Annotated in this window: 40 protein-coding genes and 2 pseudogenes; 29 read left to right on the top strand and 13 right to left on the bottom strand. The window is 64.8% G+C overall.

Annotated features, from left to right (window positions below; translation table 11 throughout):
• Window positions 1-423, top strand: a pseudogene (locus KUL93_RS08215) (DUF4351 domain-containing protein); the annotation flags it as partial.
• A 56-nt stretch (window positions 424-479) separates the two neighbouring features.
• On the opposite strand, the gene murB reads toward KUL93_RS08215, so the two are convergent.
• The 3 genes from murB to KUL93_RS08200 are packed head-to-tail and all read right to left on the bottom strand — an operon-like array spanning window position 480 to window position 2,489.
• Window positions 480-1,541, bottom strand: a complete 1,062-nt coding sequence (gene murB / locus KUL93_RS08210; RefSeq protein WP_217126582.1) for a UDP-N-acetylmuramate dehydrogenase — start codon at window positions 1,539-1,541, stop codon at window positions 480-482.
• 19 nt (window positions 1,542-1,560) lie between these two features.
• Window positions 1,561-2,064: a PACE efflux transporter gene (locus KUL93_RS08205; protein ID WP_217126581.1), complete on the bottom strand. Its 504-nt coding sequence runs from the start codon at window positions 2,062-2,064 to the stop codon at window positions 1,561-1,563.
• The gene (locus KUL93_RS08200) at window positions 2,061-2,489 is read right to left on the bottom strand and encodes a CZB domain-containing protein (protein WP_217126580.1); all 429 of its coding nucleotides are present in this window, start codon (window positions 2,487-2,489) and stop codon (window positions 2,061-2,063) included. The genes KUL93_RS08205 and KUL93_RS08200 overlap by 4 nt, the downstream gene beginning before the upstream one ends.
• 150 nt (window positions 2,490-2,639) lie before the next feature.
• Between KUL93_RS08200 and KUL93_RS08195 the strand changes: the two genes are divergently transcribed.
• From KUL93_RS08195 to KUL93_RS08175, 5 genes are all read left to right on the top strand, one after another.
• Window positions 2,640-3,461: an ATP-binding cassette domain-containing protein gene (locus KUL93_RS08195; protein WP_119336008.1), complete on the top strand. Its 822-nt coding sequence runs from the start codon at window positions 2,640-2,642 to the stop codon at window positions 3,459-3,461.
• Window positions 3,458-4,165, top strand: coding sequence for an ABC transporter ATP-binding protein (locus KUL93_RS08190; RefSeq protein WP_217126579.1), 708 nt, complete (start codon window positions 3,458-3,460; stop codon window positions 4,163-4,165). The genes KUL93_RS08195 and KUL93_RS08190 overlap by 4 nt, the downstream gene beginning before the upstream one ends.
• Before the next feature lie 18 nt (window positions 4,166-4,183).
• Complete coding sequence (locus tag KUL93_RS08185; protein ID WP_217126578.1) at window positions 4,184-5,056, top strand: branched-chain amino acid ABC transporter permease; 873 nt, start codon at window positions 4,184-4,186, stop codon at window positions 5,054-5,056.
• A gap of 1 nt (window position 5,057) precedes the next feature.
• Window positions 5,058-5,999, top strand: coding sequence for a branched-chain amino acid ABC transporter permease (locus KUL93_RS08180; RefSeq protein ID WP_217126577.1), 942 nt, complete (start codon window positions 5,058-5,060; stop codon window positions 5,997-5,999).
• Window positions 6,000-6,141: 142 nt separating this feature from the next.
• On the top strand, window positions 6,142-7,338 hold the full coding sequence (locus KUL93_RS08175; protein ID WP_217126576.1) for an ABC transporter substrate-binding protein: 1,197 nt from the start codon (window positions 6,142-6,144) through the stop codon (window positions 7,336-7,338).
• Between the two features lie 132 nt (window positions 7,339-7,470).
• Here KUL93_RS08175 and KUL93_RS08170 read toward each other — a convergent pair whose 3' ends face one another.
• Window positions 7,471-9,060 (bottom strand): peptide chain release factor 3, encoded by a 1,590-nt coding sequence (locus KUL93_RS08170; protein WP_119334269.1) that lies wholly within the window; start codon window positions 9,058-9,060, stop codon window positions 7,471-7,473.
• Window positions 9,061-9,286: 226 nt separating this feature from the next.
• On the opposite strand from KUL93_RS08170, the gene KUL93_RS08165 reads away from it, so the two are divergent.
• The 3 genes from KUL93_RS08165 to KUL93_RS11490 all read left to right on the top strand — a co-directional run bounded on the left by KUL93_RS08165 (window position 9,287) and on the right by KUL93_RS11490 (window position 14,148).
• A complete protein-coding gene (locus KUL93_RS08165) occupies window positions 9,287-10,543 on the top strand; it encodes an exo-beta-N-acetylmuramidase NamZ family protein (RefSeq protein ID WP_217126575.1) in 1,257 nt (418 codons plus the stop codon).
• Window positions 10,544-10,630: 87 nt separating this feature from the next.
• Window positions 10,631-11,590, top strand: coding sequence for an ABC transporter substrate-binding protein (locus KUL93_RS08160; protein ID WP_217126574.1), 960 nt, complete (start codon window positions 10,631-10,633; stop codon window positions 11,588-11,590).
• Window positions 11,587-14,148: a putative bifunctional diguanylate cyclase/phosphodiesterase gene (locus KUL93_RS11490; protein WP_249419373.1), complete on the top strand. Its 2,562-nt coding sequence runs from the start codon at window positions 11,587-11,589 to the stop codon at window positions 14,146-14,148. Before KUL93_RS08160 ends, KUL93_RS11490 begins: the two co-directional genes overlap by 4 nt.
• Here the strand turns inward: KUL93_RS11490 and KUL93_RS08145 are convergent.
• The gene (locus tag KUL93_RS08145) at window positions 14,076-17,189 is read right to left on the bottom strand and encodes a multidrug efflux RND transporter permease subunit (RefSeq protein WP_249419372.1); all 3,114 of its coding nucleotides are present in this window, start codon (window positions 17,187-17,189) and stop codon (window positions 14,076-14,078) included. The genes KUL93_RS11490 and KUL93_RS08145 overlap by 73 nt on opposite strands.
• Window positions 17,190-17,193: 4 nt before the next feature.
• Complete coding sequence (locus tag KUL93_RS08140; protein ID WP_217126573.1) at window positions 17,194-18,339, bottom strand: efflux RND transporter periplasmic adaptor subunit; 1,146 nt, start codon at window positions 18,337-18,339, stop codon at window positions 17,194-17,196.
• Window positions 18,340-18,476: 137 nt separating this feature from the next.
• Here KUL93_RS08140 and recA point away from each other — a divergent pair, with 137 nt between their 5' ends.
• From recA to KUL93_RS08095, 9 genes are read left to right on the top strand one after another with little or no spacing between them, the layout of a single operon-like run.
• Entirely contained in the window at window positions 18,477-19,556 is a 1,080-nt protein-coding gene (gene recA, locus KUL93_RS08135; protein WP_249419371.1) for a recombinase RecA, read from the top strand.
• A gap of 39 nt (window positions 19,557-19,595) precedes the next feature.
• Window positions 19,596-20,096, top strand: coding sequence for a regulatory protein RecX (locus KUL93_RS08130; protein ID WP_217126571.1), 501 nt, complete (start codon window positions 19,596-19,598; stop codon window positions 20,094-20,096).
• Window positions 20,097-20,100: 4 nt separating this feature from the next.
• On the top strand, window positions 20,101-20,823 hold the full coding sequence (lptB, locus tag KUL93_RS08125) for an LPS export ABC transporter ATP-binding protein (protein ID WP_283249601.1): 723 nt from the start codon (window positions 20,101-20,103) through the stop codon (window positions 20,821-20,823).
• Window positions 20,820-22,307: an RNA polymerase factor sigma-54 gene (rpoN, locus tag KUL93_RS08120; protein ID WP_217126569.1), complete on the top strand. Its 1,488-nt coding sequence runs from the start codon at window positions 20,820-20,822 to the stop codon at window positions 22,305-22,307. The genes lptB and rpoN overlap by 4 nt, the downstream gene beginning before the upstream one ends.
• A 23-nt stretch (window positions 22,308-22,330) precedes the next feature.
• Window positions 22,331-22,648 (top strand): ribosome hibernation-promoting factor, HPF/YfiA family, encoded by a 318-nt coding sequence (gene hpf, locus KUL93_RS08115; protein ID WP_119334260.1) that lies wholly within the window; start codon window positions 22,331-22,333, stop codon window positions 22,646-22,648.
• The gene (locus tag KUL93_RS08110; RefSeq protein WP_217126568.1) at window positions 22,645-23,100 is read left to right on the top strand and encodes a PTS sugar transporter subunit IIA; all 456 of its coding nucleotides are present in this window, start codon (window positions 22,645-22,647) and stop codon (window positions 23,098-23,100) included. Before hpf ends, KUL93_RS08110 begins: the two co-directional genes overlap by 4 nt.
• 17 nt (window positions 23,101-23,117) lie before the next feature.
• Window positions 23,118-24,077, top strand: a complete 960-nt coding sequence (gene hprK / locus KUL93_RS08105; RefSeq protein ID WP_346731675.1) for an HPr(Ser) kinase/phosphatase — start codon at window positions 23,118-23,120, stop codon at window positions 24,075-24,077.
• Entirely contained in the window at window positions 24,053-25,594 is a 1,542-nt protein-coding gene (ilvA, locus tag KUL93_RS08100; protein ID WP_217126566.1) for a threonine ammonia-lyase, biosynthetic, read from the top strand. The genes hprK and ilvA overlap by 25 nt, the downstream gene beginning before the upstream one ends.
• Before the next feature lie 8 nt (window positions 25,595-25,602).
• A complete protein-coding gene (locus KUL93_RS08095; RefSeq protein WP_217126565.1) occupies window positions 25,603-26,262 on the top strand; it encodes an acyltransferase in 660 nt (219 codons plus the stop codon).
• Here KUL93_RS08095 and KUL93_RS08090 read toward each other — a convergent pair.
• Window positions 26,251-26,841, bottom strand: a complete 591-nt coding sequence (locus KUL93_RS08090; protein WP_217126564.1) for a 5-formyltetrahydrofolate cyclo-ligase — start codon at window positions 26,839-26,841, stop codon at window positions 26,251-26,253. The genes KUL93_RS08095 and KUL93_RS08090 overlap by 12 nt on opposite strands.
• Before the next feature lie 3 nt (window positions 26,842-26,844).
• Here KUL93_RS08090 and KUL93_RS08085 point away from each other — a divergent pair, with 3 nt between their 5' ends.
• Genes KUL93_RS08085 through KUL93_RS08070 form a run of 4 tightly spaced genes read left to right on the top strand, consistent with a single transcriptional unit; the run spans window position 26,845 to window position 32,089 of the window.
• Complete coding sequence (locus tag KUL93_RS08085) at window positions 26,845-28,881, top strand: lytic transglycosylase domain-containing protein (protein ID WP_217126563.1); 2,037 nt, start codon at window positions 26,845-26,847, stop codon at window positions 28,879-28,881.
• Window positions 28,878-29,855, top strand: a complete 978-nt coding sequence (locus KUL93_RS08080; protein ID WP_217126562.1) for a complex I NDUFA9 subunit family protein — start codon at window positions 28,878-28,880, stop codon at window positions 29,853-29,855. Before KUL93_RS08085 ends, KUL93_RS08080 begins: the two co-directional genes overlap by 4 nt.
• Entirely contained in the window at window positions 29,856-31,286 is a 1,431-nt protein-coding gene (locus KUL93_RS08075; RefSeq protein ID WP_217126561.1) for a multifunctional CCA addition/repair protein, read from the top strand. It begins immediately after the preceding gene.
• A gap of 14 nt (window positions 31,287-31,300) precedes the next feature.
• Window positions 31,301-32,089, top strand: coding sequence for an alpha/beta hydrolase (locus tag KUL93_RS08070; protein WP_217126560.1), 789 nt, complete (start codon window positions 31,301-31,303; stop codon window positions 32,087-32,089).
• Between the two features lie 24 nt (window positions 32,090-32,113).
• On the opposite strand, the gene KUL93_RS11485 is transcribed toward KUL93_RS08070, so the two are convergent.
• The 5 genes from KUL93_RS11485 to KUL93_RS08045 all read right to left on the bottom strand — a co-directional run bounded on the left by KUL93_RS11485 (window position 32,114) and on the right by KUL93_RS08045 (window position 38,424).
• Entirely contained in the window at window positions 32,114-33,877 is a 1,764-nt protein-coding gene (locus tag KUL93_RS11485; RefSeq protein ID WP_217126559.1) for an HAD-IIIC family phosphatase, read from the bottom strand.
• A 140-nt stretch (window positions 33,878-34,017) separates the two neighbouring features.
• Window positions 34,018-34,551: an acyltransferase gene (locus KUL93_RS11605; protein ID WP_217126558.1), complete on the bottom strand. Its 534-nt coding sequence runs from the start codon at window positions 34,549-34,551 to the stop codon at window positions 34,018-34,020.
• Entirely contained in the window at window positions 34,551-35,411 is an 861-nt protein-coding gene (locus KUL93_RS08055) for a family 16 glycosylhydrolase (protein ID WP_217126557.1), read from the bottom strand. Before KUL93_RS08055 ends, KUL93_RS11605 begins: the two co-directional genes overlap by 1 nt.
• Window positions 35,408-37,225 (bottom strand): asparagine synthase-related protein, encoded by a 1,818-nt coding sequence (locus KUL93_RS08050; RefSeq protein WP_217126556.1) that lies wholly within the window; start codon window positions 37,223-37,225, stop codon window positions 35,408-35,410. The genes KUL93_RS08055 and KUL93_RS08050 overlap by 4 nt, the downstream gene beginning before the upstream one ends.
• A 38-nt stretch (window positions 37,226-37,263) precedes the next feature.
• Complete coding sequence (locus tag KUL93_RS08045; protein WP_217126555.1) at window positions 37,264-38,424, bottom strand: class I SAM-dependent methyltransferase; 1,161 nt, start codon at window positions 38,422-38,424, stop codon at window positions 37,264-37,266.
• 67 nt (window positions 38,425-38,491) lie between these two features.
• Here KUL93_RS08045 and KUL93_RS08040 point away from each other — a divergent pair, with 67 nt between their 5' ends.
• The 7 genes from KUL93_RS08040 (at window position 38,492) to KUL93_RS11600 (ending at window position 50,267) form a co-directional block, all read left to right on the top strand.
• Entirely contained in the window at window positions 38,492-43,216 is a 4,725-nt protein-coding gene (locus KUL93_RS08040) for an EAL domain-containing protein (RefSeq protein WP_217126554.1), read from the top strand.
• Complete coding sequence (gene gloA, locus KUL93_RS08035) at window positions 43,216-43,623, top strand: lactoylglutathione lyase (protein WP_217126553.1); 408 nt, start codon at window positions 43,216-43,218, stop codon at window positions 43,621-43,623. Before KUL93_RS08040 ends, gloA begins: the two co-directional genes overlap by 1 nt.
• A 51-nt stretch (window positions 43,624-43,674) precedes the next feature.
• Window positions 43,675-43,998: a (2Fe-2S) ferredoxin domain-containing protein gene (locus KUL93_RS08030; protein ID WP_217126552.1), complete on the top strand. Its 324-nt coding sequence runs from the start codon at window positions 43,675-43,677 to the stop codon at window positions 43,996-43,998.
• 7 nt (window positions 43,999-44,005) lie between these two features.
• Complete coding sequence (locus tag KUL93_RS08025; protein WP_217126551.1) at window positions 44,006-44,737, top strand: alpha/beta hydrolase; 732 nt, start codon at window positions 44,006-44,008, stop codon at window positions 44,735-44,737.
• A gap of 18 nt (window positions 44,738-44,755) precedes the next feature.
• Window positions 44,756-45,823, top strand: coding sequence for an ATP-binding cassette domain-containing protein (locus KUL93_RS08020; RefSeq protein WP_217126550.1), 1,068 nt, complete (start codon window positions 44,756-44,758; stop codon window positions 45,821-45,823).
• A complete protein-coding gene (locus KUL93_RS08015) occupies window positions 45,816-46,607 on the top strand; it encodes an ABC transporter permease (RefSeq protein WP_217126549.1) in 792 nt (263 codons plus the stop codon). The genes KUL93_RS08020 and KUL93_RS08015 overlap by 8 nt, the downstream gene beginning before the upstream one ends.
• 105 nt (window positions 46,608-46,712) lie before the next feature.
• Window positions 46,713-50,267 (top strand): EAL domain-containing protein, encoded by a 3,555-nt coding sequence (locus KUL93_RS11600; RefSeq protein ID WP_217126548.1) that lies wholly within the window; start codon window positions 46,713-46,715, stop codon window positions 50,265-50,267.
• Between the two features lie 173 nt (window positions 50,268-50,440).
• On the opposite strand, the pseudogene KUL93_RS11725 reads toward KUL93_RS11600, so the two are convergent.
• Window positions 50,441-50,540 (bottom strand): annotated as a pseudogene (locus tag KUL93_RS11725) (AAA family ATPase); the annotation flags it as partial.

The following is a 50,540-nucleotide window of genomic DNA, read 5'->3' as shown; positions in this document are numbered from 1 at the left end:
GAGTGGCTCGCCGAACCGGAACAGAAGCCGCTGCGCTTCAGTCTCACCCGGTGGTTACTGCGGCTGTTGCGGCGTAAAATGGAGAAAGGCACGGTCGAGATTCCTGACGTCTCGGACTTACTGGAGGTCGATACGATGTTGGCCGAACGCATCGAGAGTTGGACCAGGGAGTGGTGGGAACAGGGGTTGCAGCAGGGATTGCAGCAGGGATTGCAGCAGGGATTGCAGCAGGGATTGCAACAAGGCGAGGAGAAGGGTTTCTACCTCGGCGAGCTGCAAACTTTGCAGAGACTGCTCACCAAACGCTTCGGGCCGCTGCCGGAAGCGATGCAGGTGCGCCTGAGCACCGCGAGCCGGGAAGAGATCGAGCGGTGGCTCGATCGGGTGCTCGACGCGCAAACACTTGATGAGGTGTTCGGTTAGGAATCATTACGCACAGAGAAAGCTGCCGGATCCGGTGCGCGCGACGGTCGATTCGCTCAGGACGCTGCTCTGGTGCCATCCCAACCGATGAGCGTCGGCTCGGGTTGTAGCATGACGCCAAACCGCGCCGCCACCGCCTCCTGAATCCGGCGCATCAGCCGCAGCAGGTCGGTACCGGTGCCGTCCCCCAAATTGACCAAGACAAGCGCGTGCCGCGTATCGACCGCAACGCCCCCCATTTGCGCCCCCTTCAAACCGGCTTGTTCGATCAACCAGGCGGCAGGCACTTTCCACCGCCCGTCGGCAAGGGGGAACCCGGGCACTTCGGGCGCGCATTCGCGCAACCGCTGCCATTCGTCCGCGGTGAGGATGGGGTTGAGGAAGAAGCTCCCAGCATTGCCGCTCACTTTGGGGTCTGGCAGTTTCGCGGCCCGTACCGCCACCACCGCATCATGCACCGCACGCACCGCAGCATCCGGCGGTAAGTCCGCGAGCTCGATGCCCTGCGCGGTGAGCCAGCGTTGCAAATCGGGATAGTGGGGCCGCAACGCCGCACGCTTGGGAAGCGCAAAGCGCACCGACCGGATCACCCAGTCACGCGCCGCGCCGGTTTTGAACCAACTGCTGCGATAGCCAAACGCCAACTCGGAGGCGGCCACAGTCCGCGTCTCACCGCTCACACGGTGCCAGATCGTCACCGCGGCGATTCGCTCTCCTACCTCCAAGCCATAGGCACCGATATTCTGCACCGGCGCAGCGCCCACGGTCCCCGGAATCGCGGCAAGGTTCTCGAGTCCCCCCCAGCCGCGCGCCAGGAGCGCCGCAACGAACGGCGCCCACGGTTCCCCTGCCTTAGCCTCAATCACCCGCTCATGAGCCGTTTCCGCAACCACTTGCCAGCCGCGCGTTGCGATCCGCACCACGCGTCCCGGGAAATCGGCGACGAAGAGCACGTTACTGCCCTGCCCCACGATCACTTCGGGCATCGGTACGGCTTGGCGATGCGCCCGCCACGCCGCCCAATCGGCGTCGCGTTCGATCACTACCAATTCCGTTGCGCGCGCGGGAAGGCGAAAGGTGTGCCACTTGCGCAGATCGACGTCGCGTTCGATCCTCATCGCAGAGCGTTTCCAGCCATCATTTACAGCTAGGGGACTTTCGCACCGGAAGGGTTGGCACGACCGGTTGTGCGCCCCTCTGTACGGTAACCGGCCGCCAGCGGTCGAAGCACCAGTGGTAGAACGCCGCATACCCAGCGTACGCAAGGGCAAGGCCCAGGTCCGCGACCGCCGCTTCCCACCATCCCCACCCGGTCCAGAGCACGATCACTGGCCAGGTAATGAGAAAAAGCGTCACCTCGAAACCGAGCGCGTGCGCAACGCGCCACCGCCACGGGCGCAGATGGGCCGGGCGGTTTGCCCAACGCGCTTCGCAGCGGTCAAAGAGCGTGTTATAGCCCGCTTGCCACGCGGTTGCGATCAGGGAAAGCAGCACGAGCAGTCCAACCGATTCGCCCCACCCTTCGCCCGTTGCCCAGCGGTAAATGGGTGTGACGAGCAGCAACCCACCCAACTCGAAGAGACCGACTTGAAGGCTGCGTTCGCGCCACGAGCGGAGCGGAACGGATCGCGGTTTCGTCATTTTCCCAAGACGACCCGTTCCAGTTCGGTAAGACCGCTGATTACGCGCATCGAATGCAGTTCATATTCGCCGTGGAGCAGGCGACGCGCCGCACGCATATCGCCTGCTTGCCAGTAGCGAACCACTTGCGCCGCAGTCCGGTGAAACGCGGCGTGTTCGGCAAGAAGCTCCTGAAACAGCGGCAAATCTCCGTAGTAGCGCTTGCCATGGTTGTGCAGCCACTGCCCCAGATCGCACACATTGTCCACTTCGATCCGCTCGACCGGGGGAGGAACCTCTTCTCCACGCAGCACGCGGTTGATTCGCTCGCGCCAGGCGCGGTGCGCCGCACGCCACTTTTCGAAATCGAGATCCTCTTCGCGCAGCCCTGAGATGTCGCGACCGCGAAAAAAAGCCAAATTGCGCAACCAATCAAAAAGCCCCATCTGCCACCTCCATCGGCGCTCACCACCACCCGCACCAACGGTATTGTACCGAAAGGATCGATGCCGATGTCGGGTAAACCCCACTCGCATCGTTGCTGCGCGCGCGATAACATTGCACCGGTAGTGGCGAAGCGAGAACGAACCATGGCGCTGCTGGAATTGGAAAACCTCGTGATGGCGTTTGGCGGCTTTCGTGCCGTCGACGGCGTCTCGCTCAAGGTCGAACCGGGCACGATCACCGGCCTCATCGGCCCCAACGGGGCAGGCAAAACGACCCTCTTCAACGTGATCGCCGGTGCCTATCAGCCCACCGCGGGCCGCATCCGCTTCGACGGTGAAGAGATCACCCGGCTGCGGACCGACGAACGCTTTCACCGCGGGTTGGTGCGCACGTTCCAAATCCCGCACGAATTCCCCCGCCTCACCGTGCTGGAGAACCTCATGGTCGTCCCGCCGAAGCAACCGGGCGAACAACTGTGGGCGAACTGGTTCACCCCAGGGGAAGTGGCGCGTACCGAAGCCGAAGTGCGGCAAAAAGCGATCGACGTGCTGGCGTTCTTGGAACTCACCCACGTGATGAACGAACGCGCAGGCAACCTCTCCGGTGGGCAGAAGAAATTGCTGGAGCTGGGGCGGACGATGATGACCAACGCCAAGCTCGTGCTCCTCGACGAACCCGCGGCCGGAGTGAACCGCACGCTCCTGCGTAAGCTGGAAGAGAAGATCCAGATCCTCAACCGCGAATGGAACTACACCTTCATCCTGATCGAACACGACATGGAGATGATCGAAAAACTGTGCGATCCGGTCATCTGTATGGCCGAAGGCAAGGTGTTGATCGAAGGGGATTTCGCAACAGTGCGCAACGACCCGCGGGTGCTCGAAGCCTATCTGGGTGAAACCGTTCATCCCGAAGTCGAAGCGGCGATCGCCGAGATTGAAGAACTCGAGATCGAGGAGGGGAACGCATGAACCCGGTCCTCGTGATGCATCAGGTGCGTGGTGGCTATGGTGACGCCGACATTCTCCACGGCGTCTCTCTTACCGTAAACCCGAAAGAGATCGTGGTGATCGTCGGGCCGAACGGCGCCGGGAAATCCACCGCTATGAAAGCGGTTTTCGGTCTGGTGAAGATCCGCGACGGCGCGATCCTCTTCGAAGGGGAAGAGATCACCGGTTGGAAACCGGACGCGATCGTGCGCCGCGGTATCTCCTACGTTCCGCAGGTCAAGAACGTCTTTGCCGAAATGACCGTACACGAAAACCTGGAGATGGGGGCGTTCCTTGCGAAATCGGTCAAAGCAGAGGCGTTCGAGCGCATCTACACGCTCTTCCCCGACCTCAAAGCGAAACGCAACGCGCTCGCTGGAAGCCTCTCTGGCGGGCAGCGCCAGATGGTGGCGATGGGGCGCGCGTTGATGCTCAACCCGCGGCTGCTGCTGCTTGACGAACCCACCGCGGGGCTTTCGCCGAAATACATGGAACAGATCTTTCAGATCTGCCGCGACGTGCGCGACACCGGCGTGGCGATCCTACTGGTCGAACAGCACGCGAAACAAGCGTTGGCGTTTTGCGATCGCGGCTACGTGCTCGCCACTGGGAGCAACCGCCACGAAGGGGCCGGTCAAGAACTCCTCAACGACCCGGAGATCGCCCAGATGTTCTTGGGCGGATAAAACAAAGGGATTACGCGCATGAGTGGATTGGAACTGATCAATTTCTACGTGATCCCCGGGTTGATCTCGGGGAGCATCTACGCGTTGGGTGCGATCGGGATCACCCTGATCTTCGGTATCTTGCGCTACGCCCACTTCGCCCACGGCGACATGGCCACGTTGGGCGCTTACGTCGCGTTGGGGCTGGTGGGGTCGCTCGCGCTCTCGCCGTGGGTGGCGTTGCCGATCGCGATGGCGATCACCGCGCTCGTCGCGGTGGTACTCGACCGCGTTTTCTATCGTCACCTCGAAACCCGGCCCAAGATCCTCACGGTGATGGCCTCGCTGGGGGTCGCGCTGATGCTGCGCTCCGTCGTCCAAGTGGTCTGGGGCGTCGATCCACAGGTCTATTCGACGGGGATCGTGCGCGCCGAATCGTACGGCGGATTGATGCTACGCTCCCGCGAACTGATCACCTTTGCCACCGCGACCGGGCTCGTGCTCTTCCTGATGGCGTTCCTGCGTTATACCCGTTGGGGGAAAGCGATGCGCGCGATGTCGGACAACCCGGAACTGGCGCGCCTCTGTGGCGTGAACAACGAAGCGGTGACCCGCCTCACCTGGGTGATCGCGGGGGCGCTTGCCGCCGCAGCCGGGTTTTTCCTGGGGATCAACACCGAACTCAACACGATGATGGGTTGGTCGGCACTTTTGGCGATGTTCGCCGCCGCGATCCTGGGGGGCGTCGGGCGCGTCGAAGGTGCCGTGGTAGGTGGCCTCGTGATCGGGTTGGTCGAAGAACTTTCGGTACTGGTGCTCCCCAGCCAATACAAAATGGCCACCGCGTTCGTGATCCTCATCCTGATCCTCTTGGTTCGTCCGCAAGGGATCTTCAAAGGGAAGGTGCTCTGAGATGGATACACTGGGACTGCTCAATTACGCGATCTTCATGGGGGTGCTGATCGGCATCTACGCGCTCCTTTCGCTCGGCCTCAACGTCCAGTGGGGGTACGCCGGGCTCTTCAACGCCGGGGTGGCGGGCTTTTTCGCGGTGGGCGCCTATCTCTCGGCGCTCTTTACCGCGCCGCCGGTGCCCGACCGCATCATGGGCTGGGAGCTCCCCACGGGGGTCGGCTGGTTTGCTGCGATGGCCGCCGCTGCGCTCATCGCGTGGCCAATCGGCAAAGTGACTTTGCGTTTTCGCTCGGACTACCTAGCGATTGCCACCATCGGGGTTGCGGAGATCATCCGCCTGGTGTTGCGTACCGAAGATCTGCTATCGGGCGGCGTCCGCGGCATCACCGGCATTCCTCGCCCCTTCGGCGACCTTCCCTACGAATGGTCGCAACTGGCTTATCTGGGGCTCACCTGGGGAATGGTAGTGGTGATCTACTGGGCGTTGGAACGGCAACTTGCCGCGCCGTGGGGCCGGATGATGCGCGCGATCCGCGAAAACGAACTCGCAGCCGCTGCGATGGGGAAAAACGTCGAAGCGCGGCGGCTCGAAGCCTTCATCCTGGGTGCTGCGATCATGGGACTGGCAGGTGCCGTCTATGTCCATTTCATGCGCGCGATCACGCCCGAGGCGATCGACCCGATGATGGTGACCTTTCTGGTCTGGATCATGCTGATCCTGGGCGGGTCGGGCAACAACCGTGGCGCGATCCTGGGCGCGGTGATCATCTGGGTGATCTGGTCGAGCTCCGAACTCCTCACCGACCGCCTGCCTGCGGAGATCGCTACCCAGGCGAAATATATCCGTGTCTTCGTGATCGGCTTGATGCTGCAACTGGTGTTGCGCTGGCGCCCCGAAGGGCTCTTGCCGGAGGGCACCCACGTGCGGCGTTCGAGTTGAGAGCGACGCGTAGGGAGCGCCTGCGAACGGCGATGGCGCGTTGGGGGCGACCACGCCAAGGCAGCGAAGATGCAGCACCCGCGATCGCTGTTACAATCATACGGCTGTTTGCGTTTTTCCACGTCACAAGGAGGACCACACCATGACATACCGTTCCCAACTCGTTGCTTCACTCGCTGCCGCGGGGCTCATCGCAACTTCGAGCGCCGCGTTTGCCGAAGCCAAGGTCGCGCTCATGGGCGGGATCACCGGCCCGATCGCCGGGATGGCGCCGGCGATGATCGCGTCGATGAAATTGGCCCTCGATCAGGCCAACGCCGCGGGGCTTGCGATCGGCAAGATCACCTACCAGGAGTTCGACTGCGGTTGCAACCCGCAAGTGGCCACCGACGCCGCGACCAAAGCGGTGAACGTCTTCGGCGCCGACGCCGCAGTTGGCCCCGCCTGCTCCGGCGCGCTCCTTGCCGCGGTGAACTCGGTCACCATCCCCGCGGGCGTACTGGTCGTTTCGCCCTCTGCCACCTCGCCCAAGATCACCGACCTCGACGACAAAGACCTGGTCTTCCGCACGGTGCCATCGGACGACTTCCAAGGGCGGGCGCTTGCGCGTACGCTCCTCGAGCGCGGGGTGAAGAAGGTAGCGGTCGCCTACATCAACAACGACTACGGCAAGGGTCTGGCCGAAGCGTTCAAAGCCGAATTCGAAGCCAAAGGGGGCACCATCACCCAATTCCGCGGCCACGAAGACAAGAAAGCGTCGTACCGTTCCGACCTCGCCGAACTCGCCAAAGGGGGCGCCGATACCTTGGTGCTCTTCGACTATGGCAACGCGTCGGGGATGACGATCCTGCGGCAAGCGATCGAAAACGGCTTCTTCAAGCAGTTCGTCGGTGCCGACGGGATGCGCGACGAAAACCTCATCAAGACGCTCGGCGAAGCCAACCTGAAGCACTTCTTCGTCTCCGCACCGGTGGGCGAAGCGGGCGCGGCGTTCGAAAAATTCGCCGAAGCGGCGCGCAAAGCGGGTCTCGATCCGAACGCCACCTTTGCCGCCACGAGCTACGACGCCGCGGCGCTCGTTGCGCTGGCGCTCGAAGCGGCAAAAGGGGACAAAGCGAAACTGCCGCAAGCGCTGCGTGCGGTCGCCACCGCTCCGGGTGAGCGAATCTATCCGGGCGAATGGGAAAAAGCGAAGCAGCTCCTTGCCGAAGGCAAAGAGATCGACTACAAAGGGGCTTCGGGCGACCACGAATTCGACGCCAAAGGGGATGTTCCGGGCAGCTACGCCTTCTTCAAGGTCGAAGGGGGTACCTACAAAGAAGTGCAGAAGATGAAATAAGCGCGTGTTGGTCGTCGCCACGGCAACGCGTGCCGTGTGCGACCCTCCCAACCGTGCTGCGCGACCGCCCCTCGGGGCGGTTTTTTTACGGCGATTTTTAACGGCCGCTTTGGTGGCCGATTTGCTGCAGCGTTACGCGAACACCTGCCGATGCTCGCGCGTCGCGCGGAATTCCACCTCAGGATATTTTTCCTGAGTCAGCTCCAGGTTGTAGCGACTCGGCGCCAGATAGACCAGGTTGCCATCGACGTCGCGCCCCAAGCGCAGCGCCTGTTCGCGCACGAACCGGTTTTTCGTTGCGTCGTCGGGAAAAAGGAGCCAACGGACGGTGTAAATCTCCACCGGCTCGAAGAGCGCTTCCACCTGATATTCGGTCTTGAGCCGCTCGGCAACGATCTCGAACTGCAACGCACCCACCGCGCCCAGGATCAACTGCCCCCCTTCGCGTTCGAAGACCTGGATCGCCCCCTCTTCGCCCAACTCTTTGAGCCCTTTGTGGAGCTGCTTCGCGCGCAGCGGGTCTTTGAGCCGCGCGGCGCGGAAGAGCTCGGGCGCAAAGTAGGGGATCCCGGTGAATTGCAGCAGCTCTCCTTCGGTGAGCGTGTCGCCGATCTGCAACTGCCCATGGTTGGGAATACCGATGATGTCCCCCGGGTAGGCCTCCTCTTCTACGTTGCGGCGATTCGCCAGGAACGTCACCGCGTTCGCCAGCCGCATCTCCCGTCCCAACCGAGTATGGAACGCCTTCATGCCGTTGGTGTAGCGCCCCGAACAGACGCGCAAGAACGCCATGCGGTCGCGGTGTTTCGGGTCGAGGTTCGCTTGGATCTTGAAGACGAAACCGGTGAATTTGGGCTCGTTCGGGTGAACGGTGCGCGCACCGGCGTCGCGCGGCTGCGGCGGCGGCGCCCACGCCGCCAACGCGTCGAGCACGTCCTGCACGCCGAAATTATTGACCGCGGAGCCGAAAAAGACTGGGGTTTGACGCCCCGTGAGGAACTCCCCGAGCGCAAACGGCGGCAACGCCTCGCGCGCCAACGCCACGTCTTCGCGCAATTTCGTCACTTCGTCCGGGAAACGTTCATCCAGGAGCGGATTGTGTAAGCCAACGATCGTCTCCAATTCGACCCGCCGTTCCGTTCCCGGCGCAAAACAGAACATACGGTCTTCCAAAAGATGAAAGACACCGCGGAAATGCTTGCCCATCCCCATCGGCCAGGTGACCGGCGCACAGGAGATCTGCAAAATGTCTTCGATTTCAGCGATCAAATCGAAGCCGTCGCGCACCTCGCGGTCGAGCTTGTTGATGAAGGTGATGATCGGGGTATTGCGCAACCGGCACACTTCAAGCAGTTTGATCGTCTGCGCCTCGACCCCCTTGGCGGCGTCGATCACCATCACCGCAGCATCCACCGCGGTGAGCACACGGTAGGTATCTTCGGAAAAGTCCTGGTGCCCCGGGGTGTCCAACAGGTTGAAGACGCAGTCTTCGTATTCGAACTGCATTACCGACGTGGTCACCGAAATCCCGCGCTGCTGCTCGACCGCCATCCAGTCCGACGTCGCGTGCCGGGCTGCTTTTCGCGCCTTGATCGCACCGGCGATCTGGATCGCGCCACCGAAGAGCAGCAGCTTTTCGGTGAGCGTCGTCTTCCCGGCGTCCGGGTGGGCGATGATCGCAAAGGTACGACGGCGGGCGATTTCGCGCGCAAACGGTTCCATCGTGCGTTCCCACGGTAAAAGCGCGATTCTACCTGCTTGCCCCGGCGTGCGTTGCCAAAGCATGGGCGATTTGCTACGATGCAGCGCCACACCCGTTGGTAACAAATTCTCGCTGGAACCCCTATGTTCTTTGCCGCCGAAAACCGCCTTAACCCCACCACACGCAGCATCACGCAGCGCTCTGAAGCGCACGGTGCATTGGCGCTCTGGCTGGTGCGTTGACCCGATGGTGCGCACCGGCCTCGACCGTCTCGTCACCGAACCCGAATGGGCGCAGCGCCTTTCGGGGCGGCGGGTGATGCTGCTGACCCACCCCGCCGCGGTGACGGGACCGGCTGCACCGTTTCCGCCGCTCACCCATGCCGCGACCGCGCTCGCCCAATGGCTCCCCACGGTCGGGGCGCGCCTGACTGCCCTCTTCGGCCCGCAGCACGGGGTGCGCGGCGACAAGCAAGACAACATGGTCTTCTCCGCCGACGAAATCGACCCGCACCTGGGCATCCCCGCGTTCAGCCTCTACGGCGAACGGCTCAAACCCACCCCGGAGCAGCTTGCGCACGGCGACCTCTTGCTCGTCGACCTGCAAGACGTCGGCTGTCGCGTCTATACCTACCTCACTACGCTACGCTACGTGCTCGAAGCCGCCGCGGCGGTTGAGCTGGAAGTGTGGGTGCTCGACCGCCCCAACCCCATCGGCCGCTGGGTCGAAGGCCTCTGCACCGAACCGGGGTGGGAGAGCTTCGTCGCAGCAGGCAGTTGCCCGATGCGCCACGGCCTCACGTTGGGCGAAGCGGCGCATTGGTTCGTCGCCACCCGGGCGCTCGACCTGCCACTCACGGTCGTCGCGCTGGCGGGGTGGGACCCGGACGCCGCGCCCGGCTACGGCTGGCCGCTTGTGACCCACGTCTGGATCCCACCCAGCCCCAACGCCCCCACGCCGTGGATGGCGCGCTGCTACCCGGGCACGGTGATGGTCGAAGGCACCACCCTCTCGGAAGGACGGGGCACGACGCGACCGCTCGAATGTTTTGGCGCGCCGTGGCTCGATCCGGAGCGGCTGCTTGCCGAAATGGCGCGGCTCGCGCCCGAATGGCTCGCTGGCTGCGTCCTGCGCCCGATCTGGTTCGAGCCCACCTTTCACAAACACGCTGGCGAGCGATGCGGCGGCGTGATGATCCACACCGAACCGCCCGTTTTCGACCCAGCGCGCTTCCGTCCGTGGCGGCTCATCGCGCTCGCGTTCAAAGCAATCCACCACCTCTGGCCCGACGCGCCGCTATGGCGCGCCTTTGCGTACGAATTCGAAACCGAACGGTTGGCGATCGACCTCATCAACGGCGGACCGCGGCTGCGCGAATGGGTCGAGGACCCAAGCGCCACCCCTGCCGACCTCGACGCGCTTGCCGCCGAAGAGGAAGCACGCTGGCGTGCGGAAAGGGGGGCGTGGCAAACTCCAAACCGACAATTCCCCTGTTCAGCCTGAGGTCGATGGCTGCACAGGCAACCGATGCATGGCTAAACCGATGCATGGCTATAATGGGAGCTGTTTCGTAACCCTGGGCCTCTCTCGGTGATTTGTGAAGCGCGTCGCGCGTTCCTCTGCCGCTCTGCCGCGTGGGCGGTCATGCCGCTCGTCGCCGGTTGTTCGTCCGCACCACCGCTGAAAGTGGCGGCATGGACCTTTCCGGCCTACGACCTGTTGCGCTGGCGCGTCGCAGACAATGCTGCGATCCGCTGGATCCCGACCGCAGGCGACTCGGAAACCACGTTCCTCCTCCGCTTTCACCGCGCTGATGTGGCGCTACTTACGCTCGACCTGGCGCTGCGCGAAGCGGCACTCGGCACCCCGCTCACGGTGATCGGGTTGCTCGACGTCTCCCACGGCGTCGACATGGTGCTCGTCCGGGAAGGATTCACCACGCCGGAGCGCTTCGCCTCGGCACGCATTGCGGTGGCGCACACCGGTGTCGGCGCCGTCACCTACGCGTTGGCGCGCCAGGCGCTGGGCCTACCGCTCTCCTGGGAAAACACAGTCGCGATTCCGGTTGCCGAGCAAATTGCCGCGTGGCAAGCAGGGCAGATCGACGCCGCGGTCACCTTCGAACCGTTCGCCAACCGACTCCGCGCGTTGGGCGCCGTCCCGCTCATCGATTCGAGCCGCCTACCGCCGCTGATTCTCGACGTGATCGTGGCGCGCAGTGACGTGCTCGATGCCTTGGCATCGTCACTCAAAACATTGACCACTGCGTGGTTTTCGGCGCTGGATGCCTGGCGCCACCATCCCGACGAAACCGCACACGCGCTCGCCCCCTACCTTGGCGTTGAACCCGGTGCCGTTCCCGCTCTCTTTTCCGGGGTGCACCTGCTCGATTGCGCCGCGAACCAAGAAAAGCTCCGCACCGGATTACACGCCGAGCAAACTGCGATATGGTCGATCTTGACCGCGGCCGGGTTCCCACTCCCGCCGGAACAACCACCACTGCCCACCTCTGTTGCGGTGCTTCCCCCGTGTTCCGAAAGTCCCAGATGATGCTTGAGCAACCCCCTACTTCCACCGCGGTACCGCGGCAACGCTTGAGCGCCCAATTGGAAGCAGCGCTCGTGCAGTTCGTGGTGTGGGTAGTCAGCGTCGCCCTCTGGGTGGGCTGGGTATTCTGGTTTGCTGCTGCAAAGGCTCGAGAAGAAGGCGAAGCGTACCTGCTCGACGAGTTGGCACAAATCGTTCGTTTGGCGGAAACCCTCTGGCCCGCACGACGCGATCTGCTCCGCCAGGAGCTGCAACGGCACTTGGCGCACGACGGTGACCGAGCGGCGGCGATTCTCGATGGCGCAGGAACGATTCTCGTTGCCCATGATCCCCGCTGGGCGGGCCACCCCCTCACCCAAGCGCACCCCCCGCTCGCTCCGCTCTGGGAACGGTTTCGTACGCAAAGATCGCCCTATTGGATCACCCGCTCTGGCGCGGACAACTTGATTGCGTTCGCCCGTTGGGCGCAACCGCCTACTACCGAGCAAGCAGCGGGAGAGGGTACGGTCGTGCTCATCTACGACCTCACGCCCCGCATGGTTGCCGCGCGCAACACCGCCCTAGCGGAAGGGATGCCGCTCCTGTTCGCGTTCTTACTCCTTTTCGCCGCCACCGGCGTTTGGGCGCAGCGCCACATTCTCCACCCACTCAAGCAGCTCACGCACGCGCTTGCCGAAACCGACCCTTCAGCGCCCCAAGCGCACGAACGGTTCGCTCAGATCGCCGCGCTACCCCAACCCCGCGAATATAGCGAACTGGCAGTGCATATCGCGCGTGCCTATGCCCAAATTGCCGCACAGCACAGCGAGCTTCGCTTGCTTGCCCGTGCCCTCGAAGCCAGTCCAGCGGCCATCATAATCACCGACACCCAGGCCAACCTGATTTGGTGTAACCCAGCGTTCACCCAGATCACCGGATACGCGTTCGACGAAGTCCGCGGCAAGCATGTGCGTTTTCAACAATCGGGACAAACCGCTGATGCGGTCTACCGCTCTTTATGGGATACGCTCGCGCGTGGCGAAACCTGGCAAGGTGAATTGATCAACCGCCGCAAGAACGGCGAAACCTACATCGCAGCGGCGGTGATCACACCGGTGCGCGACGACACCGGCACAACCACCCACTATATCGGGATCGAATTCGATGCCACGCGCGAAAAGGCCCTGGCCGAACGGATCGCTTTCGCCGAATCGCACGATCTGCTGACCGAACTGCTGAACCGCAGCGCGTTTACCGAATCGGTCGCGCACCAACTCAAACGGTGCCACCAATCGCCCGAAAGGGAGGCGGGTTTGTTGGTCGCGATCGACCTCAAAGGGTTTCGCCGCTTCAACGACCGCTACGGCAGCGCGGCGGGCGATGCGCTGCTCAAAGCGGCGGCACGCGCCCTCACTCGATGCACCCCCCAACTTTTCGACCAGGAATCTGTGGTCGCGCGGTTGGGCGCAGACGAGTTCGCACTCCTCGTTCCGCTCATGCGACCGCGTGCGACCGCGCCCACCTCCGATTGGGCCGAAACCGCCGCGACCGCACGGTTGGCGCAACTGCGGGCGTGCCTTCCCAACGAACTGGTGCTGCCCGAGCCGCGCGCGCCCAACTGGCCCAACCAAACCCCGGTGGTGTGGCGTTTAGGTGCCGTGTGTCTCACTGCAGCATTCACCAGCGCGAGCGACACGATCGCCGCGGCGTCGTTGGCGCTCGCGCGCGCAAAGCGCGACGATCTGCCCTTTGCCTGGTACGACGCCCAAGACGCGCAACAGTTCATGCGCCAGATGGCGATCCTGGAGGCGCTGCAACGTGCGCTCACCACCCCCGACGCGCCCGGTCTCGCGCTGGTCTGGCAACCGCAACTCAAAAACGGCGTCACGCTGGCAGGGGCAGAAGCGCTCGTCCGTTTCCACCATCCTGAACTGGGGCCGATTTCGCCCGCCGAGTTCATTCCGCTTGCCGAGCAGAGTGAGCTCATCGTCACTTTGGGCAACTGGGTGCTGCGGGAAGCCACGCGGCAAGCCGCGGCGTGGCAACGCGAGCGCGGTTTTACCGGAACGATCTCGGTCAATCTCTCGCCACGTCAGCTCGTCTCAGGCGATTTCCCGCCGCAGTTGGCTGCGGCGCTTGCCGAAAGCGGATGGCCGGGCAGCCGCTTGACGCTCGAAATCACCGAAAACATCTTGATCAGCGCGCCGGAACAGGCCATCGCGCAGATGCGCACCCTCACCCGCGAATACGCGGTGCAATGGGCGATCGACGACTTCGGTACCGGCTATTCGTCGCTTGCCTACCTCAACGATCTGCCGGTGCATGAACTCAAGATCGACCAGCGCTTCATCCGCCGCTTGGGCGAACACCCCGAAGGACTCCGGCTCGTGCGCGCGATCGTCTCGATTGCCGAAACCTTTGAGCTGCGCGTCGTCGCCGAAGGGGTCGAGGACGACGCCTGTGCCGCGGCGCTCGCCCCGTTCCCCTCGCTTCTGCATCAAGGGTGGCGTTACGGCCGCCCTGCTCCGGCTGCCGAATTCGCCACAACCTGGCTTGCCGGGCGCGACGCGACCAAGCGGTAAAAGAGCGGCGCCCAGAAGATCGCCAAAAAGGTTGCGGCAACCATCCCCCCAACCACACCGGTGCCGACCGCGTGGCGGCTCGCAGCCCCCGCACCGCTGGAGAGCGCAAGTGGCACCGCCGCAAGGATGAAGGTAAGCGACGTCATCAGAATCGGCCGCAGCCGCAACCGCGCCGCCTCGACCACCGCAGCAAGCCGCGACTGCCCTTGCGCTTCGCGCTGGCGCGCGAATTCGGCGATCAGGATCGCGTTCTTCGCCGATAGACCGATCATCACGATCAAGCCCACCTTGAAAAAGACGTCGTTAGGAAGCCCCCGCCACAACGCCGCGCTGGCGGCGCCCAACACGCCAAACGGCACCACGAGAAGGATCGCCGCAGGCGTGCGCCAACTCTCATAAAGCGCCGCAAGCGCCAGATAGACCACCACCACCGCAACGACGAAAAGGAGCGGCGCTTGCGCACCGGCTAACTGCTCTTCGTATGAGGTGGTCGCCCAGGCAAAGTCGTAGCCAGCGGGCAACACCGCGCGCGCCAATGCAGCGATCGCCGCCATCGCCTCGCCCGAAGAGACGCCGGGGGCTGCCTGCCCGCCGATCTTCACCGACGGCACTCCGTTGAACCGATCGAGCCGCGGCGGAGCGGTTTCCCACTGCGCCGAGGCGATCGCCGCCAGCGTCGTCACCTGCCCTTGCTGCCCCATGATCGGGAGCTGCAACACCGTTTCGGGCGCTGCGGGCCACGATGGCGCGGCGCTCATCTGCACCCGCCGCACACGCCCGTCCATGAGAAAGTCCCCCAGGTACGCGGTGCCGAGCGTCATCGCCAACGTCTCGTTGAGCGTCTGTTGGTCGATCCCGTAGACCGCCGCCCGCTCGCGATCGATCGCCAAACGCACCGCAGGCGCCGGTTCCTGCCCTTCCGGGCGCACGCCGAAGAGCCGCGGGTCTTGCGCTGCCGCGGCAAGCAGCCGGTTGCGCACGTCCAACAGACCGGCGCGCTCCGTGCCGGTGCGGTCCAACAACCGGAAATCGAAACCGCCCACCGCACCGAGTTCGGGAATGGGTGGCGGGTTGACGGCAACAATGAGCGCGTCGGGTAGCCGCGGCGCCAGTTCGCGGTAGGTACGGGCAACGAGCGCCTGCGCGCTCTGGCTCGCCTCGGGCCGTTCGTCCCAATGTTTGAGCGGCACGAACGCAATCGCGGTATTTTGCCCGCGCCCGAAGAAAGAGAAGCCGAGCACCCCGACCACCCGCGCCACCTCGGGCTGCGCCAGGTAAAAGCGTTCGACTTCGCTCAACACCGCTTCGGTGCGTTCGCGCGTGGCGCCAGCGGGCAATTGGACCACCGCGATGATATACCCTTGGTCTTCGTCGGGCAGAAACGCTGTCGGCAACTTCACGAAGAGCCACCCCGCCGCAGCGACGATCGCGCCATAAAGAAGGAGCCAGCGCACCGGCCGCACCACGATCGCCGCGGTGGCAACGCCAAAGCGGTCGCGCAACCAGAAGAAGAAGCGGTCGAAGGCGCGCGGCTGGTGGCGCTTCGGCGCGCGCAGGAACGTTGCGGCAAGCGCCGGGGCGAGCGACAACGCCAGAAACGCCGAAAAGACCATCGTCGCGATCAGAGTGACCGCGAACTGGCGGTAGATCACCCCCACCGACCCCCCGAAAAAGAGGAGCGGCGCGAACACCGCAACGAGCGCTGCGGAAACGCCGATCACCGCACCGGAGATCTCACGCATCGCCACCACCGTCGCTTCGCGCGGCGACAACCCCTCTTCGACCAGATGGCGTTCGACGTTTTCCACCACGATGATCGCATCGTCGACCAAGATCCCGATCGCGAGCACCATCGCAAAGAGCGTGAGCACGTTGATCGAATAGCCAAGCAGCCAGAGCACCGCCGCGGCGCCGGCAAGCGCCACCGGCACCGTCACCATCGGGATCAACGTCGCCCGCAGGTTGCCCAAAAAGAGCCACATCACCAGGAACACCAGCACCACCGCCTCGACGAGCGTCTTCACCACCTCACGGATCGAGATCTCGACGAAGCGGCTGGTGTCGTACGGCACCTCCCACTGGACGCCCGGCGGCAGGAAGGGCTCGAGTTCGCGCATCCGCGCTTTCACCGCGTTCGCCACCTCCAGCGCATTGGCACCCGGCGCGGTGCGGATCCCGATCGCGGCGTTCGGCGCCTGATTGAGCCGCGCCACCACGTCGTAACTGTCGGCGCCGAGCTCGACCTGTGCGACATCACCCAACCGCACCTGCGCGCCGTTCGGTTCGGCGCGGACGATGATCTGGCGAAACGCCTCCGGCGTGGTCAGTTTCCCCTGTGCGGTGAGGATCGCGTTGATCTGCTGCCCCGGCACCGCAGGCAGTTGGCCGATTTCGCCCAACGCCAGATCGACGTTCTGCGCGCGGATCGCGTTCGCCACCGCTGAGGGCGTCAACCCGAACGAACGGAGCCGGTCGGGGTCGAGCCAGATCCGCATCGCGTATTCGGTCCCGAAGAGCACCGCTTCTCCAACGCCTGGGACACGCCGGATCGGATCGAGGATCTGCGCCGCGACAATCGAACCGAGGTCGACGGCCGAAAAGCCGCCTTGCGGCGCATTCACCGCGACGATCATCAACCAGTTGCGCTGCGGTTTGGTCACGGTCACCCCCCGCGCCTTCACCTCGTCGGGCAAGCGCGCTTCGACCCGACGGTAGCGGTTCTGCGCTTCGACACTCGCCAATTCCGGATCGGTGCCGGTTTCGAAGGTGAGGGTGAGCGTCCCCCGCCCCAGTTCGGCGCTCGACTCCATGTAAAGGAGCCCTTCGATCCCGTTCATCTCCTGTTCGAGCACCTTGAGGACGTTGTCTTCCACGGCCTTGGCGGACGCCCCCGGGTAGGTCACGGTAAACGCCACCTGCGGCGGCGCCACCGCCGGGTATTGCGCCACCGGCAAATTGACGAGCGCCAACGCCCCGGCAAGCGTGATCAAGAGCGCGATAACCGCGGCGAAGACGGGACGGTCGACGAAATAGCGCGCCATCGTTTCACTCCTGCACCGTCACCGGCCCACCCGGCGGCCGCAGCCGCGCCTGGCCGGAAACCACCACCGCTTCGCCCCCGTTCAGGCCCGAAGCAACGACGACGTTCTCCCCCGAAAATCCACCCAGCGTTACCGGTTGCAGCCGCGCTTGCCCGTCGGCAACTACCCAGACGAAGAGCCCGGCGCTATTGGAAACCAGCGCGCGTTGCGGTACCACCACCGCTTCGCGCTCCGCAACCGGCACCCGGACCTTCACGAACATCCCAGGCAACCACCGTCGATCGGGATTGGGAAACGCCACTTTCGACGTCACCGTCCCGGTTGCCGGGTCGACCGCAGCATCCGAAACGATCCATTCGCCCATCGCGACCACCGCATCGTCGATCACCAAGCGGGGGGGCGGCAGATGCGCGAGCGTGCGCCGCGCCAACCACTGCGCCTGCGGTTCGGTAATCAACGCATGGATCGGGTCGAGCACCTCGATCGTCGTGAGCAGCGTCGCCTCCCCGTGGCCGACGAGCGCCCCCTCGGTCACCAGTGCGCGTCCCGCCCGTCCGGCGATCGGCGCGGGCACTTTGGCGTATTCGAGATTGAGCGCCGCTTGGGTCTTTTGCGCCTCGGCGGCCGCCAGATTGGCGCGCGCCACGTCGAGCGTCTGGGGCGAAGCAAACCCTTGGCGCACCAGCGTCTCTTGCCGCTTCAGCTCGGCTTGTCGCTGCGCAACGAGCGCTTCGGCTGCCTGGAGCGCAGCACGGTAGGGGCGATCGTCGAGCGCAAAGAGGGTCTCTCCGGCCCGCACCTCGCTCCCTTCGCGGTAGCGTTGCGCTTCGACGATCCCTTCCACCCGCGCGCGCACTTCGGCTTTGCGGCTCGCGGCAAGCCGCCCCGGAACGTCGCTTTCGACCACGACCGTTTCGCGAACCGCGCGCGCCACGACCACCCTAGGTAGCGGTTGCCCCCCTTGACTTGCCGGCGCCGACGACGTTGCCGGCGCTTGCTGCGCCTTCGCCGCTCCCCACCCCAACGCCAGCGCGGCGGCAAACCCCACCACCACCCACCCGGGTACGAACGATCGGTTGCGCGATTGCACACGCTGCGCATCGGCTACCCCGTTTGGCCGAACCACGCTGCTCTTCCTCTCTTCGCTCATCGGCTGCACGCTCCCAGGTTGGCTTTGCGGTGAGAGTATCAGAAAAAATGACCGGAAAGTCAATTGATCGGCGCTTGCGCTCACCCGCCCCTCGCGCTACCATTGCTGCGATCCCAAAGTTGCGACAGGAACCCGCGATGAACGAAGAAAAACGCAAAGCGCTACAGGCGGCGCTCGCTCAGATCGAACGGCAGTACGGCAAAGGGGCGGTGATGAGCCTGGGGCAAGACCGCGTCGAACGCAACATCGAAGCGATCTCCACCGGCTCGTTGGGGCTCGACATTGCGCTCGGAATCGGCGGTTTGCCGCGCGGCCGCGTGATCGAGATCTACGGCCCCGAGTCTTCGGGCAAGACCACCTTGACGTTGCACGTGATCGCCGAAGCCCAAAAGCTGGGCGGTGTGGCGGCGTTCATCGACGCCGAGCACGCGCTCGATGTGCAGTACGCGAAGAAACTGGGTGTGCAGATCGACGAACTCTTGGTGTCGCAGCCCGACACCGGTGAGCAGGCGCTCGAGATCGCCGACATGCTGGTCCGCTCCGGCGGCGTCGATGTGATCGTGATCGACTCGGTTGCCGCGCTCACCCCGAAAGCGGAGATCGAAGGCGAGATGGGCGACGCCCTTCCTGGGCTACAGGCGCGCCTCATGAGCCAGGCGCTGCGCAAACTCACCGCAAGCATCGCCCGCACCAATACGATGGTGATCTTCATCAACCAGATCCGGATGAAGATCGGTGTGATGTTTGGCAACCCCGAAACCACCACCGGAGGCAACGCGCTCAAATTCTACGCAAGCGTGCGCCTGGACATCCGCAAAACCGGCACGATCAAAAAGGGCGACGAAGCGCTGGGATCGGAGACCCGCGTCAAAGTGGTGAAAAACAAAGTGGCCCCGCCCTTCAAAGAGGCGAGCTTCGACATCCTCTACGGCGAGGGGATTTCGCGCGAAGGGGAGATCATCGACCTCGGCGTGCAATACAAAATCGTCGACAAAACCGGCGCGTGGTATGCATACGAAGGACAGCGGCTAGGGCAAGGCAAAGACAACGTCCGCGAATTCCTGAAACAAAACCCGGCGCTGGCGCGGGAGATCGAAAACCGCATCCGCGCCGCGGTCGGGCTGCCCCCGTTGCCTGCGCCAGACGCTCTGCCACAAGGGAGCACGGCTCCCCAGGATGGTGCAGCAGCCGAACCCAGTGATGCGACGGCGACCTGAACGGATGCCGCCCGCTTTCGCCACTCGTGACCCAGCGGCATGAGCCCCGTTCGTTCCGCCTCCGCACACACGAGCGCGTCACCGTGGTCGATCGCGCTACGCCTTCTTGCCCGCCGCGAATACACGCGTGCCGAACTCGCGGCGGCGCTCGCGCGGCGCGGGATAGCGGAGAAGACCGTAGCGGAACTGCTGGAACGCGCCGAACGGCACGGTTTTTTGAGCGACCGGCGCGCCGCGTCGCTCCATGCCCGACGGCTTGCCGAACGGCAAGGCAACCGCGCGATTGCCTACCGGCTCCACGCCCGTGGGGTGAGCGACGCGGACGTCGCGCAGGCGCTCGCTGAAACCGAAGCCGAACTGGGTGACGAGCGCGAACGCGCCGCTGCGGTCTGGCGCAAGAAATTCGGATCCCCGCCCACGACCCCGCAGGCGTGGCAGAAGCAAGCCCGCTTTCTGGCAGCGCGCGGCTTTTCGTGGGAGACGATTCGCGCGCTCCTCTCCGACCCGCCCGAAGAGGTGGCGCTGCCACCGGATGTCTGAAACCATGTCGCTCTTGATCGTCGAAAACCTGCGCAAGCGTTTCGGCGCACGCGCCGTCGTCGATGGGGTCTCTTTGACCGTCGCGCCCGGCGAGATCGTCGGCTTGCTGGGACCGAACGGCGCGGGCAAAACCACCTGCTTCTACCTCATCGTCGGGCTCATTCGCGCTGACGAAGGGCGCATCCAGCTCTCGGAGCACGACATCACCCACCTGCCCATCCACCGCCGCGCCCGCTACGGGCTCGCTTACCTACCACAAGAGGCGAGCATCTTCCGTCAACTCTCCGTTCGGGAGAACATCCGTGCGGTACTGGAATTGCACGGCGTTCCCGCGCCGCAGCGCGCCCAGCGGGAAATGGCGCTCCTCGAAGAGCTGGGGATCGCCCACCTGGCCGATCAACCCAGTGTGGCCCTCTCCGGTGGCGAACGGCGACGGCTCGAAATCGCGCGCGCGCTCGCCACCGACCCGCGGCTCATCCTCCTCGACGAACCTTTCGCCGGAGTCGACCCGATCGCGGTCCTCGAAATCCAACGGATCATCCGCTTCCTGCAAAGCCGAGGTGTGGCGGTGCTCATCACCGACCACAACGTGCGCGAAACGCTCGGGATCTGTGACCGCGCGTCGATCCTCGCCGACGGCCAAGTGATCGCCTCCGGAACCCCGCACGAGATCGTTGCCCACAGCGAAGTCCGCCGCGTCTATCTCGGCGAACAGTTCCGCCTATGAAAACGCTAGGCACGGGGCTTGCCCTCAAACCACAAACGTCGCTCACCCTCTCGCCGCAACTGCAGCAGTCGCTGCACCTCCTCACCCTACCTGCTGCGGAACTCCGCCAGGCGATCGAAGAAGCGCTCGAGCAGAATCCGTTCCTGATCCGCGCCGACGAGTGGGACGAACTCGCCGCAACCGGCAGCGCCGCAACCGGCAGCGCCGCAACCGGCAGCGCCGCAACCGGCAGCGCCGAACCCCCCCCAGCCGGTGCCGCAGAGGCGCCAGATGCCGACCACGTCGAAGCCACCACCCCAGGCGCCGAAGCGAACGAATCCGTACCCGATCACACCCCATACGACGCCTACTGGGAAGGGGTCACCCCGGGAATCGCCCCGGAAGACGAGCCGTTCGACCCTTACCGAACCGCCGTCGCGCCCGAGGGGCTCACCGAACACCTCACCGCCCAAGCCGAACTCACGCTTCTTCCCGAAACGGTACGGCAACACGTCCTGCTGTTGATCGAGGCGCTCGACGACAACGGCTACCTCTGCGCGCCGCTGGCGGAAATCGCCCAATGGGTCGATCCCCCCGCCGATACCGAAACCCTGGAAGTCGCGCTCAAAGTATTGCAGCGCTTCGACCCCACAGGGGTCGGTGCGCGCTCACTCAGCGAATGTCTCTTACTGCAACTGGCAGAACGCCCGGCGTCACCCGAACGCACCCTCGCCGAGCGCCTCGTGCGCGACGCACTTGAACTCTTGGCCAAACGCGACTACGCCGGGTTACGCAAAACCCTGGGCTGCAGCGAAGCGGAACTCAAAGCGGCGATCGCGCTCGTCGAATCGCTCGACCCCAAACCGGGGCGCCGATTCAGCACCGAAACGGCGCCAACCGTCATACCCGACCTGATCGTCACCCCAGAGGGAGATCGTTTTCGCGTCGACCTCAACCCGGCGGCGTATCCGCGCGTGGTCGTCTCGCCGCTCTATCAAGCGTCGATCGGGCGCAAGAGCCCGGAAGCGTGGCGGGCGCGACTCATCGAAGCGAAGCAGTTCGTCAAACAGCTCCACCAGCGCGCTTTCACTTTGCTGCGCGTCGGGCAGACGATCGTCGACCACCAGGCCGATTTCTTCCGCTACGGCGAACGCGCCTTGCAGCCGCTCACCCTCAAAACCGTGGCTGAGGCGCTCACGCTGCACGAATCGACCATTTCCCGTGTCGTCGCCGGCAAATACCTGCTCGCTCCGAACGGCCTCTTCGAACTCAAAACCTTTTTCAGCGCAGCGCTCGCCACCGACGACGGCGACGCCACCTCGGCCGCCGCGATCAAAAGCCGGATTCGCGCACTGATTGCCGCCGAAGACCCCCATCGCCCCCTTTCCGATACCGCGATCGCCGATCGACTCGCTGCCGAAGGCATTGTGATTGCCCGCCGAACCGTGGCAAAATACCGCGATTCACTTTCGATTCCGCCAGCGAAATTGCGAAAAAGGCTCTAATACCACTTCAGGAGAACCGTTCCATGAACCTCAACATCACGGGTCGTCACGTCGAAGTCACCGAAGCGCTCGAACAATACGCCCGCGAAAAGCTCGAGCATGTCATCCGCCACTTCGACCACGTCACCAGCTGCCATGTCATCTTGTCGGTTGAAAAGAACGAACAAAAAGCGGAGTGCACGCTACACGTCAAAGGCAAGGACATCCACGCGCACGCGGTCGGCGCCGACCTCTACGCCGCGATCGATGCGATGATCGACAAACTCGACCGGCAAGTACGCAAGCACAAAGAGATCGTTACCAACCACCACAACGGCCCGGCGGCGCCCGATGCCGAATGACGACGACAATGGATCTGCTTGCATCGCTCATCGCTACCGCACAGGTACGGCTCGATGTCGACGCATCGAGCAAAAAGCGGGTGTTGGAAAAGGTTGCCGAAGCGTTCGCGGAACAAGGGTGTGACGCAGGTAAGCTCTTTTCCGCGCTGATCGAACGCGAACGGCTCGGCTCGACGGGGCTCGGAGAAGGCATCGCGATCCCTCATGCCCGGGTTCCGGGGCTAACCGAACCGCGCATCGCGATCCTGCGTTTGGCGCAACCGGTAGACTTCGACGCGGTCGACAACCAGCCGGTCACGATCGTCGTCGCGCTCCTCGTGCCGGAACAAGCCACCGAAACGCACCTGGAAATCCTCTCGGAGCTCGCCGAGCGGCTCAGTCGTCCAGAGGTGCGCGAAGCGATCCTTTCGGCCGAAACCCCAGAAGCGTTGCGCGCCGCGTTTCGCGCGTAAGGAGCGCCGCGATGGCCGTGCGCGAAACCACCGTCGCGGCGCTCGTTGCGGCGTTAGCAGAGCCGCTTGCGCTCGTGCACCGCTGTGGGGACCTCACGCGCACGGTGCGTGTCACCGACACCCACATCTGGCCGGCCGACCTCGTCGGCCACCTGAACCTGATCCACCCCGAACGCCTGCAAGTGGTCGGCTCGGCCGAACTCGCGTGGTCCGCGAAGCAACCCAACGAAAAAATCCGCTACGTCCTCTCCGAAATCACCGCGGCGCGCCCGCCCGCGATCATCGTCGCCGACGGCTGCACCGTCCCCGGCGTACTCGAAGAGCTCTGCCGCGACCACGCGATCGCGCTCTTGACCTCGCCGCGTCCTGCCGCCGAAGTGATCGACCGCTTCCGCTTGAAGATCGCGCGCATGCTGGCGGAGCGGACGATTTTGCACGGCGTGCTGATGGACGTGCTCGGCGTCGGGGTATTGATCACCGGTGAAGCGGGCACGGGCAAATCGGAACTGGCACTGGAACTGGTCACGCGCGGCCACGGGCTGGTTGCCGACGACGCGGTGGAAGTGGCCCGCATCTCCCCCTACGAACTCGAAGGGCGCTGCCCGGAACTGCTGCAAAACTACCTCGAAGTCCGGGGACTGGGACTCCTTGACATCCGCACCATCTTCGGCGAAACCGCGGTACGGCGCAAGATGCGCCTGCGCCTCATCACCCACCTCAAGCGCCTCAGCCCGGAAACCACCCCGTTGCCACGGCTGCAAATGGAAGAAGAGCGACAAGAGATCCTTGGCGTTGCGATCCCCCGCGTCACCCTGCCCGTTGCGCCGGGACGCAACATGGCTGTGCTCCTGGAAGCTGCGGTACGCAATTTTGTCCTCAAACTGCGCGGAATCGATTCCACCCAAGAATTCCTCGACCGCCACGAAAAACTGCTCGAACAAGAGGCACAACGATGTCTGACGCCACCCACTACCTGAAACGGATCCTCACCGCGCGTGTCTACGAAGTCGCCCGCGAAACCCCGCTGCAGTTCGCACCGACCTTGAGCCGCCGCACCGGCAATCAGGTGTGGATCAAACGCGAAGACCTGCAACCGGTCTTCAGCTTCAAACTGCGCGGTGCCTACAACAAGATCGTCCATCTCTCCGAAGAACAACTCGACCGTGGCGTGATCTGCGCCAGCGCCGGCAACCATGCGCAAGGCGTGGCATTGTCGGCCAAAACCATCGGTGAGCGGCGCGGCAAACCGGTGCGCGCGGTGATCGTAATGCCCACCACCACCCCGCTCATCAAAGTCGAAGCGGTCCGCGCGCGGGGTGGAGAAGCGGTGCTCGCAGGCGAATCGTACTCCGACGCCTACGCCTACGCGCTGCGGCTTGCCGAAGAAGAACAACTCACGTTCGTGCATCCGTTCGACGACCCTGACGTCATCGCTGGCCAAGGGACCATCGGCATGGAGCTCTTGCGGCAGCACCCGGAGCCGTTACACGCCGTCTTCTGTGGCGTGGGCGGCGGCGGCCTGATCGCTGGCGTTGCCGCCTACCTCAAAGCGCTGCGCCCCGACATTCGCGTGATCGGCGTCGAAGCGGAAGACGCCGACGCGATGACCCGCTCCCTTGCCGCGGGCGAACGGATCGCGATGGAGCAGGTCGGCCTCTTCGCTGACGGCGCTGCGGTCAAGCAGGTGGGTGAAGAGACCTTCCGCCTCTGCCGCCAATATGTCGATGAGATGGTGGTCGTCTCCAACGACGAAATCTGCGCCGCGATCAAAGACGTGTTCGAAGAGACGCGCGCGATCCTCGAACCGGCTGGCGCACTCGCGGTCGCCGGGCTCAAAGCGTGGGCACGCACCCACCAGGTCACCGGCCAAACCCTCATTGCGGTCGCCTCTGGCGCGAACATGAACTTCGACCGCCTGCGCTTCGTCGCCGAACGGGCCGAACTGGGTGAACAGCGCGAAGCGGTGTTGGCGGTGACCATTCCGGAGCGGCCGGGCTCGTTCAAAGCCTTCATCCAGCTCCTTGGGCACCGCAACATCACCGAATTCAACTACCGCTTCGCCGACCCGAACGAAGCACACATCTTCGTCGGCGTCACCATCCACAACCGCGACGAAGTGGCAACCCTGATCCAACAACTCGAAGCCGCAGGGCTACGCGCGCTCGACCTCACCGACAACGAACTGGCGAAGACCCACGTCCGCTATATGGTGGGTGGCCGCGCCCCCCACATCCGCAACGAGCGCCTCTATCGTTTCGTCTTCCCCGAGCGTCCCGGCGCGCTGATGAAATTCCTCTCCGAATTGCGCGCCGACTGGAACATCAGCCTGTTCCACTACCGCAACCACGGCTCCGATTACGGCCGGGTGCTGGCGGGAATGCAGGTCCCACCTGAAGAAGAGGCCGAATTCCGCGCGTTCCTCGACCGCCTAGGCTACGAATGGGAAGAAGAGACCCACAACCCGGCGTACGCGCTCTTTTTGGCGGCGGGGTGAAGCCAATCATGCGGTTCTCCCATCCTCGCATCCGCACGGCCGTTGCCAAACTCATCGCCCATCTACCTTTCAACAGCCTGCGCTGCTGGGGCTATCGCCTTTGCTTGGGATACACGATCGAACAGGCGACCATTGGCTGGGGAACCGTCATTGCCGTCGACCAAGCTAAGCTCATCAGATGTGCCATCGGATCGAGAAACCGCTTCATCGGTCCGATGCACATCGAAATAGGCGAGCACGCATCGATTGGCCCCAACAATACGTTTGAATGCGGTTGGTGGACAGCGGCGAGGGAAACCACATACGAACGCCGACTGCGCATCGAACCCCATACCTTGATCACCAGCCACCATTTCTTCGATATCGCCGGCGTTTTCCGCTTGGGGGCCCATTCTTGGATCGCGGGAAGAGGCTCGCAATTCTGGGCGCACGGTTTGGGGGTGCGTGACCGGAATATCACCATCGGTCGCCACTGTTATATCGGTTCGGCTGTCCGCTTTGCCCCAGGAAGCGCCGTTGGTGACTTTACTATCGTCGGCTTGGGCAGCATCGTCACACGAAAATTCACCGAAACCCATGTACTCATCGCGGGCAACCCCGCAACAGTCCTCAAATCGCTGAGCGAAACGCACTTCAGTCATCCAGCCTTGCAACCGTCAAATACCTGAATACACCACCCCGGCGTCGCTCACCACCACATCCATCGCCACATCGTGCGCCTCTGGGGCGAGCGACGCCACCTCTGCCGCCGCAAACCCCACCCCCACCGCGATCCCCTGCCACCCCTCGGCACGCCACGCCGCGAGCGTCCGATCATAAAACCCGCCGCCGTACCCCAACCGGTAGCCTTGGCGATCAAACGCCACAAGCGGCGCAAACACCACCTCGGGCCGTACCGTTTCGGCGGAAGCGGGGGTCGGAATCCCGTAGCAATCGTCGATCATCGGCACCCCCTCGTGCCACGGTCGAAAAAGAAGCGGCGAATGGGGCGCAACGGCCGCGGGGAGCGCCCGCCATGGCCAGTCAGCAAAGAGCGAACGCAGATCGGGCTCCCCTTTCATCGGCCAATAGAGTCCCACCCAAACGGGCGACTCCGCTAGCCTGGCACGGAAGTCATGCCACCAGCGGCCAAGATGCGCGAGTAGCCTCCCGTTCAACGCCGCCCACTCGTGGGGCGCAAGCCCTCGCCGCCAGGCCAACATGCGCCGCCGCAACGCCTGCCGAACGCTTGGATCAGGTACAATCAAAAGATGACTCCTCGTTTCCTTTTTCCCCCGATGAATCGCTGCGCCCTGTCGCTTCGCCCGGTTCGTTGGCGGCAGCTTACGCTGCTTCTTTTTGCTGGCGCAAGCCTCCTGGTCTTGCCGCTTGCGGCTGCTTCGCCGCATACCGCTACCAAAGCGCTGGCAACCAAACCGCCTGCGGCCAAACCGGTTGAAGACGCGGTGGCGCGCGCCCGCACCGCGTTTGCCCGCGGTGACCTGGAAACCCTTCTTGCGCTCGAACCACAGACCCGCGCCGACCCCCTGGGCCCCACCGTTACCGCGTGGCGCATGAGCCTGCAGATTTTACGCGATGACCCCACCCTCAGCCGCGAAACCGTTACTCGCTTTCTCGAAAACCACGCTGGGAGCGGCGCCGCCGACCGGGTTCGGCGGGCGCTCATCCAAAAAGCGGTCGAGCGCGAAGCGTGGCCCGAAGCGCGCCGTCACCTCGAAGCGCTGCTGCGACACGATCCCACCAGCCGCTGCTGGCTGGCGCAGACGCGCCTTGCCACCGCTGCTACCTCTTCGCCCCTTGAACGGGAAACGGCGCGGTCGCTCTTAGCCGAGCTCACCACCCCCAATGAGGCGTGCGCCGCCTATTTCCGCGCTGCCCTTGCGCAGCGCCTCATCCCCGAAGCGTGGCTCATTGAGCGAGCGCTTGCCACCGCTTTCGAAAAAGGGGAAAAAGCGGCTGCCCCGTGGCGCGAACTCCTCCCCGAAAAGAGTGCTGTGCTGCCCTTTGACGCGGCGCAGCGCCTCCTGGCGCTCGCTCGCGAACACCCACAACGCGCCTGGGCCGAGCGCAGCACGCTCCCCCCACTGCTTGCCGAAACGGTAGCCCGCGCCGCGTTTCTCACCGCCGCCAAACGGGGCGAGCCCGAAGCACCTGGGTGGAGCAAAGAACTCACCCCCAGCGCCGTTTGGCGCGAACCGCTCGCCTGGCAGATCCGTATGGCGATCGCCGAAGAGCAGTGGCTCACCGCCTGGCGGCTCCTGGAGCAGTTGACGGTTGCCGAACGCGAAGCGCCAGCTTGGCGTTTCTGGCGCGCCTGGACCCTCAAGGCGCTTGGTAAGAGTGACAGCGCCCGAGCGCTTTTTGCCGAACTCGCCCAAGCCGACCACTTCTTTGGCCTACTTGCCGCGGAACTGCTGCAACAGCCGCGCACCATCCCCTCGGAACCCCCAATTCCCACCACCGCGCGGCAAAGGGTTGCCGCCGATCCGCAGGTGGCCGCCATCCGCGCCTTTTTGCGCCGCGGATGGGAGACCGAAGCCTTCCGCGAGCTCGAACTCCTTGCCGAACGGTGGAAAGGGGCTGACGCCGCCGCAGCGCGCCACGCCGCTGCCGCCCTTTTTGCCGAGGACGGCCGCTTTGACGCCGCGATTCGGCTCCTCGAGCGCAGCGACGACCGCACCGCGTGGTCACTGCGCTACCCCACCCCATGGCGCGCAAGCGTCCTAGCCACCGCGCAGGCCGAAGGGGTCGACCCCGCCTGGGTCTATGGCGTGATGCGCCAAGAGAGCCGCTTCCGCGCCGATGCCCGCTCCACCAGCGGCGCGCTGGGGCTGATGCAGGTGATGCCCGCAACGGGCAAATGGCTCGCCCAAAAGCGCAACGAACGGCGCTTTCACCCCAACCAACTCCTCGAGCCGGAAACCAACCTGCGCTTTGGCATTACCTACCTGCGCCTCATGACCGAACAGCTCGACGGTCACCCGGTACTCGCCACGGGCGCCTACAACGCCGGTCCCGGCCGGATCGGCCGTCTGCGCTACCGGCTCGATCTTGCCGGGGACGGGGCGCTTCTTGATGCGCTGCGCTACATCGAGCTCCTTCCGCTCGACGAAACCCGCGAATACGTCCGCAAGGTGCTCGCCAACACCGTGATCTACAGCCATCTCCTCGGCAGCCCCAAACCGCTCTCGGCGCTACTTCTGCCAACCGGCAATGCCCAACCGCAACTTTCGGCTCTGAACGAACGGCTTCGCTCAGCCCACTTCACCGACAAGGAGACGCCATGACCCACAAACCCACTGCAGTCCTCTTTGGCGGCACCGGCTTCATCGGCCGCCACCTGGCAAACCGCCTTACTGCCCGCGGCTGGCGGCTCATCATCCCCACCCGGCGCTGGCAAAACGCCCGCGAACTCCTTCTACTGCCCACCGCCGAAGTGGTCGAACTCAAAGAGCGCACCGTGCCGGCACTCACTGCGTTGGTGCGTGGTGCCGATCTTGTCGTCAACCTCGTCGGCATCCTCCACTCCCGCGCTGGCGCCCCGTTTGGCCCCGATTTTGCGCAGGCACACGTCGAATGGCCCAAACGGCTCGCCACCGCGTGCCGCGACACCGGCGTTTCCCGCTTCATCCACATCAGCGCCAATGGTGCGTCGCCCACTGCGCCATCCGAATATCTGCGCAGCAAAGCCGCAGGTGAAGCTGCGATCCGCACCGTGCTCGACGCCGCAGGCAGCGAGAACCCCACCCAATGGACGATCCTGCGCCCGAGCGTCGTCTTCGGCCCCGGCGACTCCTTCCTCAACCTCTTTGCCCGTCTGGCTCGCTGGGCACCGGTACTGCCCATCGGAAAAGCCGACGCGAAACTCCAACCCGTCTATGTCGGCGACGTCGCCTCGGTAATCTTGACCGCGCTGGAAACGCCGGAAAGCATCGGACAGAGCTACCCGTTGGGTGGCCCGCGCGTCTATACCCTCAAAGCGCTCGTCGACTATGCCGCGCGCCTCTCCGGCCATCCGCGTCCCGTGATCGCGTTGCCGGATCGCCTCGCCTTCCTGCAAGCGCGCCTCATGGCCCTTCTTCCCAATCCACCGCTCACCCCGGACAACCTGCGGTCACTCGAAGTGCCCAACGTCGTCGACGGCTCGCCGCTTCCCTTTGGGCTCACCCCGACGGCACTCGAAGCCATTGCGCCCGAATACCTCGCGCACGACACCTATCGCGCGCATTACGCCGAGTGGCGGCGTCGCCATACAGGCTAAATGGTGCCACCGCTTCCCGAACCGTCCGGCAGCGTGCGCAACGACGCGGAAGCAAATGCTGCTCCGGCCGCGCTACCGCCCCCTTCCCCTTCGCGTGAAACGCTGCGCGCCCGCTTGCAGCTCGCACCCCCCGACCCCTTGGTCGCGGGGCTCGATGTCTATCTCGTCGGTGGCGCGGTGCGCGACGCACTCCTCGGGCTGCCTGTCCATGACCGCGACTGGGTGGTGGTCGGCGCCACCCCGGAAGCCCTCACTGCCCGCGGTTTCCGACCGGTGGGCAAAGACTTTCCCGTCTTTCTTCACCCGAAAACGGGCGAAGAGTATGCCCTGGCGCGCACCGAGCGCAAAAGTAGCCGTGGCTACAAAGGGTTTACCTGCTACGCCGCGCCCGACGTCACGCTCGAAGCCGACCTGGCACGCCGCGACCTCACGATCAACGCGATCGCGGTAGCGCCCGATGGCACGCTCATCGACCCCTACGGGGGTGTAGCGGACCTAAAACGCCAGATCCTGCGTCACGTGAGCCCCGCGTTCGTTGAAGACCCGCTGCGGGTGCTGCGCGTCGCCCGGTTCGCGGCCCGCTTCACCACGTTCACCGTCGCACCGGAAACCCGGGAACTGATCGCGGCGATCGCCCAAAGCGGCGAGCTTGCCGCGCTCACCCCCGAACGGGTCTGGCAGGAGTTCGCGCGCGGCCTCATGGAAGCCGCGCCGCAACGCATGATCGCACTCTTGCAAGAGACCGGCGCCCTTAAGGCGCTCATCCCCGAACTCGCCGCGCTTTTTGGTGTGCCGCAGCCCGAACGCTACCACCCGGAAGGGGATGTCGGCACCCACACGCTGCTCGCGCTTGGCAACAGCGCCCGCCAAGGTTTGCCTCTTGCGGTGCGTTGGGCGGTGCTGCTGCACGATCTGGGCAAAGGCGCAACACCCGCCGAAATCCTACCCCACCACTACGGACACGAAGCCCGCGGTGCCTGTTTGGCCGAAACGGTGAGCCGACGCCTGAAAGCCCCCAACGACTGTCGCGCGCTCGCGGTGCTGGTAGCGCGCGAACACGGTCTCATCCACCAAGGAAGGCGTCTGCGGCCGGCAACGCGCCTCAAAGTTTTGGAACGGTGCGACGCATTGCGCCGCCCGGCGCGGTTTGCGCAGCTCCTTGCCGCGTGCGAATGCGACGCCACAGCGCGCCCCCCCTTGGTCGTCGATTACGCGCCCGTTCGCACCCTTTGGGAACAGGCGCTTACTGCGGCGCGCGCCATTCCCACCGCGAAGATCGCCCAAAGCGCGGCCGGTGACCCCCGCCGCATTGCGGAGCGCATTCGTGCCGCACGGATCGCAGCAATCGCCGCGAGCGCCAAAACCCTTTTGCCCCCAGACGACGCCCCGAACGCAAACCGCCCGCCCGTCCCCCAGTCCCACCCCCAATAAATACGAGTCTGCCGATGTCCCGAACTCTGGAACTGCGCCACGAACCCCCACACGGCCGTCCCCGGAGCCACCCGCCCCTGCTTTTCGTCCATGGCGCCTATGCGGGCGCGTGGTGTTGGGAACATTTCCTGCCCTGGTTCGCCGCGAAAGGGTTCGACGCTTGGGCGCTCTCCCTCTCAGGCCACGGGAAATCGGGCAGCGACAAACCCTTCGACCTCCTGAGCATCCGCGACTATGTCCATGATCTTCTGGAAGCCGCGGAACGGCTCCCCGCGCCACCGGTCGTGCTCGGCCACTCGATGGGCGGGTTCGTCGCGCAAAAAGCGTTGGAAAAGCGCGCATTCCCAGCGGTCGTGCTCCTGGCAAGCGTCCCCCCCTCTGGCCTTGCTGCGTCGTTCTGGCATCTGCTCACCCATACCCCGCAAACGCTCATGGAGATGAACCGCTTTCTCGCCCAAAAGCAGGGCCACTACCGGGCGCTTGCGCAAGCGCTCTTTCACCACCTGCCGGAAGAGCAGGCGCTACGCCGCTATCTCGCGCTGTCACAACCCGAATCGCTGCGCGCGCTCTGGGACATGACCGCGTTCGCGCTCCCCCGCCACCACCGTCAGCATCCGACCACCTGGGCTGTGTTCGGCGCCGAGCACGACCAGATCATCCCGCTGCCGCTTGTCGAAGCCACGGCGCGCCACTACCGCGTACCACTTCATACGCTCCCCGACGCCGGGCATGCATTCATGCTCGAACCCCACTGGGAGGAAGCGGCAGAGCAAATCGCGCATGCGCTGGAGGCGCTCACCTGAATAGAAAAATCGGAAACGCGAACGCTACGCCTCGTCGTCTGCTGCGGTTTCGACCACCCGCAGCCACGCCGCCACCCCCTGCGGCGCAACGCCGCGCGGCAACCGCCACCACGCCGGCTCTGACTCGACAAAACCACAGCGGGCAAAGAACGACGCTACGGGGGCGTTGCGTTCGGTCGGCACGAAACGCCCGACCAGTTCCGGCTGCCCCAGCAGCCGCCACAGCGTAGCCAAAAAGGTGGTTTCTGCGCCATACCCCATCGCGCGGCAGCTCATCACGAAATCCTCGATCTCGATCACTCCATCTGCCCGCGAACGCAGCACCGCAACCAGCACCAACCCATAGTCCCCGAACCGGTCTTGCAGATACCCCACCCACACCTGACGCCCCGGGTCGGTCAATTCTTCGGACCGGTAGCGAATCGTCGTCGTGTTGAACTGATTGGCCCGGTTCGTAAGCTCATGAACGCGCACCAGATCCTTCTCCTGCATACGATGCACCTGCATCACCAATTGTAACGCTGCCAACACGGCCGTGTCGCTCCCCTGGTCACCGTAGGCGCGCACCGCCTGTTGCCGCAGCGCCTGCACCCGATACATCGCGGTGCGCTGCCGCGCCTCTTCCGTTAACGAATACCACGGCAACGCAGGAAGGATAGCTAACGTGCGCCACGGCTCCGGGTCGCACGCGTCCCAGACCCGAACCTGGGGAAGGTGGCTGGCGACCAACCCCCGTTCGGTCGGATTGTCGTCGAGGAAAACGAATGCATCGAGGCCAAGGTTGAGCTGCGCCGCGATCTCGGCCAGTGTGGTGGGTTTCAGTTCCCAACCGATCGCCAACACGGCGAAATCTTCCGGCTGCAACACCATCTCGTTCCACCGGATCGCCTGAGGATCGTTCTTGCTCACCGCAACGAGCAGAATCCCCCCTTCCTGCAACCGTTTGAGCAGCGCTTGCCGGTCGCGATAGTGGCGCACTGGCCCTTCGGCCATCACCCCGTCCCACAAGGTGTTGTCGAAGTCGACCGCGATCACCTTCACCCCCCGCAACCGATCATAGGCACGGACCACCTCCAGGTAGGTTCCCGCCAGACCGAAACCGAAGCGACGGCGATGAAAAAGGGCCTCGACAAAGGGCCGCCCCGTCACGATCGGGCGGTTCGCCACGCGATAACCCAACCGCTGGGCCACCACGATCTCGTCGACGAACCAGACGTGGGGCAACTGCGCGGCGATCTCGCGCAACCCTTCGCTCAGCGCCGCAGCCAGATCCCGAAACCGTTTCGGCATCGCCCACCGCTCCACAGGTAACCACGCCAGTCGGCGCGGCAACGGCAGCCCGCTCACTCCGTGCAACAATAGTGTCCGGTCGTCGCGTTCGCGCAACTGCAGCAGGAATCGGCGCGCCTGATCGAGCGCTTGGGGAAGCAGTGCCCACTCCCCCGCACGCAACAGGCGGTAGATCGGCAACCCATCATAGGTGAAGAGGCTCACCGCCAGCAGATCGGCGGCTTGCGTCTGGGCGAAGCGAATGAACTCGTCGGGTAGAAACGCACCGTCACGCGTGGCACTCAAATAGAGGCACCCCATCTCGACGGCAACGCCGCTTTTTGCTGCAAGCGGGCGCAAAAACGCGCGCACGTCGGTCAGGAGACAATCTCCCGCCGCGGCGATCCGAATCGTCGCACCCCCGACGTCCAACCACGGCAACACCCGCGCAATGCCCGCAGCGGCAGGCGATCCCAGCGTTTTCGCTGCTGCGTGCCACTCGGTCAGAAGCGTGCGCACCCGTTCCTGGCGCTCCTCCGGCGGCAGAAAACGATCGAAGAACCGATCGCCATTCGTCGGTTACCGCAACACGTGCTTGCGCGGTGCGCCATGCCGCGACCAATGCGTCATTCATTCCGCCCCTCCCCAGCACCATTTGGTTACCGTTCGCCCAGTTGGCGAACGACCCGCGCCGGATTCCCGGCGACCAACGTGCACGGCGGCACGTCGCGGGTCACGACGCTTCCTGCGCCAACCACCGCGCCGTCACCGATCGTCACCCCCTTGAGGACGATCGCGCGACAACCGATCCAGACATCTTTGCCGATCACCACCGGAGCGGTTCGCTCCACGCCGCCGTCGGGATTGTGGTAGTCGCGATCCATGATCACGCAATCCCAACTGATCATCGCCCCATCACCGATCGTTATGCGTTCGCCGCAGTGAATCTGCGTCCGGTCGCCAATCGAAACCCGGTTGCCGATCACCAACTCCGCCTTGCCCGTTGGTGCCGCAGCGCTTGCGTCGAGCTTCACCTCGGGCCAGAGCCAGACACGCTCGCCCACCGTGATCGTACCGCGCTCGCGCACCACCGTGATCCGTCCCACCTGACAGATCCATGCCGGGTGGGAAAAGGCACGCAAACTCGTAAGCCACCCCCGCAAATAGGCAAACACCTTGCGCCACCGCGGCATCACTCGACGCCTCCGCGCAACCGCCCGCGACCAGCATCGCGCGCCGGTTGCGCACCTGCCCCATCCGCCGCATCGAGCCACTGCCACGACCGCACCGAATCGATCGTCATCGCACACGGCAGCTCCTGCGGTGTCGGCACCCCGAACCAGCGCGGATGGACTTCGCCGGTGAACGTAAGCGCCATCGGCCAATGGAAATGGCGGTTCGGCTCGCGCCGAATCTCGCGACCATTCACCCACCAGACGAGCTCGGTAGGCGACCACAAAAACCCGTAGCGATTCTCCTCGGTGGGGTCGAAATCGGGCGCCGACCAGACCTGCGGATAGGAGCGGCGGTTGCTGTCGTTCTCGTTCGCTGGGTCCCCATCATAGACGTGCAGGTTGCTGTGTAAGCGGTGCGCCTCGCCCGGCGTGCCCGGCCCCATCTCGAAAACGTCGATTTCGCGCGTCCCCTCCGGCCGCCAGGCGTAAAACCAAAACGCCTGATTGACGCGGCACGGGGCAAGCCGCGCAACCACTTCGAAATAGCCGTAGCGCACCTCCTGGCGTGCCCGTAAGAGCGGTGTCGCGAACCGCCCCTTGTCCCGAGCCGTCGTCTCCAGCCGCACCATGCCGTTAGCCACCGTAACCCGCGCCGGATCGATCACTCCAGGCGGCCGTCCCGCGTAATGGGGCAGAAACGTCAGCCAGAGGGCCGTGTCGACCGTGGCGCCTGAAAACTCGTCCGACAGTTCCGGCAAAAAGCGCCAATTGCCCGGTGGCTGCGCAAGCGCTGCTGCCCCCACGCAAACGAGCGCACCCGCGGCCATACTCGGCACAACCGCGCGGAGAAGCACCCGAACCTTCTGCTTCCCGCTCACCGTAACCACTCCTGATAGAGCCACCACGCCAACCGCCGTTCGATCGCCCCGATCGTCGCGACAACAGGAAACCGTATCGTCGGGAAAACCCGCTGCGCCAACCAACCCGCCACCGGCGTGGCAAATCCCGCCTTTGGCCGCGCCACCACCTCAGGCGGGAGCGGTGGTTGCGGCGCTTGCGCAAGCACCGTTTTCCCCCGCCGCCCGCGAAACGCGCAAACCCATGGCGCAACAGCAGTGAGCAGCGACACCGACGCCAACGGATGCCGGAACTGCACCCCATGCGCCGCACCGATCCAATGGGCATCGCGCATATAGAGGTTTGGCATCGAATGAAACGTGTCGCGCATCTGCATCGCGCGCTCAACGCAATCCGCTTCGGGAAAATCGAGCGCAGTCAATAACGCGCGCGCCTGCGCCACAGAAACCGCGTTACCCAAAAGATCGGGCAGCTCTTCCGGAAAGAAAACGGCGTAGGGAATGAAGTAGAGATGGTCGCGCGTCGCAAAATAGTTCCCTGCCCACCGCCATTTCGGCCGCTGCCGCACCACGCCATAAAGCTGCATCAGCCGCGCAAGGCCCCATTCACCAGCAGGCAGCCGCCGCACCCCCCGCAGCACCCGTTCGGCGCGACGCCAAAGCCGCAGTTTGAGATACCCCCCAAAGAGCTCGTCGCCGCCGTCACCGGTGCAGACCACCCGTTCGCCAGCGTGCGCCGCTTTCTGGCACGACAGCCAGAAGTTGATCCCGTCAAGCGTCGGCTGATCCATCGCGTCGAGAAAATCGGGTAACGTCGCCCAGAACTCAGGCTCCGCAACCTGATCGACCCGATGCGTCAGCCCGTAATGGCGCGCGATCCGCTCCGCCCAAGGGCGCTCATCGTTCCCCTGCCCCGCCATTTCGGCAAACGCCAGAGTATAGGCCGTCCCCGCGCGTCCCAACTGCGCGAGCACCCCTGCAACCGCCCCCGAATCGATCCCGCCGGAAAGCAAGAGCGCGGTACGCTGCCGGTCGGCCGTCGCAACGGCCACTGCGTCGCGCACTGCGCGGCTAATCGCCACCTGCGCGGCCGCTTCGTCGTACTCGGGCGCAGAGGGTACTGCCCAGAGCGTGCGCAAGTCGCAATACCACTGCCACTGTGGGGCACTCGCCCACGGTGGCGCCACGACCCCCACGCTCCCCTGAGGCGCTACCTCGACCCCGGAAAAGACGGTCCGCCGCCCATCGACATTCCCCCAGAGGAAGAACGACGCCCACCCCAAAGCGTCTGGCCCATCCGCTACCCCCATCGCAACCAGCGTCTTCGCCAGATTGGCTACCGCAAACCCGCCCCCGGGCAATCGCCCCCAATAGAGCACTTCGATCCCGAACGGGTCGCGCACCAGAAAAAGGCGCTGTGTCGCCTCATGCCAAGCCACGAACGCAAACTGCCCCTGCCACCGCCGCGGACGGGTCATCGGGTCCGAAACGAAATCGGCAAGCAGCCTCGCCGCCAACCCCATCGCCGCCCCGCCGCGTTCCGCGACCGATGTGCCATCCGGTGCGCCCGCCACACTGCCAGCGGGGGCCGCATCTTGCGCGACTACCGCATGACCGCTCACCACCGCTACCCAACCGTCGCGCTCCGCCACGTCCCAATCGCCGTCAGGCGGCGCGCTTTCTCCGAACCAGCGCTGCCACACCCCCAACGCAAAACCGGGTCGCGCCATCGCACGCCAGCGATCACCGGGGAACCGCGTCATGCGGCGGCGCGCTGCTGCGACCGCTTCGGAGATCTTTTCGTTTTCGCCCAATACCGCCGCAAAAAGCGTCACGTTTCCCCCGCATTTCGTTGTCTTTGGACAAGAGGGGACTACCGCCCCGCCACCACTACTTGAAAGAGCTCACCCATCTCGTGCGGCATGATGAGCCGCTGCACCGCGCGCGCCGCTTGCACGTACGCCGCCGAACCGGGTTCTGCCCGTTCCGTGAGCCGCTCCAGGATTCCGTGGCGCAATAAAAAATCCCCCTGCCGCCGCCACTCGTGCACCGTGAGGCCGCTCGCTTCCAATGCCGTGACCACCGCAGTGAAATCGACGAACGCCGTGATGTCGATCGCGCCTGGCCACGCCAACACATCCTCCACCACCCGGTGCCGATAATACCCCTGCAGCGTCCCTCGGGAACGAAACGGCGCGTAGAGGATGTCGCGCTCGTACCCATAATCGATCAGCACCCACAGCGAACCCGGCGCCAAGCGCTCGGCGACGGTGCGCACCCATACTGGGACCGCAGGCGCCACCTCAGAAAGATATTCGCCGTCGGCACTTCGCGGCAATTCGATTCCAGCAAGTGCCGATGCCGCCGCAGGCGTGAGCGGCCGGTCGGCCCACGCAAAGCGCGGTGCGGCCGATGCCGCCGCTTCCGTTCCTGCTTCGGCGACCACCACGCCACGTTCGAAGGTCTCCGCGCCGCGTGTGCCCACCACATGCACCGGCAAGACGTCGAGCACCTCGTTCGCGACCACCGCCGCTGCGAACCGCTCCGGCAACCGCTGCCACCAAACCAGCTCGACCCCAAGACGCTCGGCAAGCGGCTGCAGCCGTTCCGCCTGCCGCGCCGCCAAGCCAGCGGAGACCTCGACGATCGCGTAGCGCTGCGGCAACACCCCCAATGCGTGCCAGCGGGTGAGCAGATCCTCTGCCAATGCGCCGCTGCCTGCGCCGAATTCCACCGCCAAGCCCGTTGCCGCCACCGCGGACGCCAGCACGTCCGCGAGCACCGCGCCAAAGAGCGGCGAAATCTCCGGCGCGGTAAGAAAGTCCCCGTGCGGTCCGAACGCTTGGTCGTGGCGCGCGTAATAGCCCAGCTCCGGCTCGTAGAGCGCCCACTGCATGAAATCCGCAAATGGCACCCAGCCGCCCGCTGCCGCAATCCGCGCTGCGATCCGCTGCGCCAATGCGGCACTGCGCGCCGCGGTCTCGGCAGGCAGCTGCCCCGCCCACTGCCCCATCGCGTCACCTCTTAGCATCATGCGCCGAATCTTAGCGGAATCGCGCGCGATTTGCTATGATGAAACCAGACTTCGGGAAAATGCCCCCATGAAACGTTCTCTGCCTGCCCTGCCCCAATCTCGCCCGCGGGTCACGCAACTCGAGGTCACGCAACTCGTCGTGATCGGCGCTTCAGCCGGCGCGGTCGAGCCCCTGCGTACGCTGGTTGCCGGGTTTCGGCCAGACGGCAAAACCGCGTACTGTATCGCGCAGCACGTCTCACCAGACCACGAAACGCTGCTCCCCCAGCTGCTGCAACCGCGCGCCGCGATCGCGGTGCAACTGGCCTCCCCCCAATCCCCACCGTTGCGTCTGGCGCCCGACCACGTTTACGTCATCCCCGCCACCCACGACGCCGAAATCCTCGGTAACGGACGGCTGCGCCTCACCCCCAGTTACCCGCGCCCCGGGCCACACCCGTCGATTGACCGTCTCCTCTTGAGCGCTGCCCACCACTTCGGCGCGAAAACGCTCGCGATCTTGCTCTCGGGAACGGGCAACGACGGCGTTGCCGGTGCGATTGCGGTCCATCGCGCCGGCGGCATCGTTTGGGTACAAACCCCGGAAAGCGCGCAGTTCGGCGAATTGCCGCGTGCAGTGATCGCAACCAGCGCGTACTCCGCCGCCCACACCCCGGAAGCGATGGCTGCGCTCCTCCCCAAAACGCTCACCCATCTTGCGGCAGCCCAGGGCAACGGCGCAACACCCCCCGCCGCGGCGCAGCAACCAAACGCCCCCGCCCCACCGAACCCCGTCCAAAAGAACGAAGCACCCAACGCCAGCGCCACCCCGCAACCCGAACCCCCGCTCACCCCCGAAGACCAAGCGGCGTTCGACCGCATCCTCGAACGCGTGGCGCCGCTGCTGCGCGTCGACCTCACCGCTTACCTGCCCGAAACCCTGCTGCGCCAAACCCTGCGCGCGATGCAACGCTCGGGCTACCCCGACCTCGCCACCTTCGCCGAAGCGCTCGAACACCAAGAAACGGCCGCAGAGGCGCTCGCCCGCACCCTTTTGATCGGCGTCACCGCGTTTTGGCGCGACCCCCCGGCGTTTGCCGCGCTGCGCACCCCGCTCAAAGCCTTACTGGAGACGCTACCCGTCACCACCCCGTTTCGCGTCTGGGTCTGCGGCTGCGCCACGGGCGAAGAGGCCTATTCCCTCGCGTTCCTCATCACTGATTGCCTGACCGAACTGGGGCAACAGCGCCATTTCGTGATTCTGGGCACCGACGTCAGCGAAGGGGCGCTGCAACACGCCCGCGCCGCGCGCTACCCCGAAGAGGCGCTCGCCCATTTGCCATCCGGCTGGCGCGAACGCTTCTTCGTCCGGGAAGGGGCACTGTGGCGTGTCCAGCAAGGGATTCGCACCCAATGCGTCTTCTCCCGTCACGACGCGTTGCGAGAACTGCCGTTTTTGCACATTCACCTCATCAGTTGCCGCAACCTGCTGATCTACCTCAAACCCGAAGCCCGCGAACGGCTCCTGAAAGCGTTTCACTACGCGCTCGTTCCCGGCGGCCTGCTCTTCCTTGGCCGCTCGGAAGCCCTGCCGCCCGAGGTCGGCGAACACTTCGAAGCGGTGAGCGGCCCGCAACGGATCTTTCGCCGCGATGAAATCCCGACGCCCAAAACCTGGTTGAGTGCCACGCTGCCCGCGCGGCTCTTCCTGCCGCAACCCGCCAAAGCGCTGCGCCCCAAACTGCGCCCAGAAGAGCAGCTCGAAGCGGCAATCCAGCACCGTCTCCACGAAACCCTCTTGACCCGCTACGCCCCCCCTGCGATCCTCACCGACGCACAGGGACGCCCGTTGCACATCCTGGGGGACTGCAGCGCGTTTCTTCACTGGCCGCAGGGCAAAAGCGATTTCACGCTGCCTGCGCTGATCCCAAACGGTTGGCGCACGCCGTTGCGGCTGGTGATGCGCCAACTGCTGCTCCCTACCGACAACGCGCCACAAACCCTTCCGCTCCTCGATGCCGACGGCGCCCCCGCGGTGCAACTCTACGCCACGCGCCTCGACGTAGAAGAAACCCCTTTCCTGCTCTTCGTCTTCGAACCGCTCCAAACCGAAGCGTCCGCCGCACCAGCACACGCACCAGCTGCCGAAGCGGCTACCGACGCACCAGCCACGCGCCGGGAAACGGTGTTGCAACGCACCGTCGACCGTCTGACCCTGGAACAGGAACAGCGCGAAACGCTCATCGACGCGCTCGAACGGGCGCAAGCCGAACTGCAAGCCCTCTACGAAGAGCTGCAGACCACCACCGAAGAGCTGCAGTCGGCGAACGAAGAGCTCGAAGCGGGCAACGAAGAGCTGCACGCGAGCAACGAAGAGCTCCGCTCGCTCAACGAAGGGCTCGACCGCAGTCTTGCCGAACAGGCCGCGCTCAACGAACTCTTGGAAGCGATCCTCAACGCGCTCACCGGGCCGCTTCTCGTCCTCGACGAATCGGAACGGCTCATCCGCTACAACCGCGCCGCGGAGACGCACTTTGCGCTCACCGAACGCCACATCGGACAACCGTTCCCCTTCGATCGTAACCGCATCCCCTGGCCGGAGAGCGAAACCCGCACCGCGCTCTTTGCCGCGGCGCGCGAAACACCCCAATCGGTCGAACTGAACGACGGCACCCGCTACTGGTTGCTGACCATAACCCATTGGACCACCGATACCGATCGCGCTGGCTTTGTCCTCAAACTCCTCGACACCACCGCGCTCAAGCAAGCGGAAATCGCCCGATTGCAGCTTGAAGAACGACTCATCACCATCGCCGCGGCACTTCAAGAAGCGCTCTTCATGGCCCCGGCAACGCTCGACGCCTTCACCTACGCGTCGCCACGGCTTGCCGAATGGCTCGGCGTCGCCCCGGAAGCGCTCACCTGGTCGCACTTCCTCGCTGCGATCGACCCCAACGCCCGCCCCACCATCGAAGCCCAGTGGCAGCGGAGCAGCAAAACGTGGCAGCAACGGTATCGCCTGCGCACACCGAAAGGGGAATGGCGCATCGTCGAAGAGCGTGGCGTGCGCATCGCCGCGCGCGCCCACCAGCCCGAACAGATTGCCGCAACGCTCTTGGACGTCACCGAAGCGCAGCGGGTCGCCGAACAAGCGGCGATCGGTCAAGCCCGTCTCGCGGCGGTCTGGGAGAATCCCACCGTCGGCATTGCGCTACTCGACGCCAACGGCACGATCCTCAGCGCGAACGACCCCTTTGCCGCGTGGCTCGGCCAAACCGCCGAAACGCTCGTCGGACGCTCGTTTGCCGCATTCACCCATCCGGAATCGGCGCTTACCGACGCGCAGCAGTGGGCAGCGCTCACGCAAGGGCGCGCCGCGCCATGCGAAAAACGGATCGTCGCCGCCGATGGCTCCACCCACTGGGTGATGCAGCACCTCAACCGCGAAAACTACCCACCCCCCGTGGGCACGTTCCACGTCGTCATCTGGCAAAACATCGACACCGTCAAAGCGAACGAAAAGCTCATTTACCGCCAAGCCCACTTCGACGCCCTGACGGGCCTTCCCAACCGCGCACTCGCCCGGGACCGCATCGACCGGGCGCTCGCCCGCGCCCGCCGCGAAGGCGAAACGGTCTATCTCCTCTTTCTCGACCTCGACGGCTTCAAAGAAGTGAACGACCTCTACGGCCACGACGCCGGCGACGCCCTCTTGGTGGAGACGGCCGCGCGCCTCAAAACGTGCGTCCGGGAAAGCGACACCGTCGCACGGCTGGGTGGGGACGAATTCCTCATCCTCGTCGAAGGCAGCGCCACCGCATCGACCGCACAGCGCATCGCCGAAAGCGCCCGCGACGTGCTGCGCCAACCTTTCGTGGTCCAGGACCACCGTGCCCAAGTCACCGTGAGCATCGGCGTCGCCGCGTTTCCCAACGACGCCGAAGACGCCGAAACCCTGATGCGGCTTGCGGACGCAGCGATGTACGCGGCAAAAGAGAGCGGCAAGAACCGGGTACGCTTCTACTCGGAGCGGATCGAATCCAAAGTCCGCTTCGAGGCCGAACAGCGCCGCGCGCTCGAACACGCGCTTGCCAACGGCGAATTCGAACTCTTCCTCCAGCCCGTCGTGCAGCTTCCCGAGCGCACCGTCACCACTGCCGAAGCGCTGCTGCGCTGGCGCCATCCGCACCAAGGTTTGCGCAGCGCGGCGGAATTCATCCCCCTTGCCGAAGCAAGTGGCCTGATCCGACCGATCGGACTCTGGGTGCTCCAAGAAGCCGCGCGCTTCGCGCTGCAACTCGCAGCGCAGCGACCCGGTTTTCGCGTCGCGGTCAACCTCTCCCCTGCCCAATTCAGCGACCCGGCGCTCGCCCGATGGGCGCACGAGGTCGAAGCGGCGCTTCCCCACCTCACCCTCGAAGTCACCGAATCGCTCGCGATGGACCCAAAGGGCACCGCCGCGGCGTTCCTTGCGCAGCTTCGTGAAAAAGGGGCGCGGCTTGCGATCGACGACTTCGGCACCGGCTACGCCAACCTGAGCCGACTCGAAGCGCTACGCCCCGACGTGATCAAAATCGACAAATGCTTCACCGACCGCATCGGGCAACAGGGTACCGGCGAACAGATCATGCGCGCGATCCTCGAACTCACCCGTGCGGTGGGAGCGCTTGCGGTGGTCGAAGGGCTGGAATCGCACGCGCAACTTGTCTGGTTCGAACCCTTTGCGCCGATCGCGATCCAAGGGTACCATTTCGCCAAACCGATGCCGTGGAACGAATTCCAAACCTTTCTGGAAAAACGGGAGAACTGCTGATGCGCATCCTGCACACCATGATCCGCGTGGGCGACCTCGAACGCGCGATCGCGTTCTACACGCAGGCGCTGGGGATGAAACTGTTGCGGCAAAACGACTACCCCGAAGGGAAATTCACCCTGGCGTTCGTCGGCTACGGCCCGGAATCGGAACAGGCAGTGATCGAACTCACCTACAACTACGGGGTCGACCACTACGATCTGGGTACCGGCTTTGGCCACATCGCGATCGCAGTCGACGACATCCACGCCGCGTGTGACCGCGTCCGCGCCTTCGGCGGCAAAGTCACCCGCGAACCCGGCCCGATGAAACACGGCACCACGGTGATCGCGTTCGTCGAAGACCCGGACGGTTACAAGATCGAATTCATCGAAAAAAAAGAATCGATAACCCCGTTGAATGGGTGACCACTCCGGAAGCCACCAGACACCACTTGCGAGCGACATGAAGGAGAGCCGATGCCATACTTCCGCCACCACCTTTTTTTCTGCTGCAACCAACGCGACCCTGGTGACACCTGCTGCGCGAACCACGACGCCGAAGGGATGATGCGCTACGCGCGCGACCGCGCCAAAGCGCTTGGGCTCGCGCTCAACGCCACCGGTGGCGTTCGGATCAACAAAGCCGGGTGCCTGGGGCGGTGCGACCTCGGCCCGGTGCTCGTCGTCTACCCCGACGGCGTCTGGTACACCTACCTGGACGAAAGCGACATCGACGAAATCCTCAGCGAACACATCGCGAACGGCCGCCCCGTTGCCCGTCTGATGCTTCCCCAAACCTGATCGCACGATGGCACACCCCAAAACCGAAAAAACCACCGCCCCCGGCCCAGCGGGCGCGATCGAACTCCTGGTCGATACCCCCGCAACACCCCCGCAGGGGCTGGCGCTCGTCGCCCACCCCCACCCCCTCTTCGGCGGTGCGAACACCAACAAGGTGACCCACACGGTCGCGCGCGCGCATGCCGAAGCGGGGCTCGTGACGCTGCGCCCCAACTTTCGCGGCGTTGGTGGCTCCGCCGGCCAACACGACCATGGAGTTGGCGAGACCGAAGACCTGCTCACGCTCCTTGCCTGGGCGTTTCGCACCTGGGACCTTGCCCCCGTGCTCTACCTGGGCGGCTTCTCGTTCGGCGCGTACGTCACCACCCGCGTCGCGCGCATCCTCCTGGGTGAAACCGCGAGCGCGGTCGAAGCCCACCCGAATCTCGACCCAGAGAAATGGCGCGCGGCGCTGCCGCCGCTGACGCTGCGGCACGTTACGCTGGTCGGGCTTCCCCACGGCTTGGCGCTCGGCTCCGGCACCGTCTACACCACGCCGGAACTCCCCACCACGCTCCCCGTCCTGATGATCCACGGCGAAGAGGATACCGTCGCGCCGCTTTCCCGCGCGCTCGACTGGGCGCGTCCTGCCGCGCGCCCCATCGCGGTCGTCCCCGGCGCCGACCACTTCTTCCACGGTAAACTCCACGTGGTGAAGACGCTGGTGAAAAACGCCCTCGCGGTCTGTCCCCCTGCCTAGATTTCCGTCCCGCGCCGCATGACCGCCCGCTCGCCGCTCCCCCCAAACCGTTCGCCCCAACACCCGCTCAGCGCACGCGATGCGCCGTCGCCCCACCCTACTGCCGCACCAACCTCCGACGCAAACCCGCCCCTTGCGGCATTGACTGCCGTCGTCAAACATTACGGCACCACCCGCGTGCTTGACGCCCTCACCTTCGCCGTCTACCCCGGCGAATGCGTCGCGGTGCTCGGCCCCAACGGCGCGGGCAAAACCACTGCGTTGCGCGTCTTGCTCGGCCTCTCCCCGTATGAAGCGGGGCACGTGACCCTCCTGGGGCACCCCATTCCCGCAGACGCGGTCGCCGCCCGGCAACGGGTGGGCGTCGTACCGCAATTCGACAACCTCGACCCTGATTTTACCGCCGAAGAAAACCTGATCGTCTTCGCCCGCTACTTCGGCATCCCGGAGGCAACCGCTCGCGCCCGTGTCCCCGAGCTCCTTGCGTTCGTCGGCTTGGCCGGGAAAGAAGCGGCCCCGGTCGCGACGCTTTCGGGGGGCATGCGGCGGCGGCTTTCGCTTGCGCGGGCACTCGTCGCGAACCCCGAACTCCTCATCCTGGACGAACCCACCACCGGCCTCGACCCGCAAGCGCGCCACCTCATCTGGCAACGGCTGCGCGAACTGCGGCAACAGGGCGTTGCGATGCTGCTCACCACCCACTACCTGGAAGAGGCGGAACGGCTTGCCGACCGCGTCGTGATCGTCGATGCCGGTCGCGTCGTCGCCGAAGGTGCACCGCACGCGCTCGTTGCCGCCGCAATCGAACCCTTCGTGCTCGAAATCCACGGCGATTGGTCTTCCGTGGGTGGCATCGACGCCTTCGAACGGCGCCTGGCCGAATCCCTCACCCCCCTTGCAGCGAACGGCGCCACAGCACCGCGCTTCGAGCGCGCAGGCGAAACCCTCTTTTGCTACACCACACGCGACCCCGCAGCGGCGCTTGCGCTCCTCGAACCCCACCCCACGCTCACCGCAGTGATCCGCCGCGGCCACCTCGAAGACCTCTTCCTCAAACTCACTGGACGGGAACTGCGCGATGGCTGACCCCACCGCCCCCGCTCGCTTCGCCCCCCGCCGCGCGCTTGCCTACTGGCGGCGCAACGCGCTGGTCTGGCGCAAGCTCATGGTGCCGTCGCTCTTGGGTAATTTCATCGACCCCACCCTTTACCTCTTCGGCCTCGGGCTTGGGTTGGGCGCGCTCATCGCCGAAGTCGAGGGCCAACCGTACCTGAACTTCCTCGCCCCGGGGATCATCGCGTACGCGACGATGAACGCCGCGAGCTTCGAAGCGCTCTATTCCGCGTTTTCGCGCATGCACGTGCAGAAAACGTGGGAAGCGGTACTCACCACCCCGCTCACCCTCACCGACGTCGTGCTCGGCGAACTTCTCTGGGCTGCGACCAAAGCGACACTGGCTGGTGGTGCGGTCACCCTCGTTGCCGCTGCCGCCGGGCTCGTCGCGTTCACCGCGATCCCCTTCATCCTCCCGGTGATCGCGCTCACCGGCCTCACCTTTGCGGCACTTGCGTTGCCGATGGTTGCGCTCGCCAAAAGTTACGACTTCTTCCTCTACTACTTCACCCTCTTCATCACCCCGATGTCTTTCCTCTCCGGCGCCTTTTTTCCCCTCACGCAGTTGCCTGCGCCGCTTGTGGCGTTCGCGCAGGCGCTGCCGCTCACCCACGCGGTCGCGCTCCTGCGCCCGTTGGCCGCAGGGAGCTCCCCCGCCTTCACCACACTGGCAGTGGCAGTCGTGCTCATGGGGCTTCTGACCGTTCTCCCCACGCGCTGGGCATTGCGCCGACTGACGCGCCGCCTCCTGCCCTGAGGATCCCTACTCCGCCCCCCCCTCGCGCGGGTTTTCCTCGGCAAGCCGATTCCCAACCCCCAAAACGCAGGTAGAATGGGCATCGTCACGTGCTTTTTTGGATTCATGCTGCGAAACCCGCGCGTTGCCCTGTGGTCGCTCCTTGTTGCTGCGTTCGCCCTGCTTGCCGTCGCCGAATGGGCGTGGTGGCAAAACGCGCGGGCGCGCAGCGCGCAAATCTTGGCCGTTGCCGCAGCGACGCAGAGCGCAGCGATCGACGAGCGCGTACGCGAACAGTTCGAAAACCTCACCCTCATCGGCAAGGGGCTCCTTGCCCCCTACCTCGATGGCACCGCCCCTGCGCGGATCCCCACCCCGATCGCGCAGGCGATCGACCGCGTGCTCGCCGAACATCCCGAATTGCGCGCGATCAACGTGCAAACGCCCGATGGCAAAGAGATTCTTTGGAGCACCTTTGCCCAGCCCCGTAAAGCCATCTTCGCGCCCGACGACTTTCGGCCCTATGCGCCTGCGGCGACGCCGGGGGAGACCGCGCCGCTTGCCCACGAAGGGCTGCTGACACTTCCCCGTTTCGCCCCACGCTTCAACGAGGCGGTGGTCGGGATGCGCCTCCCGATCCGCGCGGCGGACGGATCACTCGTCGCGTACGTCGGCAGCCCCTACCGCGCCGCGCAGCTTTTTGCGCGGGCGCCCACGCTCGTCGAGAACGCCGCGCTTTTATACACCACCACCATTTTCGACCGCCGCTTCCAGCGCGTCGTCGCAACGCTCGACGAAAAGGGTCGTGTCACGCCGATTCCCTCCGCTTCGTCAACCGCTCCGCCTTCTTCTCAATCTGCACCCTCTGACCCCCCCGAAGGAGCGACGACGGAATCGAGGCTTTCCGCGCGCCACTGCCGCGGTGCCTACTGCGTCACCACCGCCATCGCCGAACCCCTTTGGCTCGACCACACCCTGCAGGAGGCGAGACCGCGCTGGACGGTCGAAGGGGTGCTCCTTGCCCTCTTCATTTTCGCGCTCACCCGGCTGCAGGTAGTCTACGGAAAACTCAAGCGTGCGCTCGTCACGCAACAGCGCCTCGCACGCACCGACCCGCTGACGCACTGCCCCAACCGCTACGCGCTCGAAACGATCGCCCCCAATCTCCTGGCGCAAGCAGAACGCCGAAACGAATGGGTTGCGGTGGGGCTCTTCGACCTCAACGATTTCAAACCGGTGAACGACCGTTTCGGCCACGACGTCGGCGACGCGCTGCTCGTCACCGTCGCCGAACGCCTCAAAGCCGCGACGCGCACAAGCGATTTCGTCGCCCGGCTGGGCGGCGACGAGTTCGTGATCCTCCTCACCGGCCTCACCGCGCAAGGGGCGTATGCGGAGCTCACCGCGTTCGGCGAACGCCTCTTGCGCCATTTCGCAGAACCCATCACAGTCGGCGGCACTACCCTCCCCATCAGCTACGGGATCGGTTGGGCACTCTTCCCCCAGCACGGTGAAGAGCTCGATACCCTGCTGCGCCGCGCCGACGAAGCGCTCCTTGCGCTCAAAGCGCAAAAAGGTCAGACCTCAGAGACGATGCGCATCGCGGGCGAAGCCAACGCGTCGCTCACCGAAACCGCCCCGACGATCGATGACCCCTTCGGTCCCGCCGCGCGCCAGCTGCTTGCCGCATATACCGCACTGCTTCAGGACGCGGCGGAACGGTTCACAGAAACGCTCCTCTCTGAAATCACGGAACACCCCGCGATCGGCAAACGGCTGGCTGCCCAACTCCCGGATGCGTTCGCACACTACCGTGCGCTTGTGGCGCGCCATTTCGTCACGCTGCTTGCCGCTGAAGCCTCGGATTCGGCGATCGCTGAACAAGCAGCGCTGTTGGGAACGATCCACGCGCTCGAAGGTTTGAGTCTCGCCGAGGCGCTCGTCGGGTACTCGGAAAGCGAACGCTTCTTGCAGCGTTTTCTCCAACGCCAGGGGTTACGCAGCAGCGAAATCTTTCGCCTCATGCACATCGCGCATCTGCGCATTGCGTTAGCGGAACGCACCTTCCTCGACGCGATGGAAAAAACGAGCGCAACCTACCTAACCCTGGTGCTGCGTGATATCCCGGAACCCGGCAATTCTTTGAGCAGTTGGCAAGAGGCGCTCTGCGATGCGATCGCAAAATTACCGGGCATCCGCTTCGCGGCGATCGCGCAACCGGACAGCAACGGACGTTTCCACCTCGTCGCGGTTTCTGGCAAAATGAACCTCGCGCCGCTCTTTGCCGCCTTCGACCCTGTCCGCGTTCCCCGCCTCGACAGCCGTCGCGCCGAAGGGCAAGGGCTTATCGCCACCGCGTGGTTTCGCAATACCATTTCGGTGAGCGACGACTACTGCCACGACCCGCGCACCACGCCGTGGCACGCGCCCGCAATCGAAGCGAAGATGGCGAGTTTCGCCGTGGTCCCGTTCGTCGACCGCCGCGGAACACCCAAAACGCTCCTGTTGATCGGCGGACGCCACCCCTACCAGTTCAGCAGCCTCTGGGCCCAACAGTGGCTCCACGCACTCAAACGGGCGGGCGACGACGCGCTTGCCCATTTCGATACCGAAACGATGAACCCGCTACAGACCGCGCCGATCAGCGTCGACCGCGCTGCGGCGATTCGCGCTGCGGTGACGAGCGGCGGCGTGCAGATCGCCGTGCAGCCGATCGTCGACCTCGCCTCCGGCAGGCTCGTCAAAGTGGAAGCGCTCGCCCGCTTGCAATTGGGGACGGAAACGCTCACCCCCGCGCAGTTCCTTCCTGTCCTTCACGACGACCTCTACCCCCACCTCTTTCGCGCCGTGCTCACCGAAGGGTTCGCGTGGCTCAGGCGTTGGGAGCAAGCTGGCTTGGCGCTTGGCTTGAGCGCCAATCTCGACTTCGCCTCACTGCACCACCCCGAATGCACCCGTTGGGTGCAAGGAGCGCTTGCGACACACGCGCTCTCACCGCAACGCCTCACGCTGGAAATACTGGAAGACAAGCCGCTTGCCGGTAGCCACAGCATCGAAGCGCTTGCGGCGCTACGGCAACTCGGTGTACAGCTGGCGATCGACGACATCGGTTCCGGCTACAGCGGCCTGGTGCGGCTTGCGCAACTGCCGTTCGACGTGATCAAGATCGATCAGATCCTCGTGCGCGCGATGGTGCAGGACCCCATCCCCCACCTCACCGTGATCCGGGCGTTGGCACGGCTCGGCGAAGGGCTCGAACGGCAGGTAATTGCCGAAGGGGTGGAAAGCCCAGCCCTTGCCGAAACGTTGCGCGCAGTCGGTGTGCACGTGGCGCAAGGGTACGGCATCGCACGCCCCATGCCACCGGAACAGCTCGTCGGCTGGCACGACGAATGGCGCCGCGCCCCGTTGCGCGTCTACCCCGATGCGCCGCTTGCTACCCCGCTCGGGGCACTGGCGTACCAATGGCAAGTCAACCACGAACGCGGCGCATTCGGCCTCGAACCGCTTGCCGAATGCCCAATCACCGCCTACTTGAACACCTACTACCCCGACGCGCACGAAATCCATGCGGTACACGCGGCGCTTCACGAAGCGGCCGAGCGCAACGACCGAAACGCTTGGCGCGCCGCAAGCCAAGAACTCTTTACGTGGCTGCTACAGGAGGCGCTGACGCGCTGAACGCATAGGAACCGCTCCCCTTTTTGCCCGTATGCCCGGCGCGCACAGCCCCAATCCAAATGCCCCTATTGGGTTCTTCGTCAAAGCCCCTTATTTGTTTTCGCTTCTTTGATCACCGAGTAGAGGTTGCGTAGCCCTTCGCGCATCGCGCGGGCAACCTCGGGGGTGGTGAGGGAAAGGAAGTAGTGGGTGCCGCTTTCGATGAGGCGCAGCGCATACGGGGTCTTGTCGACGTAGTAGTAGGCGTCGTGCTCGCGGATTTTCGCAAAGGTC

The sequence above is a fragment of the Hydrogenophilus thiooxidans genome (assembly GCF_019049855.1).
GTDB lineage: Bacteria > Pseudomonadota > Gammaproteobacteria > Burkholderiales > Rhodocyclaceae > Hydrogenophilus > Hydrogenophilus thiooxidans.
This window is presented reverse-complemented; position numbering and strand designations above follow the sequence as displayed.

What these genes read in the sequence shown, in the direction of transcription:
- KUL93_RS11600 (WP_217126548.1), top strand. Translation starts at nt 46,713, where the DNA reads ATGCTGCGAAACCCGCGCGTTGCCCTGTGGTCGCTCCTTGTTGCTGCG.
- KUL93_RS08140 (WP_217126573.1), bottom strand. Translation starts at nt 18,339, where the DNA reads ATGAGCGAAGAGAGGAAGAGCAGCGTGGTTCGGCCAAACGGGGTAGCC.
- KUL93_RS08025 (WP_217126551.1), top strand. Translation starts at nt 44,006, where the DNA reads ATGGCACACCCCAAAACCGAAAAAACCACCGCCCCCGGCCCAGCGGGC.
- KUL93_RS08030 (WP_217126552.1), top strand. Translation starts at nt 43,675, where the DNA reads ATGCCATACTTCCGCCACCACCTTTTTTTCTGCTGCAACCAACGCGAC.
- KUL93_RS08110 (WP_217126568.1), top strand. Translation starts at nt 22,645, where the DNA reads ATGACGACGACAATGGATCTGCTTGCATCGCTCATCGCTACCGCACAG.
- KUL93_RS08020 (WP_217126550.1), top strand. Translation starts at nt 44,756, where the DNA reads ATGACCGCCCGCTCGCCGCTCCCCCCAAACCGTTCGCCCCAACACCCG.
- recA (WP_249419371.1), top strand. Translation starts at nt 18,477, where the DNA reads ATGAACGAAGAAAAACGCAAAGCGCTACAGGCGGCGCTCGCTCAGATC.
- gloA (WP_217126553.1), top strand. Translation starts at nt 43,216, where the DNA reads ATGCGCATCCTGCACACCATGATCCGCGTGGGCGACCTCGAACGCGCG.
- KUL93_RS08095 (WP_217126565.1), top strand. Translation starts at nt 25,603, where the DNA reads ATGCGGTTCTCCCATCCTCGCATCCGCACGGCCGTTGCCAAACTCATC.
- KUL93_RS08165 (WP_217126575.1), top strand. Translation starts at nt 9,287, where the DNA reads ATGGTGCGCACCGGCCTCGACCGTCTCGTCACCGAACCCGAATGGGCG.
- KUL93_RS08070 (WP_217126560.1), top strand. Translation starts at nt 31,301, where the DNA reads ATGTCCCGAACTCTGGAACTGCGCCACGAACCCCCACACGGCCGTCCC.
- KUL93_RS11490 (WP_249419373.1), top strand. Translation starts at nt 11,587, where the DNA reads ATGATGCTTGAGCAACCCCCTACTTCCACCGCGGTACCGCGGCAACGC.
- rpoN (WP_217126569.1), top strand. Translation starts at nt 20,820, where the DNA reads ATGAAAACGCTAGGCACGGGGCTTGCCCTCAAACCACAAACGTCGCTC.
- KUL93_RS08085 (WP_217126563.1), top strand. Translation starts at nt 26,845, where the DNA reads ATGACTCCTCGTTTCCTTTTTCCCCCGATGAATCGCTGCGCCCTGTCG.
- KUL93_RS08145 (WP_249419372.1), bottom strand. Translation starts at nt 17,189, where the DNA reads ATGGCGCGCTATTTCGTCGACCGTCCCGTCTTCGCCGCGGTTATCGCG.
- KUL93_RS08200 (WP_217126580.1), bottom strand. Translation starts at nt 2,489, where the DNA reads ATGGGGCTTTTTGATTGGTTGCGCAATTTGGCTTTTTTTCGCGGTCGC.
- KUL93_RS08205 (WP_217126581.1), bottom strand. Translation starts at nt 2,064, where the DNA reads ATGACGAAACCGCGATCCGTTCCGCTCCGCTCGTGGCGCGAACGCAGC.
- KUL93_RS08015 (WP_217126549.1), top strand. Translation starts at nt 45,816, where the DNA reads ATGGCTGACCCCACCGCCCCCGCTCGCTTCGCCCCCCGCCGCGCGCTT.
- KUL93_RS08075 (WP_217126561.1), top strand. Translation starts at nt 29,856, where the DNA reads ATGGTGCCACCGCTTCCCGAACCGTCCGGCAGCGTGCGCAACGACGCG.
- KUL93_RS08185 (WP_217126578.1), top strand. Translation starts at nt 4,184, where the DNA reads ATGAGTGGATTGGAACTGATCAATTTCTACGTGATCCCCGGGTTGATC.
- KUL93_RS08190 (WP_217126579.1), top strand. Translation starts at nt 3,458, where the DNA reads ATGAACCCGGTCCTCGTGATGCATCAGGTGCGTGGTGGCTATGGTGAC.
- lptB (WP_283249601.1), top strand. Translation starts at nt 20,101, where the DNA reads ATGTCGCTCTTGATCGTCGAAAACCTGCGCAAGCGTTTCGGCGCACGC.
- KUL93_RS08180 (WP_217126577.1), top strand. Translation starts at nt 5,058, where the DNA reads ATGGATACACTGGGACTGCTCAATTACGCGATCTTCATGGGGGTGCTG.
- KUL93_RS08175 (WP_217126576.1), top strand. Translation starts at nt 6,142, where the DNA reads ATGACATACCGTTCCCAACTCGTTGCTTCACTCGCTGCCGCGGGGCTC.
- KUL93_RS08045 (WP_217126555.1), bottom strand. Translation starts at nt 38,424, where the DNA reads ATGATGCTAAGAGGTGACGCGATGGGGCAGTGGGCGGGGCAGCTGCCT.
- hpf (WP_119334260.1), top strand. Translation starts at nt 22,331, where the DNA reads ATGAACCTCAACATCACGGGTCGTCACGTCGAAGTCACCGAAGCGCTC.
- KUL93_RS11605 (WP_217126558.1), bottom strand. Translation starts at nt 34,551, where the DNA reads ATGCCGCGGTGGCGCAAGGTGTTTGCCTATTTGCGGGGGTGGCTTACG.
- KUL93_RS08040 (WP_217126554.1), top strand. Translation starts at nt 38,492, where the DNA reads ATGAAACGTTCTCTGCCTGCCCTGCCCCAATCTCGCCCGCGGGTCACG.
- ilvA (WP_217126566.1), top strand. Translation starts at nt 24,053, where the DNA reads ATGTCTGACGCCACCCACTACCTGAAACGGATCCTCACCGCGCGTGTC.
- murB (WP_217126582.1), bottom strand. Translation starts at nt 1,541, where the DNA reads ATGAGGATCGAACGCGACGTCGATCTGCGCAAGTGGCACACCTTTCGC.
- KUL93_RS08170 (WP_119334269.1), bottom strand. Translation starts at nt 9,060, where the DNA reads ATGGAACCGTTTGCGCGCGAAATCGCCCGCCGTCGTACCTTTGCGATC.
- KUL93_RS08130 (WP_217126571.1), top strand. Translation starts at nt 19,596, where the DNA reads ATGAGCCCCGTTCGTTCCGCCTCCGCACACACGAGCGCGTCACCGTGG.
- KUL93_RS08080 (WP_217126562.1), top strand. Translation starts at nt 28,878, where the DNA reads ATGACCCACAAACCCACTGCAGTCCTCTTTGGCGGCACCGGCTTCATC.